General features: G+C 62.7%; 56 protein-coding genes, 1 tRNA gene and 2 pseudogenes (2 of these 59 cut by a window edge). 34 read left to right on the forward strand and 25 right to left on the reverse strand.

The features are described from left to right. Positions 1–212: the 5' portion of a PLP-dependent aminotransferase family protein gene (locus ABVK50_RS20065; protein ID WP_353644910.1), read on the reverse strand. Its footprint begins 1,219 nt before the window's first position; 212 of the gene's 1,431 nt are visible here — the first part of the coding sequence; the start codon lies at positions 210–212; its stop codon lies beyond the left edge, outside the window. 162 nt (positions 213–374) lie between these two features. Between ABVK50_RS20065 and ABVK50_RS20070 the strand changes: the two genes are divergently transcribed. After that, complete coding sequence (locus ABVK50_RS20070) at positions 375–1,238, forward strand: DMT family transporter (protein ID WP_353644909.1); 864 nt, start codon at positions 375–377, stop codon at positions 1,236–1,238. 90 nt (positions 1,239–1,328) lie between these two features. Here ABVK50_RS20070 and ABVK50_RS20075 read toward each other — a convergent pair whose 3' ends face one another. From ABVK50_RS20075 to ABVK50_RS20090, 4 genes are all read right to left on the reverse strand, one after another. Then, the gene (locus ABVK50_RS20075; RefSeq protein WP_353644908.1) at positions 1,329–1,958 is read right to left on the reverse strand and encodes an alpha/beta family hydrolase; all 630 of its coding nucleotides are present in this window, start codon (positions 1,956–1,958) and stop codon (positions 1,329–1,331) included. A gap of 171 nt (positions 1,959–2,129) precedes the next feature. Next, entirely contained in the window at positions 2,130–3,314 is a 1,185-nt protein-coding gene (choV, locus tag ABVK50_RS20080; RefSeq protein WP_353644907.1) for a choline ABC transporter ATP-binding protein, read from the reverse strand. After that, positions 3,311–4,165, reverse strand: coding sequence for a choline ABC transporter permease subunit (gene choW, locus ABVK50_RS20085; protein WP_353644906.1), 855 nt, complete (start codon positions 4,163–4,165; stop codon positions 3,311–3,313). Before choW ends, choV begins: the two co-directional genes overlap by 4 nt. Positions 4,166–4,301: 136 nt before the next feature. Then, the gene (locus tag ABVK50_RS20090; protein ID WP_353644905.1) at positions 4,302–5,249 is read right to left on the reverse strand and encodes a choline ABC transporter substrate-binding protein; all 948 of its coding nucleotides are present in this window, start codon (positions 5,247–5,249) and stop codon (positions 4,302–4,304) included. 283 nt (positions 5,250–5,532) lie between these two features. Here ABVK50_RS20090 and ABVK50_RS20095 point away from each other — a divergent pair, with 283 nt between their 5' ends. From ABVK50_RS20095 to ABVK50_RS20125, 7 genes are all read left to right on the forward strand, one after another. Continuing rightward, entirely contained in the window at positions 5,533–6,621 is a 1,089-nt protein-coding gene (locus ABVK50_RS20095) for a hypothetical protein (RefSeq protein ID WP_353644904.1), read from the forward strand. A 31-nt stretch (positions 6,622–6,652) separates the two neighbouring features. Then, complete coding sequence (locus ABVK50_RS20100) at positions 6,653–7,795, forward strand: hypothetical protein (RefSeq protein WP_353644903.1); 1,143 nt, start codon at positions 6,653–6,655, stop codon at positions 7,793–7,795. Between the two features lie 49 nt (positions 7,796–7,844). Then, entirely contained in the window at positions 7,845–9,755 is a 1,911-nt protein-coding gene (locus ABVK50_RS20105) for an AAA family ATPase (RefSeq protein ID WP_353644902.1), read from the forward strand. A gap of 36 nt (positions 9,756–9,791) precedes the next feature. Next, complete coding sequence (locus ABVK50_RS20110) at positions 9,792–11,078, forward strand: DUF6638 family protein (RefSeq protein WP_353644901.1); 1,287 nt, start codon at positions 9,792–9,794, stop codon at positions 11,076–11,078. A gap of 18 nt (positions 11,079–11,096) precedes the next feature. Next, positions 11,097–12,236 carry a DUF2333 family protein gene (locus tag ABVK50_RS20115; protein ID WP_353644900.1) on the forward strand — a complete coding sequence of 380 codons (1,140 nt, stop codon included), beginning with the start codon at positions 11,097–11,099 and terminating at the stop codon, positions 12,234–12,236. Between the two features lie 225 nt (positions 12,237–12,461). Further along, a complete protein-coding gene (locus tag ABVK50_RS20120) occupies positions 12,462–14,141 on the forward strand; it encodes a formate--tetrahydrofolate ligase (protein WP_353644899.1) in 1,680 nt (559 codons plus the stop codon). 166 nt (positions 14,142–14,307) lie between these two features. Then, entirely contained in the window at positions 14,308–15,123 is an 816-nt protein-coding gene (locus ABVK50_RS20125; protein WP_353644898.1) for a DUF1236 domain-containing protein, read from the forward strand. Between the two features lie 52 nt (positions 15,124–15,175). Here the strand turns inward: ABVK50_RS20125 and ABVK50_RS20130 are convergent, their stop codons facing one another. From ABVK50_RS20130 to ABVK50_RS20145, 4 genes are all read right to left on the reverse strand, one after another. After that, on the reverse strand, positions 15,176–16,405 hold the full coding sequence (locus tag ABVK50_RS20130) for an RNA polymerase sigma factor (protein ID WP_353645867.1): 1,230 nt from the start codon (positions 16,403–16,405) through the stop codon (positions 15,176–15,178). 14 nt (positions 16,406–16,419) lie between these two features. After that, positions 16,420–16,782: a YciI family protein gene (locus ABVK50_RS20135; RefSeq protein ID WP_353644897.1), complete on the reverse strand. Its 363-nt coding sequence runs from the start codon at positions 16,780–16,782 to the stop codon at positions 16,420–16,422. Then, positions 16,779–17,111, reverse strand: a complete 333-nt coding sequence (locus ABVK50_RS20140) for a YciI family protein (protein ID WP_353645866.1) — start codon at positions 17,109–17,111, stop codon at positions 16,779–16,781. The genes ABVK50_RS20135 and ABVK50_RS20140 overlap by 4 nt, the downstream gene beginning before the upstream one ends. A gap of 514 nt (positions 17,112–17,625) precedes the next feature. Continuing rightward, positions 17,626–18,411, reverse strand: a complete 786-nt coding sequence (locus tag ABVK50_RS20145) for an SDR family oxidoreductase (RefSeq protein WP_353644896.1) — start codon at positions 18,409–18,411, stop codon at positions 17,626–17,628. Positions 18,412–18,777: 366 nt separating this feature from the next. On the opposite strand from ABVK50_RS20145, the gene ABVK50_RS20150 reads away from it, so the two are divergent. The 3 genes from ABVK50_RS20150 (at position 18,778) to ABVK50_RS20160 (ending at position 23,473) form a co-directional block, all read left to right on the forward strand. Then, positions 18,778–20,106, forward strand: coding sequence for a hypothetical protein (locus ABVK50_RS20150; protein WP_353644895.1), 1,329 nt, complete (start codon positions 18,778–18,780; stop codon positions 20,104–20,106). Positions 20,107–20,319: 213 nt separating this feature from the next. Further along, positions 20,320–22,509, forward strand: a complete 2,190-nt coding sequence (locus ABVK50_RS20155) for an anthranilate synthase (protein WP_353644894.1) — start codon at positions 20,320–20,322, stop codon at positions 22,507–22,509. Between the two features lie 55 nt (positions 22,510–22,564). After that, complete coding sequence (locus ABVK50_RS20160; RefSeq protein ID WP_353644893.1) at positions 22,565–23,473, forward strand: cation diffusion facilitator family transporter; 909 nt, start codon at positions 22,565–22,567, stop codon at positions 23,471–23,473. Between the two features lie 21 nt (positions 23,474–23,494). Here ABVK50_RS20160 and ABVK50_RS20165 read toward each other — a convergent pair whose 3' ends face one another. Next, on the reverse strand, positions 23,495–24,382 hold the full coding sequence (locus ABVK50_RS20165; protein WP_353644892.1) for an alpha/beta hydrolase: 888 nt from the start codon (positions 24,380–24,382) through the stop codon (positions 23,495–23,497). A 149-nt stretch (positions 24,383–24,531) separates the two neighbouring features. On the opposite strand from ABVK50_RS20165, the gene ABVK50_RS20170 reads away from it, so the two are divergent. The 3 genes from ABVK50_RS20170 to ABVK50_RS20180 all read left to right on the forward strand — a co-directional run bounded on the left by ABVK50_RS20170 (position 24,532) and on the right by ABVK50_RS20180 (position 26,900). Next, on the forward strand, positions 24,532–25,083 hold the full coding sequence (locus tag ABVK50_RS20170; RefSeq protein WP_353644891.1) for an isoprenylcysteine carboxylmethyltransferase family protein: 552 nt from the start codon (positions 24,532–24,534) through the stop codon (positions 25,081–25,083). A gap of 70 nt (positions 25,084–25,153) precedes the next feature. Beyond that, on the forward strand, positions 25,154–25,564 hold the full coding sequence (locus ABVK50_RS20175; RefSeq protein WP_353644890.1) for a VOC family protein: 411 nt from the start codon (positions 25,154–25,156) through the stop codon (positions 25,562–25,564). 253 nt (positions 25,565–25,817) lie between these two features. Continuing rightward, a complete protein-coding gene (locus ABVK50_RS20180) occupies positions 25,818–26,900 on the forward strand; it encodes an AbrB family transcriptional regulator (protein ID WP_353644889.1) in 1,083 nt (360 codons plus the stop codon). A gap of 76 nt (positions 26,901–26,976) precedes the next feature. On the opposite strand, the gene ABVK50_RS20185 is transcribed toward ABVK50_RS20180, so the two are convergent. Together ABVK50_RS20185 and ABVK50_RS20190 are read right to left on the reverse strand one after the other, a co-directional pair. After that, on the reverse strand, positions 26,977–27,486 hold the full coding sequence (locus ABVK50_RS20185; protein ID WP_353644888.1) for an N-acetyltransferase: 510 nt from the start codon (positions 27,484–27,486) through the stop codon (positions 26,977–26,979). Between the two features lie 142 nt (positions 27,487–27,628). After that, positions 27,629–27,853, reverse strand: coding sequence for a hypothetical protein (locus ABVK50_RS20190; RefSeq protein ID WP_353644887.1), 225 nt, complete (start codon positions 27,851–27,853; stop codon positions 27,629–27,631). Between the two features lie 472 nt (positions 27,854–28,325). On the opposite strand from ABVK50_RS20190, the gene leuA reads away from it, so the two are divergent. The 4 genes from leuA to ABVK50_RS20210 all read left to right on the forward strand — a co-directional run bounded on the left by leuA (position 28,326) and on the right by ABVK50_RS20210 (position 33,354). Beyond that, positions 28,326–29,990: a 2-isopropylmalate synthase gene (gene leuA, locus ABVK50_RS20195; protein WP_353645865.1), complete on the forward strand. Its 1,665-nt coding sequence runs from the start codon at positions 28,326–28,328 to the stop codon at positions 29,988–29,990. 136 nt (positions 29,991–30,126) lie between these two features. After that, on the forward strand, positions 30,127–31,869 hold the full coding sequence (locus tag ABVK50_RS20200; protein ID WP_353644886.1) for a hypothetical protein: 1,743 nt from the start codon (positions 30,127–30,129) through the stop codon (positions 31,867–31,869). After that, positions 31,866–32,618, forward strand: coding sequence for an alpha/beta fold hydrolase (locus ABVK50_RS20205; protein WP_353644885.1), 753 nt, complete (start codon positions 31,866–31,868; stop codon positions 32,616–32,618). The genes ABVK50_RS20200 and ABVK50_RS20205 overlap by 4 nt, the downstream gene beginning before the upstream one ends. 124 nt (positions 32,619–32,742) lie before the next feature. Then, on the forward strand, positions 32,743–33,354 hold the full coding sequence (locus ABVK50_RS20210) for a hypothetical protein (RefSeq protein WP_353644884.1): 612 nt from the start codon (positions 32,743–32,745) through the stop codon (positions 33,352–33,354). A gap of 2 nt (positions 33,355–33,356) precedes the next feature. Here ABVK50_RS20210 and ABVK50_RS20215 read toward each other — a convergent pair whose 3' ends face one another. After that, entirely contained in the window at positions 33,357–34,283 is a 927-nt protein-coding gene (locus ABVK50_RS20215; protein WP_353644883.1) for a metallophosphoesterase, read from the reverse strand. A gap of 53 nt (positions 34,284–34,336) precedes the next feature. Here ABVK50_RS20215 and ABVK50_RS20220 point away from each other — a divergent pair, with 53 nt between their 5' ends. Then, positions 34,337–34,837 carry an NUDIX domain-containing protein gene (locus tag ABVK50_RS20220; RefSeq protein ID WP_353644882.1) on the forward strand — a complete coding sequence of 167 codons (501 nt, stop codon included), beginning with the start codon at positions 34,337–34,339 and terminating at the stop codon, positions 34,835–34,837. Positions 34,838–34,917: 80 nt separating this feature from the next. On the opposite strand, the gene ABVK50_RS20225 is transcribed toward ABVK50_RS20220, so the two are convergent. Continuing rightward, positions 34,918–35,901 (reverse strand): glutathione S-transferase family protein, encoded by a 984-nt coding sequence (locus tag ABVK50_RS20225; RefSeq protein ID WP_353644881.1) that lies wholly within the window; start codon positions 35,899–35,901, stop codon positions 34,918–34,920. Positions 35,902–36,170: 269 nt separating this feature from the next. Here ABVK50_RS20225 and ABVK50_RS20230 point away from each other — a divergent pair, with 269 nt between their 5' ends. The 6 genes from ABVK50_RS20230 (at position 36,171) to ABVK50_RS20255 (ending at position 40,988) form a co-directional block, all read left to right on the forward strand. Continuing rightward, the gene (locus ABVK50_RS20230; RefSeq protein ID WP_353644880.1) at positions 36,171–36,695 is read left to right on the forward strand and encodes an N-acetyltransferase; all 525 of its coding nucleotides are present in this window, start codon (positions 36,171–36,173) and stop codon (positions 36,693–36,695) included. Positions 36,696–36,757: 62 nt separating this feature from the next. Next, positions 36,758–37,519: an SDR family NAD(P)-dependent oxidoreductase gene (locus ABVK50_RS20235; protein WP_353644879.1), complete on the forward strand. Its 762-nt coding sequence runs from the start codon at positions 36,758–36,760 to the stop codon at positions 37,517–37,519. An 18-nt stretch (positions 37,520–37,537) separates the two neighbouring features. Beyond that, positions 37,538–38,710, forward strand: coding sequence for a CaiB/BaiF CoA-transferase family protein (locus ABVK50_RS20240; protein WP_353644878.1), 1,173 nt, complete (start codon positions 37,538–37,540; stop codon positions 38,708–38,710). A gap of 36 nt (positions 38,711–38,746) precedes the next feature. Further along, positions 38,747–39,541, forward strand: a complete 795-nt coding sequence (locus tag ABVK50_RS20245; RefSeq protein WP_353644877.1) for a HugZ family protein — start codon at positions 38,747–38,749, stop codon at positions 39,539–39,541. A 135-nt stretch (positions 39,542–39,676) separates the two neighbouring features. Continuing rightward, positions 39,677–40,018, forward strand: coding sequence for a metalloregulator ArsR/SmtB family transcription factor (locus tag ABVK50_RS20250; protein ID WP_353645864.1), 342 nt, complete (start codon positions 39,677–39,679; stop codon positions 40,016–40,018). Positions 40,019–40,175: 157 nt separating this feature from the next. Beyond that, positions 40,176–40,988: an RNA methyltransferase gene (locus tag ABVK50_RS20255; RefSeq protein ID WP_353644876.1), complete on the forward strand. Its 813-nt coding sequence runs from the start codon at positions 40,176–40,178 to the stop codon at positions 40,986–40,988. Here the strand turns inward: ABVK50_RS20255 and ABVK50_RS20260 are convergent. Together ABVK50_RS20260 and ABVK50_RS20265 are read right to left on the reverse strand one after the other, a co-directional pair. After that, complete coding sequence (locus ABVK50_RS20260) at positions 40,977–42,068, reverse strand: hypothetical protein (RefSeq protein WP_353644875.1); 1,092 nt, start codon at positions 42,066–42,068, stop codon at positions 40,977–40,979. The two genes, ABVK50_RS20255 and ABVK50_RS20260, sit on opposite strands and share 12 nt — an antisense overlap. A 119-nt stretch (positions 42,069–42,187) precedes the next feature. Continuing rightward, a complete protein-coding gene (locus tag ABVK50_RS20265) occupies positions 42,188–42,724 on the reverse strand; it encodes an EipA family protein (RefSeq protein ID WP_353645863.1) in 537 nt (178 codons plus the stop codon). Positions 42,725–43,106: 382 nt separating this feature from the next. Here ABVK50_RS20265 and chpT point away from each other — a divergent pair, with 382 nt between their 5' ends. Both chpT and ABVK50_RS20275 read left to right on the forward strand, forming a co-directional pair. Beyond that, the gene (gene chpT / locus ABVK50_RS20270) at positions 43,107–43,736 is read left to right on the forward strand and encodes a histidine phosphotransferase ChpT (RefSeq protein WP_353644874.1); all 630 of its coding nucleotides are present in this window, start codon (positions 43,107–43,109) and stop codon (positions 43,734–43,736) included. A gap of 190 nt (positions 43,737–43,926) precedes the next feature. Beyond that, complete coding sequence (locus ABVK50_RS20275) at positions 43,927–44,295, forward strand: response regulator (RefSeq protein ID WP_353644873.1); 369 nt, start codon at positions 43,927–43,929, stop codon at positions 44,293–44,295. 48 nt (positions 44,296–44,343) lie between these two features. Here the strand turns inward: ABVK50_RS20275 and ctrA are convergent, their stop codons facing one another. Then, a complete protein-coding gene (ctrA, locus tag ABVK50_RS20280; RefSeq protein WP_008835512.1) occupies positions 44,344–45,039 on the reverse strand; it encodes a response regulator transcription factor CtrA in 696 nt (231 codons plus the stop codon). A gap of 451 nt (positions 45,040–45,490) precedes the next feature. Here ctrA and ABVK50_RS20285 point away from each other — a divergent pair, with 451 nt between their 5' ends. Together ABVK50_RS20285 and ABVK50_RS20290 are read left to right on the forward strand one after the other, a co-directional pair. Beyond that, positions 45,491–45,868, forward strand: coding sequence for a flagellar export protein FliJ (locus ABVK50_RS20285; protein WP_353644872.1), 378 nt, complete (start codon positions 45,491–45,493; stop codon positions 45,866–45,868). A 65-nt stretch (positions 45,869–45,933) separates the two neighbouring features. Then, entirely contained in the window at positions 45,934–46,383 is a 450-nt protein-coding gene (locus tag ABVK50_RS20290) for a paraquat-inducible protein A (RefSeq protein ID WP_353644871.1), read from the forward strand. Between the two features lie 18 nt (positions 46,384–46,401). On the opposite strand, the gene ABVK50_RS20295 is transcribed toward ABVK50_RS20290, so the two are convergent. After that, the gene (locus tag ABVK50_RS20295) at positions 46,402–46,677 is read right to left on the reverse strand and encodes a DUF1153 domain-containing protein (RefSeq protein ID WP_006203587.1); all 276 of its coding nucleotides are present in this window, start codon (positions 46,675–46,677) and stop codon (positions 46,402–46,404) included. A gap of 270 nt (positions 46,678–46,947) precedes the next feature. On the opposite strand from ABVK50_RS20295, the gene mnmA reads away from it, so the two are divergent. Next, positions 46,948–48,138 (forward strand): tRNA 2-thiouridine(34) synthase MnmA, encoded by a 1,191-nt coding sequence (gene mnmA, locus ABVK50_RS20300; RefSeq protein WP_353644870.1) that lies wholly within the window; start codon positions 46,948–46,950, stop codon positions 48,136–48,138. Positions 48,139–48,152: 14 nt separating this feature from the next. Further along, on the forward strand, positions 48,153–48,533 hold the full coding sequence (locus ABVK50_RS20305; RefSeq protein ID WP_353644869.1) for a DUF1232 domain-containing protein: 381 nt from the start codon (positions 48,153–48,155) through the stop codon (positions 48,531–48,533). 7 nt (positions 48,534–48,540) lie between these two features. Here ABVK50_RS20305 and ABVK50_RS20310 read toward each other — a convergent pair whose 3' ends face one another. Next, positions 48,541–49,494 carry a Gfo/Idh/MocA family oxidoreductase gene (locus tag ABVK50_RS20310; RefSeq protein WP_353644868.1) on the reverse strand — a complete coding sequence of 318 codons (954 nt, stop codon included), beginning with the start codon at positions 49,492–49,494 and terminating at the stop codon, positions 48,541–48,543. A gap of 214 nt (positions 49,495–49,708) precedes the next feature. On the opposite strand from ABVK50_RS20310, the gene ABVK50_RS20315 reads away from it, so the two are divergent. Next, positions 49,709–49,785 (forward strand) — tRNA-Met (locus ABVK50_RS20315). A gap of 620 nt (positions 49,786–50,405) precedes the next feature. Here ABVK50_RS20315 and ABVK50_RS20320 read toward each other — a convergent pair. Then, positions 50,406–51,084: pseudogene (locus tag ABVK50_RS20320) on the reverse strand (IS630 family transposase); the annotation flags it as partial. A gap of 132 nt (positions 51,085–51,216) precedes the next feature. Between ABVK50_RS20320 and ABVK50_RS20325 the strand changes: the two are divergent. Beyond that, positions 51,217–51,438 carry a hypothetical protein gene (locus tag ABVK50_RS20325; protein ID WP_353644867.1) on the forward strand — a complete coding sequence of 74 codons (222 nt, stop codon included), beginning with the start codon at positions 51,217–51,219 and terminating at the stop codon, positions 51,436–51,438. Positions 51,439–51,797: 359 nt separating this feature from the next. Here the strand turns inward: ABVK50_RS20325 and ABVK50_RS20330 are convergent, their stop codons facing one another. Next, a complete protein-coding gene (locus ABVK50_RS20330) occupies positions 51,798–52,280 on the reverse strand; it encodes a transposase (RefSeq protein ID WP_353644866.1) in 483 nt (160 codons plus the stop codon). A gap of 511 nt (positions 52,281–52,791) precedes the next feature. Between ABVK50_RS20330 and ABVK50_RS20335 the strand changes: the two genes are divergently transcribed. Further along, on the forward strand, positions 52,792–53,187 hold the full coding sequence (locus ABVK50_RS20335; RefSeq protein ID WP_353644865.1) for a hypothetical protein: 396 nt from the start codon (positions 52,792–52,794) through the stop codon (positions 53,185–53,187). A gap of 14 nt (positions 53,188–53,201) precedes the next feature. On the opposite strand, the gene ABVK50_RS20340 is transcribed toward ABVK50_RS20335, so the two are convergent. From ABVK50_RS20340 to ABVK50_RS20355, 4 genes and pseudogenes are all read right to left on the reverse strand, one after another. Continuing rightward, complete coding sequence (locus tag ABVK50_RS20340) at positions 53,202–53,615, reverse strand: cupin domain-containing protein (RefSeq protein ID WP_353644864.1); 414 nt, start codon at positions 53,613–53,615, stop codon at positions 53,202–53,204. A 322-nt stretch (positions 53,616–53,937) separates the two neighbouring features. Beyond that, the gene (locus ABVK50_RS20345; RefSeq protein ID WP_353641446.1) at positions 53,938–55,284 is read right to left on the reverse strand and encodes an IS701 family transposase; all 1,347 of its coding nucleotides are present in this window, start codon (positions 55,282–55,284) and stop codon (positions 53,938–53,940) included. A 72-nt stretch (positions 55,285–55,356) separates the two neighbouring features. Beyond that, positions 55,357–55,701: a hypothetical protein gene (locus tag ABVK50_RS20350; RefSeq protein WP_353644863.1), complete on the reverse strand. Its 345-nt coding sequence runs from the start codon at positions 55,699–55,701 to the stop codon at positions 55,357–55,359. After that, positions 55,698–55,730, reverse strand: a pseudogene (locus ABVK50_RS20355) (IS5 family transposase); it runs 1,062 nt beyond the window's last position. The gene ABVK50_RS20350 and the pseudogene ABVK50_RS20355 overlap by 4 nt, the downstream one beginning before the upstream one ends.

Raw genomic sequence — 55,730 nt, forward strand, 5'->3', positions numbered from 1 at the left:
CGGATCGCTCCCTCCGCAGCCAGGCGTTCGTAAGCATCAACGACGGTCGAAGGCGAAACCTTCAGCGCCGCGGCGAATTTCCGGATCGAGGGCAGCCTCGCACCGACCGTCAGGCTGCGTCCGGCGATACGCTGGCGGATCGCCGCCATGACCATATCGACACGGGTGCCTGCCGCTGCCTGTTCTTCCATCCGTACTGCACCTTCGAGCATAACAGTTTGGCAGAATTGTACTGAACCGTTACTGGCTGCGCCAGCCGCCGGAGCCGATAAGAATTCGCACACCCCCGTGCGGCGGCGTTGCTCTTTCGACGAGGGCCCCGCCCCAGACCGCATCGAGTGCGAGACATGCGGGCCAAATCGAAGGATCGGAACATGGACCGGACAGCGGCCGGGTGGATCAACGGTTTCATCGGCGTGGTGATCTTCAGCGGGTCGCTTCCCGCCACGCGTGTTGCCGTGATGCAGTTCGACCCCGTTTTCCTGACCGTGGCGCGGGCGGCGATCGCCGGTGCGCTGGCGCTCGCCCTGCTGATTGCATTCAGGCAAAAGCGTCCCACCCGCCGCGACATCGCCTCCCTGGCGGTCGTCGCGCTCGGTGTCGTAGTCGGCTTTCCCTTGTTGACTGCATTGGCGCTGCAGCACGTGACGTCCGCGCATTCGATCGTTTTTATCGGCTTGCTGCCGCTGGCGACGGCGATCTTCGGCGTCGTTCTCGGAAGCGAGCGGCCGAAGCCTGCATTCTGGCTATTCTCCGTGCTCGGTAGTGCGCTGGTGGCGGGCTTCGCCATGTCGCAAGGGCTCGCCGCATCGGGTATCGGCGATGCGCTGATGCTTGCGGCAATCATCGCTTGCGGGCTGGGTTATGCCGAGGGCGCGAGGCTGTCCCGAACGCTCGGCGGCTGGCAGGTCATCTCCTGGGCGTTGGCGCTGTCGCTGCCGATCATGAGCGGGCTGGCATGGGCTTACATGCCGCCGTCGTTCTCCGGTATCGAATCCCCCGCCTGGATCGGCCTCGCCTATGTCTCGGTGTTCAGCATGTTGGTTGGCTTCGTGTTCTGGTATCGCGGCCTCGCGCAAGGAGGCATCGCAGCCGTGGGTCAGTTGCAGCTCCTGCAGCCTTTTTTCGGACTGGCGATCGCCGCGATGCTGCTCAGCGAGCCGGTGACGCCGGCGATGCTTGTGGTGACCGTCGCCGTCATCCTGTGCGTCGCCGGCGCGCGGAAGTTCGCCAGGTAGCATGGGAGAGGACAAAGCCTTTGTGCCTCCCCACTCCGAACGACCGCGCCTGCCGGCGTCTGAACTCCGGAGAGGGTCAGTATTCGCCCGTCAACCGGCTGCCACCCATCCCACGATCCGCTCCGCCGCCGCGTCGAGATTGCCCTTTCCCGTCGCCCTGGAGTCCTTCCGCGGCTTCAAATCGTGATCGCCGTCTTCCAGCCAGTGAAGCGTGATCGCCGGGGACAGCTTGTAGCCAGCAACCTCATCGCGAGTGCCGAACGGGTCGCGCTCGCCTTGGCAGATCAGCGTCGGTGCAACGAGCTTTTCGAGATGGGCGGTGCGCAGCTTTTCCGGACTGCCCGGCGGGTGGAACGGGTAACCCAGGCAGACGAGGCCGGCGATCTTCTTCTCCGCATAGAGCGCGTCGGCGACCATGCTCGCCACGCGTCCGCCCATCGACTTGCCGCCGATGAACAGTTTCGTCCCCGCCCCGATTGCATCGGCGGCGGCTCGGTATTCGCCAAGCAGCGTCTCTGCGCGCGGCGGCGGCTTTCGCCCCTCGCCCGTGCGGCGGGCGGCCATGTAGGAAAATTCGAAACGGGCGACGCGGATGTCTTTTGCCGCGAGACGGTCGGCGAATGCATTCATCCAGGCCGAATCCATCGGTGCGCCCGCGCCGTGGGCGAGGAGAATGGCGGTTTTGGCGTCGTGGGGGCCGGTGAAGAGGAAGTCGGGCATGTGCGGAGGGTGGACCGGGAGGCCGAGGAGTTCAAGTGCGGCGATCGTTCTGGTCCGATGCTGATTTCTTCTGCGATGCCGGCGCCGCCCCTCATCTTCCTGCGGGGGAGAAGAGAGCTGCATCGCTGCTTTCGCCCCATGGGGACAAGGAACCCAGGTTCTGCTAGGCAGCTACCGCCTCAGCACTGCGCTCAGCACGTCCCGCACCCCGATGGAGCCGATGAAGCGGGAGCTTTCGTCGAAGATCGCAACAGGCGCGGTCTGCGAGCGGTGCATGGCGAGCATCACCGTCTTCAGCGTCGTGCCGGGCTTGGCCCAGAAGACATGGGGAGCGTCGTCGGGCACGCGCTCAATGTCGTCGCACGAGACCCACACCGCTGGCCGGCCATCACGCTCGGCCGCCGCAACCAGCCCGTCCGTATCGATCCTGAAGCGCGTGGTCTGGCGCCGGTCGAGCCAGATCCAGCCGCCCTCGCCCGCCGGCTCGAGGTCGCGGCGGTCGCGCATCACGTTCCAGGCGGTGAGCACCGAAAGCGGGTTCACATTGGCGATGAAGTCGCGAACATAGTCGTTGGCCGGCTTGAGAACGATGTCTTCCGGAGCGCCGGTCTGGACGATGCGGCCGCCTTCCATGATGGTGATGGTGTTGCCGATCTTCAGCGCCTCCTCCAGGTCGTGGGAGACGAAGATGATGGTCTTCTTCAAGGTCGTCTGAAGCTGCAGCAGCTCGTCCTGCAGCTTCGTGCGGATCAGCGGGTCGAGCGCGGAGAACGGCTCGTCCATCAGAAGGATCGGCGCTTCGGTGGCGAAGGCGCGGGCAAGCCCGACGCGCTGCTGCATGCCGCCGGAAAGCTCATGGGCGTATTTCTGCGCCCACTGGTCGAGGCCGACGAGCTTGAGCTGCTGCTCGACGCGCGCCTTGCGCTCGGCTTCCGGCACGCCGGAAAGCTCCAGGCCGAAGCCGACATTTTCAGCGACGGTGCGCCAGGGCAACAGCGCGAACTGTTGGAACACCATGGCGACGCATTCGCGGCGGATTTTCCGGAGCTGGTCGTCGCCGCAGGAGACGACATCGGCCGACCACTCGCCGTCATGCACGATCACCTGGCCGCGAGCGACCTTGTTGAGGCCGTTGACGGCGCGCAGCAAAGTCGACTTGCCCGAGCCGGAGAGGCCCATCAGGACGGAGATCTCGCCCTCGTTGACGGTGAGTCCGGCGCCGGCGCAGCCGAGCACGGTGCCGGTCTTCTCCAGTATCTCCTGGCGGGTCGCGCCGCGGTCGATCATCGCCAGCGCGCGCTCCTTGTCATCGCCGAAGACGATGTCAACGTCGCGGAACTCGACGGCGGGCTTCATTTGGCGTCTCCCGCGCCGATGCGGCTCATCCGGTCGAGGATGATGGCGAGCACCACGATGGCGAGGCCGGCTTCCAGCCCAAGCGGGATGTTGACAGAGTTCAGCGCCCGCACCACCGGCTTGCCGAGGCCGTTCGCGCCGATCAGCGCCGCGATGACCACCATTGAGAGGCACAGCATGATGCACTGAGTGAGCCCGGCCATGATGGTGGGGAGTGCCGCCGGCAGCTCGACCTTCCACAGAAGCTGGCGCTTGGTGGCGCCGAACGCTTCGCCGGCCTCGATCATCGGCCTGGGCACCGAGGTGATGCCGAGATAGGTGAGGCGGATCGGCGCGGGCGCTGCAAAGATGACAGTGACGATGAGGCCGGGCGCGATGCCCAGGCCGAACAGGATGAGCACCGGGATCAGATAGACGAAGGTCGGCATGGTCTGCATCAGGTCGAGCACTGGCTGCAGATATCGGTAGGCGCGCGCGCTATGGGCTGCCCATATGCCGATCGGCACGCCGATCGCCATGGAGGCGGCGGCGGCGGCCACGACCAGCACCAGCGTTTCGACGGTTTCCTTCCAGAGATTCTGGTTGACGATGAAGAGCAGGCCGATAGCGACGCCGAGCGCAAGCTTCCAGGAGCGCTGCAGATACCAGGCAAGCGCGGCGATGGCCGCCACGAGCAGAACCGGCGGGATCATCAGCAGAAAATCGACCAGCCCGTCGAGCACGACGGTCAGCGCGTCGGCGATGGAATCGAAGAACCATTCGAAATTGGTGGTCAGGAAATCGAAGAAGGCCTTGCCCCAGCGGCCGACCGGAATCTTGAAGCTGGCGAAAAAAGCGGAAATCGGATCCATGCACCCTCTCAATTTGGAGACGGTTGCGCCGTCCCTCACCCTTACCCCCTCCCCGTGATCCTTCGACAAGCTCAGAACGGGGAGAGGGGATTGTCAGCGTGCAGCTTTCTTGCTGTTCGCGCCGGTCGTTAAATTCTCAGCTTTCGAGCGCCGCCTTCACGGCCGCGGCAGCATCGCCGCCGTCGAAAGTCGTCACACCCTCCAGCCAGGGCGTGACCGCGTCCGGATTGGCCTTCAGCCAGGCGGTGGCGGCGTCCTTCGGGTCGGCGCCGTCATTGAGAATCGCGCCCATGATCTCGTTTTCCATCTCGAGCGAGAAAACCATATTCTTGAGCAGCGCGCCGACATTCGGGCATTCGGTGGTGTAGCCCGCGCGCACGTTGGTGTGGACGGTGGCGCCGCCGAAATTCGGACCGAATACCTCATCACCGCCCGACAGGTAGGCCATCTCGATGTTGGCGTTCATCGGATGCGGCTCCCAGCCGAGGAAGACCACGTCCTCGCCAGACGACGCCGCCTTCTGTACCGCCGACAGCATGCCGGCCTCCGAGCTTTCGACGAGCTCGAAACCCTTGAGGCCGAACTTGTCGGCGTCGATCATGTCGAGGATCAGCCGGTTGCCATCATTGCCGGCTTCGATGCCGTAGATCTTGCCGTCGAGCTTGTCCTTGAACTTGGCGATGTCCTCGAAGCTCTTGAGACCGGCGTCATAAGTGTGCTGCGGCACGGCGAGCGTGTATTTCGCGCCTTCGAGATTGGTGACGATCGTCTCGACCGTCTTGGCTTCGAGATAGGGCTTGATGTCTGCTTCCATGGTCGGCATCCAGTTGCCGAGGAATACATCGACGTCCTTGTTGGCGAGCGACGTATAGGTGACAGGCACCGAAAGCACCTGCACGTCCGGCTCGTAGCCGAGCGCCTCGAGGATGACGCTGGCCGTCGCTGTGGTGGCGGTGATGTCAGTCCAGCCGACATCGGCGAAGCGGACCTGCTTGCAGCTTTCCGGATCGGCGGCAAGGGCTGCGCCCGACCAGAGCATCGCCGTCAGGCCGAGCGCTGCGGCGAATGTTTTCATACGCGACATCTGTATTCTCCCATTGTGATCTGTCGGCAAAGCGGAAATTGCGTTTTCTTCTACCGCTCGAGTTACGGCAGCCAAACACCATTTTGGCGCGGTTTCAAGCGCGATGACCGCGCAGGCGACGCCGCCGACTTTTCCATAGGCGACAAACTCCTGTTCGCTGCGCGACGGCGGGCGAACGCGCGGTCGGCAAATCCCGATGCGCCCTTTTCTTCCCGTCTTTCAATCGCCATGCGTGCTGCCTATATTCGCCCGACGATCTGAAGCCGAGGCTGGAGGGACCACTATGGCGACACTGCAGAATTTCGATGCCGAAATTGCCAAGACAAAGCAGGTCGTCGAGGAGATGCGCTCCAAGATCGATCAATCGGCCGTGGTGCTGGAAAAATTTGCAAGGACCGACCAGAAGATCGGTCAGGCCGATTTCGACATCGAAAACGCCCGCATCGAAGATGTTCTGAAGCAGCAGAAGGTGATGGAAGGCAACATCGCCGACCTGATCATCGGGCTGGAAGACGCCACAAATGTTTTCGGCACCGAGTTCGAGAACATGAAGAGTTTTACCGGGTGGGAAACCTTCGTCGGCATCTTCTCGGACGGATCCAAGCAGCGCATGCGCACCGACCGCGTCCGCAACATGTCGCTGGCCGGAAACCTGCAGGAACTGCTGTCGAAGTCCGACACCATCGTCGGCATACTGAAGGCGCAAAAGCAGGTTCTGGAGCAGCGCTACGCCACCTCCGAAGCGAGCCTTGCGCAGGTCATCGAGCGCCGCAAGGCGACCATTGGGAACCTGACCTCGGTGCAGAAGCGCATCGAGGAGTTGAACCCGATGCTGCTCGACATCGAGAACAGGATCGCGGCTTCCACGAGCCAGACCGAGCGCACCCAGCTCGAGGGCGAGCGCTCCAAGCTCGCGACGGAATACAATGAGAGGCAGGCGAAGGAGCAGGAGCTTCTGGCCGAAAGCCAGACGCTGGAGCGCTACACCTCCATGTTCCAGACCTTCGTGGATTCGCTGAATAACCAGATCGCCGCGCAGAACACTCTGATCAACAAGCTGACCATCGATACCGAACAGCGTATCGTGCTCTACAAGGCTTTGGAGGACAGTTTGAAGACGGCCGCGCAGCAGGACGTCGCCCACAAGATCAACACGCTGGGCAGCCAGGTCGACAACACCGCAGAAGAGACCATGGCCGGCATCGGCGCGGCGGCGCAGAAGCACATCGGCGACCTGCTCGAACTGCACGAGAAGAACATGGTCGCGACCGCCGACATACAACGCCGCAAGAAGCTCGCCGACGATGCGTTCGCGCGACGCTTCGAGGAGGTGCTGAGGAAGCACAACGCGTCGGATTATGTACAGCCCTAGCGGCAAAGGGACTATCGGACGAATTTGCAGAATGACCTCCTCTGACCCAGCCGCCCGCTATTTCGAGGCCATTCGCGCCGCGCTCTCGGGGCTGGAAATCTTCATGCGCGACGACCGCTCGCCGCTCTACCGGCATGGCATCGTCGCCAAGGTGGTCGCCGAATACATTGCGCGCCTGGAAAAATCCTTTGCCTGCTGGGAAAACCGGCTGGGCTTCATGGACAAATTCAGGATCTCGCGCGCCGAAAGCGGCTTTCCGGTCTACCAGAATATACTGGAGCTCGAGAACGACCGCCGCACGGCCGCGAAGCGCCTGGCCGGCATACCCGAACCCGGCGAACTGCGTGTCGAGATGGCCGACTTCATCCTGCGCCACAAGGAGTTCCCGTCGGCCCTCCAGAAATCGATGGCCGAGCGGCTCTATCTGGAAGACGTCAAGGACGGCGTCGTGTTCGGGCCATTCCTGCTGGCGCAGACGGCAAAGGTATCGGTCAATCCAAAAACCTTCCGGCCGTATTACCTCGTGCATTGGGCGTCGTTCGACGGCACGGCCAACCTGCCGCTGATTTATATGGCCACGGTCGAGGATTCGTCCGAGGCGATGGTCAAGCAACTGGTCGGCAGCGACGGCAAGCTTAGCGAGAAAGTCGAGATCCCGCTGCCCGTCGACGGGCTGCTCAATCCCGAGCTTGCCCACCGCTTCGACGATTTCACCGAGAAGAACTCGGCCTATACGCTGTCGCCGGCGACCATCGCTTCCAATCTCGACAAGGATTTTCCCGAACTGCATCCCAAGCAGCTCCGGCGCGTGGTGCTCGGGCCGTTCTATTCGGCCGGCATCACCGAGCACAATTCGGCGGTGGCCGACGTGCTCTCCAAGGTGCGCAAACAGGAAAACGCCTGGCTGCTGACCTGGACGATCCAGGAGATCTACTCGAAGGGCGAGCGGCCGGGGCGCAAGGGCCTGTGGTCGAGCGAGCCGGCGACCGAGGAATTCTACATCAACACCGACGATCTCGAAGCCGCCCGCCAGGGCGTGTCGAGTTATCAGAAGCACGCGCTGGTTCCGCACGAGGCCTACCAGGCGCTCTACGCCGCGGGCGAGGCGCAGAAGATTTTTCTCGGCTACAAGGTCCACATCCTGTCAAAGGGCCGGGTGATTTCAGATGTGTGAGTTTTTGCGGCCAGATCGGCGTTGCGACCAATCAAGTTAGGGACCCTTCATGGACACCGGCCTGACCACGATTCCCGAAGCGGACATTGAGAAGCATCGCCCCACCGCACAGTCGATGATCACACGCATCGTCGTGCTGGAGGATGGGAGCGGACAGTCCGGCACCGCTCTCGCCGGCACCGGGCGGCGTTTCGTTTCCACGGTTTCGGCCGGTTCGGTGCGCAAAACCCGCGAGATCGAGCTGTCGAAGACCGTCGCCGCGGTCCGGCCCGGCGACCAGCTCATGACGATCGGCCAGCACGCCTTGCTCTATCGCGCCCGGCGCGGCCTGTCGGTGGCGCTCGCCATTGCCGAAGTGTTTGCGCGCGGCAACGACCTCGAAAGCCTGCAGGCCAAGAATGCACGCGCGCCGCTCGAAGGCGATGAGGCCGCGCAGTTCAAGAAGCTGCTCTCGGCGTCGGCCTATGTTTCGGCATTCAGCTTCGCATCCTACCTGGCGCAGTTGATCGACGGCGACGGGGAGCCGCCCAACGATATCAAGGAGCCGGACTTCCTTTTCGACACGCCGCAGGACGCGCTGAAATCGCTGATCGCCGGCCTCGATCGGGCGATCACCGGCGCAAAGGACGACGCCGACCTGATGACGCGCGCCCGCGCTTTCGCCCGTATCGCGATCGAGGGGCTGTTGACGCGCAAGAACCGCTTCGATGGGCTTGGTGTTTTCGAGAACGCGCATATCCGCATCGAGAGCGACGATTTCACAGTGGATGGCTTCGATGTCGCGCCGGGCAAGAAGTCGAAGCCGCTGGTGATGACCTTCAAGAAGCCCGAGGAGGTCGTCGGCAACCACATCGCCAAATACCAGGCCGTAAAACTCTCCAAGATGCTGATGGCCTACGATTTCGACCGCGAGCTGAACCCTTTCGTCGAGCTCGGCGGCTTCCTGTTCACCTTCATCGGCGACGGGGCGCCGGGCACCGGCAAGACGACGCTGATCCAGATGATCGCCGGACTTGTGCACGGCTACTGCCAGGTCGCCGGCTATCCGTTCGTCTACGAGAATTTCGGCGTCGACCAGATCTCGTCCTATCAGGGCAAGTCCGGCCAGAGCTGCAAGCAGTTCATCAACAATGTGCTGAACCCGCGCGCCATCGGCTTCGGCACCATCGACGACATCGACCAGGTCGCGGCCAAGCGCTCCGACGACCGCGCGTCGGCCGGCCAGCAGGAAATCACCGGCGTTTTGATGGAGAGTTTTGGCGGCGCGTCGACCGTCGTTCGCGGCAATTGCTCCTTCGGCATGTTCTCCAACCATCCCGAAAACGTCGACGATGCGCTGCGCCAGCGCGCCGGCGCTCGCTGGATGGTCGACGGACCGCAGACGCGCGAGGACTACATAGACATTTTCGTCCTGCTGGCGGGCAAGAACCACAAGATTGATCTCGGCGACCACGACCTCTACGCGGCGCAGGAGATTCAACGCGCGGTGGAGGATGCGTACGAGGCACATTCCAAGCCGCAGGAGGACGGGCTGGCGAGGGTCTATGAGCGCTTCATGAAGGAGAACGGCGAACCCAAGACCATGGCCGATGTCGGCGCCTACCTGCACATGATCAAGGAGGCAGAGCCGCGCTTCACCGGCCGCGCCATCAAGAACGTCACCGACGCGATCAAGATGCGGGCGATGGACATCGAGCTGCCCGACGACTGGTTCGAAAAGCCGGAAGCCTTCATGCGCAAGGGCTATGACGAGAAGAAAGCTATGATCGAGGAACTGCGCGGACCGTTCTCGATGGACATGGTCATGCAGGAGATCAACCGCTACGCGGATTCCGAATTCCGCTATTCGGACCGCTCCGACGATGCGGCGGTATCGAAGATGCTGCGCGACGCCCGGCTGCGCGAGCGCGCCGCGCGCGAGATGGAGGAGTTGAAGGCGAAGGGGACGTGGAATGCGTAGTCCTGTTTCCTCCCCCGTGAATGGGGAGAAGGAATAGTGGAACTCCTGCGCGCCAACGAATTGATCTACGGGCGGCTGCTGCCGGTCGAGGAGCCGCATCTGATCGAGCGCTACAACAAGGCGTTGAAGGCGTTCGGGCTAAAGCCCACCAAGCTCGAGAAATTCGACATCGACCGCACGGGATTCTCGCCCCAGATTGCCGAGGAACTGGGCGACCCGCACTATCTCGACCCAAACCAGGTCAACCGCCGCTTCATCATTCTGACCCCGGCGCAGGCAGACCTGCCGGTGGTGCACACGGCGTTCTCCAACACCTCGCAGCTGGTCTACGAGTTCTTCGCGAAAAACTCGCGCGCCATCGACGCGCTGACCATCAAGGACGTGATCTACGGCGAGATCGAGGATTCGGTTTCCAGGGTCGAGGACATCGAGGACCTGATTTCCATCAACCAGGTCGAGTTCCGGGTCCTGTCGGCCGAGGACGTGCTCGGCAAGGCCTCCGAGCTTGCGACGCTGGTCGACCGGTTGAAGCAGGAGCCGGACGCCTGGCGCGACAACAAGATGCTGGAGCGGATGGTGGAACTCGCCAAGGTGACGGGCGACATCCGCGAGAACGCGCTGGTGCCGGACCAGGTGATCTTCCGCCACAACGCCTTCTGGACCAGCCATTTCGGCGGGCTCTATGTCTTCATCGACAAGGACATGACGACGGTGGTCAGCGATCCGGGAGCCCCCGGCTTCCGCCGCTCGCGGCCCTGGCAGGTGAGCTATCTGTCAATCCGCGACGCCGACCGCGTGTTCCGTTTCCTCGCCTCGACCGGGCGCATCGAGCTGCCGCGGGCGTCCTGGATCGAGAGTTCGAACTATCTCGAGCACCGCGCCGAAATGGCGATCGGCGCGCTGATCCGTGATGTCGAGCCGAACGTCGATCCCGGCAAGTTCGACCGCGTCTGGCTGCAAACCTGGATCCATAGCCACGCCGAACTCATCAACAAGAACGGCACCTTCCCCTTCCTCAACGCCGCCAAGCGCGAGATCGCGCAGCTCGGCCAGTTGAAGATCAACGAAGTCAATCCGCAGCATCGCTTCCTGGTGGTGCGCGCCAAGCCCGACCATCCCGACGCCTGGCTGACCAACCGGCTGATCTCGGATTTCGTGCCGGCCGACTTCGTGTCTCGCTACGTCTTCAACAAGCAGGGCTTCTACAAGGATTACGAGCAATTCGGCGAGGCATGGCGACGCCATGTTGTGAACACGCTGAAAACTACATATCTGAAAGACAAGGAGGCGTTCCGGGCGCGCCTCTACGGCCTGACCGATTAAAAAGACCGAGGGGGTGGCATGCTTGATCCGATCGTGAACTTCTTCACCCGGATTTTCCAATGGATCGGGCGCGGCATCGGGCTGGTCATCGGCGTCATCCTGTGGCCGTTCATGTGGGCCGGGCGCTGGTACACGCAGCGCGGCTGGATCCTGAAGGCGGTGCTCGGCCTGGCGCTGCTGGTGCTGATCGGCCTCTACGGATATTTCATCTGGAACACCCAGGTCTGGACCAATTTCAACCCGACCTACGCCGAAGCGTATAATTTCACGCAAGCCCCGGCGCAGCCCGCTCCTTCCGCCACTGCGCCGGTCGAGGGCGCCGCCGACGTCGAGGGCGAGGTCAAGACCTGCACCACCTCAGCAATCACCCAGGTGGCCGCCGATCTCATCGACTTCAACGTCAACCAGAATGCCTGGATTTCGTCGATGATCCTCTACAAGCTGGGGCTCTTCGGCATGGATTGGGACCGCACGCCGTTCCTCGACAACAAGGCCTCCTTCCAGCGCGGGGTCAATCAAGCGATCCGCCGGACTTCCGTGGAACTGGTGGACACGCTGGGCCGCGTTCGCGGCACCAGCCAGATAGACCAGAACCTGCAGGACGCGCGCGGTGCGATCACCTTCGACGAGGAGACATGGTATTTCGGCATCAGCCCGTTCGGGCCGAAGACGCCGACGCCGAGCTTCTATCGCACAGCCGCGCGCAGCCTGCGCGCCTTCAACGACCGGCTGCAGAAGTGCGAAGTGGTATTCAATGCGCGGGCGGACAATCTGGTGCAGTTCGTCGACCGCATCGCCAGTGACATAGGCTCGACCTCGGACATGATCAGGGACCGTTCGCAGAACTACAACAGCGGCTGGTTCGATACGCGAGCCGACGACCGGTTCTGGTTCGCCTACGGCCAGCTCTACGGTTATTACGGCATCCTCACCGCCGCCCGCCATGATTTCAGGCAGGTCATCGACTCGCGCGAACTTGGCCCCCTGTGGAACAACGTCGAAGGACAGCTCAAGGCCGCTCTCGCGATCCGGCCTTTCATCATTTCCAACGGCCGCGAGGATGGCTGGATCATGCCAACCCACCTTACCACGATGGGCTTCTACGTCCTCAGGGTGCGGTCGAACCTGGTCGAGGTCCGGTCGGTGCTGGATCGGTGAGAAAAGAAGGGCGTGGACAATAGGCAGCAGGCAATGTGCTGTTCGCTATTCGCCATTCCCCTACTGCCTACTGCCCACTCCCTACTCCCCTCCGTCCCCTGTCGCTTTTCGCGCATTCTCCGACTGTTTTGAGACGGCGCGGCAGCAAGCGGTCGGGCTTCTATGCGCCCAACAGAAGCGCCGCTCTGCGGCGCGAGCCTCACCACAACGCCCGGGGGAACCGCCATGGCCGAAGTAAAATCCGACATCGAGATCGCGCGCGGCGCCGACAAGAAGCAGATCCAGGAGATCGGCGCCAAGATCGGCATTCCGCACGAACACCTCCTGCCTTACGGCCACGACAAGGCGAAGGTCTCGGCCGACTTCATCAGGTCGGTGAAGGGCAACCGCGACGGCAAGCTGATCCTGGTCACCGCGATCAACCCGACGCCGGCCGGCGAAGGCAAGACGACCACGACGGTCGGCCTCGGCGACGGCCTGAACCGCATCGGCAAAAAGGCGATCGTGTGCATCCGCGAAGCCTCGCTCGGACCCAATTTCGGCGTCAAGGGCGGCGCGGCCGGCGGCGGCTACGCCCAGGTCGTGCCGATGGAGGACATGAACCTCCACTTCACCGGCGATTTCCACGCCATCACCACCGCCCACAATCTGCTGTCGGCGCTGATCGACAACCACATCTACTGGGGCAACGATCTCGGCATCGACATCCGCCGCGTCGCCTGGCGGCGCGTCATGGACATGAACGACCGGGCGCTGCGCGAAATCCTCTGCTCGCTCGGCGGCGTCGCCAACGGCTTTCCGCGCGAGGCCGGCTTCGACATCACCGTCGCCTCCGAGGTGATGGCGATCCTGTGCCTGGCGACAGATCTGAAGGACCTGGAAAAGCGCCTCGGCGACATCATCGTCGCCTACCGCCGCGACAAGACGCCGGTCTATGCCCGCGACCTCAAGGCGGACGGCGCGATGGCCGTGCTCCTGAAGGACGCCATGCAGCCCAACCTGGTGCAGACGCTGGAGAACAATCCGGCCTTCGTGCATGGCGGCCCGTTCGCCAACATCGCGCATGGCTGCAACTCGGTGGTGGCGACCACGACGGCGCTGAAGCTCGCCGATTATGTGGTGACGGAAGCCGGCTTCGGCGCCGACCTCGGCGCGGAAAAATTCTTCGACATCAAGTGCCGCAAGGCCGGCCTGAAGCCGGCGGCGGCGGTGATCGTCGCCACGGTGCGGGCGCTCAAGATGAATGGCGGCGTCAAGAAGGAAGACCTCGGCGCGGAGAATGTCGCGGCGGTGAAGAAGGGCTGCGCCAATCTCGGCCGCCACATCGAGAATGTGAAGCAGTTCGGCGTGCCGGCGGTGGTCGCCATCAACCACTTCCACTCCGACACCGAGGCCGAGATCCAGGCGGTCAAGGAGTTCGTCGCCTCGATGGGCGAGGAAGCGATCCTGTGCAAACACTGGGCGCACGGCTCGGCAGGCATCGAGCATCTGGCCCACAAGGTGGTGTCGCTGGCCGAGTCGGGCGGCTCGCAATTCGCGCCGCTCTACCCGGACGACATGAAGCTGTTCGACAAGATCAACACCATCGTCAAGCGCATCTATCGCGGCGACGAGGCGATCGCCGACAAGAGCGTGCGCGACCAGTTGCACCAGTGGGAGGCCGCCGGCTACGGCAAGCTGCCGGTGTGCATGGCCAAGACGCAGTACTCCTTCTCCACCGACCCCAATCTGCGCGGCGCGCCGACCGGCCATACCGTGCCGGTGCGCGAAGTGCGGCTCTCGGCCGGCGCCGGCTTCATCGTGGTGATCTGCGGCGAGGTGATGACCATGCCCGGCCTGCCCAAAACACCCTCCTCCGAGAAGATCTTCCTCAACGAGACGGGCCAGATCGAAGGGCTGTTCTGAGCCGGTCGATCGGCGCATTTTTAGCTTGAAAGCGCCGCCTCCGGGGCGGCGCTTTTTCTTGGCCGCGGCTTCTCGCAGTCCGGCTTTGCATTAGGAATTTCGGAACAAAGCGGACGAGGAGGTGTTTTGACCCTCGACGGGACGTTGAACTTCTAGGAGACTTTTGATGAAAAGCATCATCGTCAGAAGCGCGATTATTCTCGGCCTCGGGATCGCTCCCGGCGCAGTTCTCGCACAGACCCAGTACGAAGGCCAAGCCGGCGCCTCGACGGGCGCCCAGACCGAATGCCCGCCCGGCTCCGAATGCCCGGGCGCGGGGGGCGCGCAGATGGAAGGCCAGGCTGGGGCCACCACGGAACAGCCTGCGGAGGGCCAGGCCGGCGCGACCGCGGAAGGTCAGGCTGAAACAACGATAAAGAAGCCGCCTGAAGGCCAGGCCGGTGCGACCACCGAGACTGAAACCGAAGGCCAGGCTGGGGCCACCACCGAGGAACCGGCGGAAGGTCAGGCCGCGACTGGAACCGAGACCCAAACCGAGGGTCAGGCCGGAGCGACCACGGAAGAGCCAGCCGAAGGCCAGGCGGAAGCTCCTGCTGAAGAGCCTACTGAAGGCACTGCCCAAACCGAGCAGCCCGAAGGCGAGGCCGAGACGGAAGGCACCGCCCAGACCGAGCAGCCTGCCGACAGCCAGGATGAGACCGAGACCGGCGCCATCGCGCCTGCCGAGGTAACGGTCGAGCAGAAGACCGAAATCAAGCAGGTCGTTCAGGAAGTGGATGTCGAGCCGGTCGCGGTCGACCGCATCGATTTCGACATCGATGTGGGCGTCGCAGTGCCGAGAACCATCGAGGTTCATCCGCTGCCGCCTCGGATCGTGCGGATCGTGCCGGAATACGAAGGCTATCTGTACTTCATTCTGGCCGACGGCCGCATCGTGATCGTCGAGCCCGACACGCTCAAGATCGTCGTCATCATCGTGTGACGGCCATCCACGGCCTTGCATCAGGGGCGCCTCGCGGCGCCCCTGATGCGTTCTATCCTCCCAGTTCCGCCAGCCGTCGCTCGATGAAGCGACGCTCGGGCTCCTGATGGGTAAGCGACAGTGCCTTCACGTAGGATGCGCGCGCATCGGCGCTTCTGCCGAGACGCCGGCATAGATCGGCGCGCGCCGAATGCGCCAGATGATAATCCAGGAGTTCGTCGCGCGCGAAGATCGCGTCGATAAGCTCGAGGCCCGCCGCCGGACCGTCGCGCATCGCTACTGCCGCGGCGCGGTTCAGGGCAATGACCGGCGACAAGTCGGCCTTGAGCAATATGTCGTAGAGGCCGGCGATTTCGCCCCAGTCGGTCGCCGCCGCGTCGGGCGCATTGGCGTGAACCGCAGCGATCGCCGCCTGCAGCGTGTAGGGGCCGAAGCGGCGCGAAGCCAGCGCGCGCTCGAGCAGCGCCGTCCCTTCCTCGATCTGCTCCCTGTTCCACAGGGCGCGATCCTGGTCGGCGAGCAGCACCAGTTCCCCGGAAGGAGATGTCCGCGCGGCGCGGCGCGACTCCTGCAGCAGCATCAGCGCCACAAGCCCGATCGCTTCCGGCTCCGGCAGTAAATCGACCAGCAGCCGTCCGAGCCGGATCGCCTCTCCCGAAAGATCTTGCCGGGTGAGCGAAGCACCGGAGGACGCCGAATAGCCCTCGTTGAACACCAGGTAGATGGTGTGGAGAACGCTATCCAGCCGGTCCGGCAGATCGGCCAGCGAGGGCACTTCGTAAGGAATTCCGGCGTCGCGGATCTTTGTCTTGGCGCGCACGATGCGCTGCGCCAGCGTCGGCGCGGCGGTGAGGAAGGCGCGCGCGATCTCCTCGGTGGTCAGGCCGCAGACTTCGCGCAGCGTCAGCGCAAGCTGGGCGTCGGGCGGCAGCGCCGGATGGCAGCAGGTGAAGATCAGCCGCAAGCGGTCGTCCTCAATCTCTTCCGCCTCCCGCGTCGCGGTATCCTGGTTCTCGGCGTCAAGCCGTTCGGCAAGCTCGGTCAGCGAGCCGTCGAAGCGGGCGCGGCGGCGCAAGCGGTCTATCGCCTTGAACCGGCCGGCCGAGACCAGCCAAGCGCGCGGATTGGCCGGCGCGCCGTCTCGCCGCCATTGCTCCGACGCCGAGGCGAACGCATCGTGCAAGGCTTCTTCAGCCAGATCGAAATCGCCGAGCAGGCGGATCAGCGTGGCAAGCACGCGGCGGGACTCGGAACGGTAGACGGCTTCCACCGTCCGTTCGATGCCGCGCGCCTCGTTCATTTCCGGTCCAGGTCGATCTGCATGATGGGCCGCACCTCGATCGTCCCGTACTGCCCCACCGGAATGTTGGCGGCGATTTCCACCGCCTCGTCCATGCCGGACGCATCGATCAGGATGAACCCGCCCAGATGTTCCTTGGTCTCGGCATAGGGCCCGTCGGTGGTCGACACCTTGCCGCCCCTCGCGCGAACGATCTTGGCCGTTTCCGGTCCTCGCAGGGCGTCGGATGTGATGTACTTGCCGCGGCGCTCGAGCGCCGCGTCATATTCGATCGAGCGGCGATCAAGGTCCTTGCCCTGCGCCTCGTCGAGCTTCCCGATCGCTTCCCCGTCTATATGCACCAGACACAGATATTTCATCGCGCCGCCTCCTCCGAAATGTCGATATAGGTGAGTTCCTCGAACGGCCGCACCTCAATGGTGCCGACCCGCGCCAGCGGATCATCGCTGGCGATTTTGATAGCCTCGTTGAGGTCGCGCGCCTCGATCAGCACGAAGCCGCCGAGATGTTCCTTGGTTTCGGCGAACGGCCCGTCGGTGACGCTCACCTTGCCGTCGCGCTTCCGCACGCTGACCGCATGCGGCGGCGTCTTGAGCGCCTGCGCCATGATGAGGTGGCCGCTGCGCTTGAGTTCTGCGTCATGGTCCAGCGAGGCGTTGACGTAACTGTCCCGCTCGCGCTGCGTCATGACGTCGAACTTGGCTTCCTCGAGATATACCAGCAAAGCGTATTTCATCGTTTGCCCTCGTGAATTCATCGTTTGCCCTCGTGAATAGGTGTCGAGACACACCTAGTCGCCCGGCGGAGGCGGAATTCGACAACGAGCCTAACAATTCGTGGCGCAATTCCGCAAACCGCACCTTCCGCACCTGAAGGAAGAAATTTTCTCGGTGATGTCGATTTGCCGGCAGCCGCGTCGACTACCCGGCGAGGCAGGAAAATTGCCTCGCCCGGTTCCGCGCCGGTCTCCGCGGGTCGAGAAAGGCGATGTGTCATGGATATGTGGATGATGATGATCACGAACCATTTGGCTGCGGCGTCGAAGCGCGGCGGCAGCCATACGTTTCAATGGGCCGATCACGGGGTTCGCGATGTCGCAGCGAAGCTTGTCGCGGCGATGCTCGTCGTTGCCGTTGTCTTCGCATCGCTCGAGCTAAGCGGCTCCCGCCAGCCGGCGGGAGAGATTGCCGCGCGAGCCGATTTCACGGCATCAACTGCCCGCCATTCACCTCGATGACCTGGCCGGTGATGTAGCCGGCGAGCAGATCGGAGGAGAGGAACAGGTAGGCGCCGACGCATTCCTCTGCCGTGCCGGCGCGACCCAGCGGAATGGTCGCGATCTGCGCCTTCATCTGTTCCGGCGACGTCCAGCGCTCGTGGAACGGAGTGGCGATGAGGCCCGGCGCCACCGCGTTCACACGGATCCTGTCGCCGACGAGTTCCTTGGCGAGGCCGCGCGTGACGTTGGAGACGAAGGCCTTGGCCGAACCGTAGAGCCCGGCGCCGCCGCCCGCGCCATTGCGCGCAGCGACCGAGGTCGTGTTGACGATGAAGCCGCCATTCTTCTTCAGCCATGGCAGGGCGACGCGACATGCGGTGACGACGGAGCGGGCGTTGAGGTCCATGACGGCGTCGTACTGGGCATCGGTCATCTCGCTATAGGGAACGCGGCCGAGCATGCCGCCGGCATTGTTCACCAGGCCGTCGAGGCCGCCGAAATGAGACGCGGTCTCCTCGACCACGCGCGTGACATCGGCCGAGACGGAGAAATCGCCCTTGATCAGGAAGACCTCACCGCCCCTGTCTTGGATTTCCGCCGCCAGCGCCTCCGCCTTGGCCGCGCTCGAATTGTAATGCAGGCCGACGCGGCATTTCTGGGCGGCATAGGCGGCGACCAGCGCCGCTCCGATGCCGGTCGAACCGCCGGTGACCAGCACGGCCTTGCCGGCGAGATCGGGGATGGTGAGCGTGTTTTCCTGTACGGGCATCGGGCAGTCTCCATGGTAAGCGCAACGCGCCGGCTCGCGGGCGGCGCAGCTTCCTTCAAACCGAAGGTGCGCGTCAACGGCCGGCAGTCGCCGAAATCAGTAGTGTTGGCTGCGGGTGGAAGTGCGTCAGTGCCAACAAGCGCACTGGTTTCCAGACATTCCTCTACTCGAAAGCGATCGTTCGCGCTGCGGCCAGAGTCGACCCGAAGCGGACAACACTCACACGAAACCGGTCTCCGCCTCCACCCAGCGTGATCTGCCTCACAGATGCGATCATATCATCGGACTATCCTGGCGAGCGTGGTGGATATCGACGTCCATCCGAGAATGTCGCTAACGCCTCGTGTGATGCTTGGAGGTAGACAGATGTCCAACCAGGATTTCCTTACCGTCAATCAGGCCACCACCATCCGGAAGGATGGCAGCGTGGAGTTCGTCACGCATAACGCCTCGATCCAGACCGTTCAGCATACTTTCGCCAATTACGACGAGTTCACTGCGTACCTTGGAAACATCCTTGGCGGGCATACGGAGGGTCGAGGCATCCGCGGGTCCATGTCCCGCAAAGGCATGTACTCACGGCGTGCCGCCGACGGCAGCCAGCCGATCACTTTCGGCGACCCCGTGCTCGACGCCATCTCCTCGGCGGCCGGAGTGCTCGTCATCGGAGACCAGACCATCGATCTTCGGGACGGCCACAGAACACCCAGGACTCCGGCCGGCGCAGGCGGTGGTGTGGCCGTCTTCGGCGCGCCAAACCTGAAATTTACCAGCATCGTGAACGGCGCAGAGCGATGGGCCTCCGACGACGGGTCGACGGTAGAGTACCGCCTGGGTACCGGGCGACTGACCTTCCACGCTTGGAAGAAGAGCACCTTTTATGGCTACTGGTCGATGGGCGGGGAGATCAGTGTCAGCAACACCCATGCCAAGTTCCAGGCCGCCGACATCGTGTCCCACTACTACATGTCGGTGACCTCACCCTGCCAGTTGGTCGAGATCGATCACGATTCAGACCGTCACGACACTTACGTCGACGAGTACGAGTGGGGGTGGAACTCACAGCAGCCGGAGCGGGTCGCGGTCCTGTGCCGGGCGCAATGGCACAACGAGCGGTTTGCCGACCTCGTTACGGCGGGGGAGGGCTGCCCGAACTATCTTGACGATGGGTGGCCGGTTGGATTCCCTTCGGACTGGAATACGATCAACACCGTGGTGAACCTGAATGGCAACTGGACCGACGGGAGTTCCCGGAGCGCGGCCATCTCGGTGGATTTCTCATCACTCAAGGTTGATATGTCCGCCTTTCATCGGCCGACCGCCAAAGGGTCGATCGTCGATAGCTCGACGATCACGGTCACCTTCCCGGACGACAAGACGTATACCGGCCAGCTTCAGTCGCCGAACAAGATCATATGGTCCAATGGTTCGGTCTGGACGAAGATCATCAACACCGTGATGGATCTGAACGGCAGCTGGACTGACGGGAGCGCCCGGGCTGCCGTGATCTTCGAAGGTCCATCATCCATCAAGGTTGATATGTCCGATTATGACCGCCCCAACGCCCACGGGTCCATCGTCAGTATCTCGACAATTACGATCACCTTCCCGGACGACAAGACATACACCGGCCAGCTTCAGTCGCCGAACAAGATCATATGGTCCAATGGTTCAGTCTGGACGAAGAAAGCTTGAGTCAGCCGGAATCCAGTTGCGTCGGCCACCGTTCGCCGCTATGAAAAATCCATGAATTCGGTTTCGAACACGATGCTCTGGTGGTGGGCCTGCTGACAGCGGCCTGGTGAGCGCGTGCGCGTGAAAACTTTGTGGCCGCAACGGAATTTCCGGGCGGCCATTTGTTTTTGAAGGGCGTTCCGGGTCCGTTTGAAAGACTTATGGAGACGGGGAATGTCTGTCGAAACTCTCGAAAACGGCGCTGAACGGTTCGTTACCGCGGGCGGCATAACAATCACCCGCAGCCGCCACGACACCGCCTATGCCGGTGCGATCGAGGCCTATGTCGACGGGCTGAATTCGCGCCGCGGCGCAGTGTTTTCCTCCAATTACGAATATCCCGGCCGCTACACCCGCTGGGATACGGCCATTATCGACCCGCCGCTGGTCGTTTCCGCGCGCGGACGGGCGATGCGGATCGAGGCGCTGAACAGCCGCGGCGAGGCGCTGCTGCCGGTCATCGCCCGTGCCCTTCTGGCTGAGAAGGATGTCGCCCTCACCCAAACTGCCAAACGCCGCCTGGCGCTGACGGTAGCCGAGCCGGGCCGCGTCTTCACCGAGGAAGAGCGCAGCCGGGTGCCTTCTGTGTTCACCGTGCTGCGCGTCATCACCGGTCTGTTCAGGACGGAGCAGGACGCCAATCTCGGCCTATACGGCGCGTTCGGCTACGACCTCGCCTTCCAGTTCGACCCGGTGGAGCACAGGCTGGAGCGCGCGCAAAGCCAGCGTGACCTGGTGCTTTACCTGCCCGACGAGATCCTGGTCGTCGACCATCACCAGGCGAAAGCCTGGCACGACCGCTACGACTATTCCGGCGATGGATTTTCCACGGAGAACCTGCCGCGCGACAGCGAAGCCGAACCGTTCCGGCCGTCCGACCGCATCCCGCCGCGCAGCGACCACGAGCCCGGCGAATATGCGAGGATTGTCGACAAGGCCAAAGAGAGCTTCCAGCGCGGCGACCTGTTTGAAGTCGTGCCCGGCCAGATGTTCTACGAGCGCTGCGAGACCCAGCCGTCGGAAATCTCGCGCCGGCTGAAGCTGATCAACCCCTCGCCCTATTCCTTCTTCATCAATCTCGGCGAAGGCGAATATCTGATCGGCGCATCGCCCGAAATGTTCGTTCGGGTCAATGGACGCCGGGTCGAAACCTGCCCGATCTCGGGCACGATCAAGCGCGGCGACGACGCGATTTCGGATTCGGAGCAGATATTGAAGCTGCTCAACTCAAAGAAGGACGAGAGTGAGCTGACCATGTGCTCGGATGTCGACCGCAACGACAAGAGCCGGGTCTGCGAGCCGGGTTCGGTGCGCGTCATCGGCCGCCGCCAGATCGAGATGTATTCGCGCCTTATCCACACGGTCGACCATATAGAGGGCCGCCTGCGCGAAGGCATGGACGCCTTCGACGCCTTCCTCAGCCATGCCTGGGCCGTCACCGTCACCGGCGCGCCGAAACTCTGGGCGATGCGCTTCATCGAGCAGAACGAGAAGAGCCCGCGCGCCTGGTATGGCGGGGCGATCGGCATGGTGCATTTCAACGGCGACCTGAACACCGGCCTGACGCTCAGAACCATCCGCGTCAAGGATGGCATTGCCGAGGTGCGCGCAGGCGCCACATTGCTGTTCGACAGCGTACCGGAAGAAGAAGAAGCCGAAACCGAACTGAAGGCATCCGCCATGCTCTCCGCCATTCGCGACGCCAAGGCCGGCAATTCCGCCGCCGCAGAACGCCAGACCGCCAAGGTCGGGGACGGCGTCAACATATTGCTCGTCGACCATGAGGACTCGTTCGTCCACACGCTGGCGAACTATTTCCGCCAAACCGGCGCGACCGTGTCGACCATACGCTCGCCTGTGCCGGACGAGGCGTTTGACCGGCTGAAGCCGGACCTCGTCGTGCTCTCGCCCGGCCCCGGCCTGCCCAAGGATTTCGACTGCGCCGCGACCATCAAGAAGTCGCGGGCGCGCGATCTCCCGATCTTCGGCGTCTGCCTGGGCTTGCAGGCGCTGGCCGAAGCCTATGGCGGGGAACTCCGCCAGTTGCATATCCCGATGCACGGCAAGCCGTCGCGCATCCGCGTCTCCAAGCCGGGCGTGATCTTCTCCGGCCTGCCGAAGGAAGTGACCGTCGGCCGCTACCATTCGATCTTCGCCGACCCTGTGCGGCTGCCGGACGATTTCCTCGTCACCGCCGAGACCGAGGACGGCGTCATCATGGCCTTCGAGCACAAGAAGGAGCCGGTGGCTGCGGTGCAGTTCCATCCCGAATCGATCATGACGCTCGGCCAGAATGCCGGCATGCGCATGATCGAGAACATCGTCGCCCACCTGCCGAGGAAGGCGAAGGTGAAGGCGGCGTGAGAGTGAAACCGGCTTCTCCTTCTCCCCGTGAACGGGGAGAAGAGAGCTAATCGCCATGCCCTCCAAGCAGAAGATCGCCGCCCTCGCCTTCTGGTCGATCGTCATCGCATTCCTGGTGATGGGCCTGAAATTCGTCGCCTGGCGCATGACTGGCTCGGTTGCGCTCTATTCCGACGCGCTGGAATCGATCGTCAACGTCATTGCCGCCACCGCCGCGTACTGGGCAATCCAGATCAGCCACACACCCGCCGATCAGGACCACCCGTTCGGCCACCACAAGGCGGAGTATTTTTCCGCCGTGCTCGAAGGCGTGCTGATCGTGGTCGCCGCGCTTCTGATCCTCGTCGAAGTGTGGCGGGCATGGCAGATGCCGGTCGTGCTCGACCAACCCTGGCCCGGGCTCGCGGTGAACGGCGCGGCTTCGGTCATCAATCTCGTCTGGGCGACGGTGCTGATCCGCGCCGGCCGCGCTGGAAGGTCGCCGGCCCTGGTCGCTGACGGCAAGCACATCATGACCGACGTCATCACTTCCGTCGGCGTGATCATCGGCCTGATCGGCGCGGTCGCAACCGGCTGGACCATCCTAGACCCGGCGCTCGCCATCGTGGTTGCGCTCAACATCCTGTGGCAGGGCTGGCACGTCATCGGCTCGTCGGTGCAGGGCCTGATGGACCGCGCCGTCGGCACTGACGAACATATGCGCATCCGCGACATCATCTCGGCGAACTCGAAGGGCGCGCTGGAGGTCCACGATCTGAGGACGCGCATCGCCGGCCGCGCCACCTTCATCGAGTTTCATCTGGTGGTCGACGCCGGCATGACCGTCGGCGAAAGCCACGTCATCTGTGACCGCATCGAGGACGCGCTGCGGGCCGAAATTCCCTCGGTCCGCGTCATCATCCATGTCGAGCCGGACGACGAAGCCAAGCTGCCGCCCGGAACCGCGGCCGTGCCGTTTGCGTGACCCTGGCGAGAAAGCTTGTCCTTAGGCCGCGCCGCTGACGTTCTTCTTCTCGCGAGCGGCGCGTTCGAATTCGCGCTCCAGCACGGATCGGACGAAACGGTAGAAAAGCGGGTTGAAGGCTTGGGGTGTCTGCCAGAACGGCGTGTGTCCGGCTCCGGCTATGACATGGCAGCGGCCGTCCCACAGCGAAGCATAGGAAAGGCCGGCGATGTAGTTCAATCGAACGAACGGATCGTCGGCGCCATTGACGATTGCAACTGGCACGGTCGCGTTCTCCACGGCCCGCTTCTGGTCGACCCCTTCGCCGAGCATCATGCTCTTGAACACATTGGTGCGTACGCGGCCGTCGGCACCCCGGATCATGTCCAGAAAAGCGGGATCACTGTCTTCGCCGAAGCAAAGTTCCGCGAAACGCTCCACGTCGCGCTCGGAATAATTTCGCTTCGAGGCAAGCAGCAGGTCCCAATGGGTGTGGAATCCGCGCAGCGGGCCGAGCGGGCCGCGTGCAACAGGCGGCGTTCCGGTCAGCATCAGGCCGGCGACCGCCGGATGCGAAGCCATCAGTTCGATCGCGACATGTCCCCCGAGGGACCAGCCATAGACGATAGCCCGGCCGATGCCGAGTTCGTCGAGAACATCGCCGACCGCCGCGGCAAGGCCGCTGATCGTGTATGCGGACAGCGGATCCAAGGCATCGCCGGATTCGCCATGGCCGGGAAGATCGATGGCGACCATGCGGTGGATTTCGGCTAGCGGGCCGGAAAGCTGTTTCGCAAACACCTGCCTGGCGCAGCCCGATCCGTGCAGCATCAGGATCGGCAGAGATTTCCCCGAAGTTTCGCTGAGCCGGATTGCAGCGTGGCGTGTGCGGATTGTCTTGTCGGCGACAGGCATTTCGGCGAACCTCACGGGCGTGGTCGCCGAGCATCGCAGCAAGCGCTCTACGGGCCGTGTACGATAGTGGTTAACAAGCGGTTCACAGGCGCAACCTGTGCTTGCCACTGCCGGCCGTCAGAGGCTATCTTGGCTATCGGGGGTATCTCCCTGTCAGGGTTCCGATGCAACTGGTTCTCGATCTCGTCATTACGGTCGTGAGTGTCGTCGTGATTGCGTCCTACAGCTGGTCGCTGCGGGGCCATTTCGCTTCATCGAAAATGCCGGCCGGCGCGAAGGTGATCTCCGCGGGGGTCACCGCGACATCCGTGTACTTTCTCTATCTCGTCTGGAGCGAGGACCAATCGGCCGCCGCGCAGGTCGCCGGACTCTTCATCCAGTTGGCCGGAGCGGCTTTGTTCTGGTCGGCGGTTTCGGCTTCGCGCAAGGCGCGGCTACGTTTTGCCTTCGACCCCGAAAATCCACACAGCATCGTCACCGGCGGCCCTTATCGATATCTCCGGCACCCCTTCTACACATCCTATCTGCTGTTCTGGTCGGGATGGGCGATTGCCGCCTGGTCGGCGTGGACCATTCTTCCCGTTGCGATTTTCGCGGCCATCTACGTCACGGCCGCGCTTGCCGAGGAGAAGAAATTCTCGGGCAGCCCGCTGGCCGGCGACTATGAAGCCTACAAGACGCGCGCAGGCTTCTTCTGGCCGAGGCTCGGCCGCTAAACGCTGCTGACGTCCGCACGAAACCTTTTCTAGCCGGCGCTGTTGTCCAGCGATGCGAGGAGGATACGCCATGGAATTTCATCGAGGCCGGCTGATCGATCATCTGCATCTGCGCGTGAAGGATCTGGAGGCCAGCAAACGCTTCTACCGCGCCGCACTCGCCGCCCTGCGGGGCGACCTAATTGTCCACGAAGGAGAGGGCCACTTCTTCTGCGACGAATTGTGGGTGGATGCCGCCGGCGAAAGCGGCGTTTCGCGCGTCCATCTCGCCTTCCAGGCATCCGACCGCGCGGCGGTGGACCGGTTCTACCAGGCGGCGCTCTCCGCCGGAGGCAGGGACAATGGCGCGCCCGGCGAGCGTCATTATCATCCCGGCTACTACGCCGCCTTCGTGTTCGATCCTGACGGAAACAACATCGAAGCGGTTCATCACGGCCCCTCCACGCGTTCAGCGGATTCCGTCGTCATCAAAGCCGGCTGACGCACTTTCGGTTCGGCTGGAAACCGCCCCTCACCCTTACCCTCTCCCCATGAAGAACGGGGAGAGGGGGTCGCCAGCGTTGCGGCCATCTCCCCTCTCCCTGTTCTTACGGGGAGAGGATGCTGGCAGGCAGGTGAGGGGCAGCGCGGTGTCAACCGCATTCTCCAGCACCGCAACCAACACCAGGCCGCTGGTCAAAACCTCGCCTTCTTGCGCGCTGGCGTCCACCAATGGTTGCGTCTAAGACGCCACCATGAACCCGGATTCGCAACCGCCCGAGCCGATGGCCAAGCTCGCGCCCGGCCTGCAGTGGGCGCTGCTCGTCGCGATCTCTCTGCTCTTCGCCGGCATCCTCGAATTCGCCGCACTGCCCGCGGCTCTGCTGATCGGGCCGATGCTGGCGGGCATCGTCGCAGGAACCAATGGGGCAACGGTGCGCCTGCCAAAGCCGGCCTTCCATGCTGCGCAGGCGATCATCGGCTGCCTCATCGCCGCCTCGATAGAACTGAAAATCCTGACCTTCTTCATGCGGGACTGGCCGCTTTTCCTCGGCGCGGTGCTGCTAACCGTTGCCGCCTCCAGCTTTCTCGGCTGGCTGGTCAGCCGCTGGAAGATATTGCCCGGCACGACCGCCGTGTGGGGCTCGGCGCCGGGCGCCGCGACAGCCATGGTGCTGATGGCCGATGCCTTCGGCGCCGACGCCCGCCTCGTCGCGTTCATGCAGTATCTGAGGGTGATCTTCGTTTCGGTGGCGGCGGCGCTCATCGCAAGGCTGTGGGTCGACACATCAGGCGTCGAACCGCCGGCGACAATCTGGTTCCCGGCGATCGAGTGGCCGGCTTTTTCCGCGACCCTCGCCATCGCCCTTGCCGGCGGTGTGATCGGCCGACTCGTCCGCCTGCCCTCGCCCTATTTCCTCGGCAGCCTGATCCTCGGCGTTTCGCTACACTTTGCCGGCCTTGTCGACTTCCAACTGCCGGAATGGCTGCTGGCGATCAGCTACACCATGATCGGCTGGAGCATCGGCCTGAATTTCAGCCGCAAGATATTGCGCCATGCCGCCCGCGCATTGCCGCAGATCGTACTATCGATCCTGGCGCTGATGGCGTTTTGCGGCGGGCTTGCCTGGCTGCTCCATCGATATCTCGGCATCGACCCGCTGACCGCCTATCTGGCGACCAGCCCCGGCGGCATGGACTCGGTGGCCATCATCGCCGCGGCCTCGGAGAACGTGAACCTTTCCTTCATCATGGCGCTGCAGACCGCCCGCTTCCTTTTTGTGCTCTTGTTCGGTCCAGCGCTGGCGCGGCTGGTGGCGAGGAGCGTGAGGGTGTGAGGGACTACCGCCAGGTCCACTTTGAGCGGTTTTGATATCCAGATCGAACCGTTAGAAGGCGACACACTCACCTGAGCTAACTGGTATGGCTCTCGGATTCAAATGCTGGAGCAAATTTCAGCTCGCCCTGCGGCGCGAAACCGGAGAAGACGATTCTCTGGACGTAGCTGCTGTCCAAATTCCCGTACGATAACCGGCCGTCGCTTTCGAAGCCCACGCGGCTGTAGATTTCGGGGCTGCCGATCAGCGCGCAACCATGAGCACCGCGCTTCTTGAGCATTTCCAACCCACTCAGGATCAGCGCTTTTCCAATGCCCTGCCGTTGCCTGTCCGGCCGTACCGAAACCGGACCCAGACCGAACCAGTTATTGTGGATTCCGTCGATCGTGACCGGAGAGAATGCGATATGGCCTATGATTGTCCCATCCTCTTCGGCCACCAGAGACAACGTCAGATCGCCGGACGTTCGCAGAGATTTGATTATTGGAGCCTCCGATCCGTCGCTGAACGCCATCGGTTCGAAAGCCGCCAACGTTAGATTGTGAATCGCATCTTCATCGCCAGGACGTTCGTTTCGGATCAGCAAATCTCGGCCTCATTGCTACTAAAGCCGTCCATTCTACGTTTGTATCTTACCCTTGCCAGTGACGGCCAAGTCCACAGGACGCCGCTCGGCGCTTTCCCACCAGACTGCCACGTGCCTTAGATCCGGCCTAGCGAATTCCAGCTCAGAACTTCTGCGCTGTCTTCACGACCCTGGAGCACTTGATCTTGATGTATTCGCCGGGTCCGCGCCTGGCGATCGACGTCGCCGCGATCAGCGACTGGCCCTGAAGCCCGCAGGATATAGCGCTCTGGGTTTGCGGGCCGCTGATTACGTCGAGCGCTGTTTCAAGCTGGCAGTCCGCCGGAGAAAGGTTCACCGAACAGACGAGTATCACTATCTGGAGCATTGCCTTCACCCCCGTGAATGGTTTGCTCCTCCCTTCGCGGGACGAGCTTGCACAAGCCGTGCTGCGTTGCAACAATCATGTTGCAGCGCAACAAACACCACATATCGTGGACCGCTGTGTGAAGCCCTATCGGCGAAGCCTCCATCACGAAGGCTCCGTCCCCCACTTGTCCCCTGTACGCCACTCTTGTATACGCTGATTCATGGCTTCGCGCTCGAACATTCGTTCTGTCCGCTCCGCTTTCGCGGGTGCGACCACACGCGCGCTCTCCTCGGCTCTGCTGCTTCTCGGCCTTATCGGCGATCGCCGGGCTCGCTGAAGGAGCTCCCGGCGGTCGATCTGCCGCTTGAGGCGCATGCTCCTTGCCATCACCGATAGAACAGTTGACTGAAGGCGCTGTCCTGGGCTTAGCAGCCGGAGCGCCAGGAGAATTGAGATGAATATTTCTGAACGGATCCGCGCCATGAAGGGCATGCCCGACGCGGCACGCAAATACCAGCCCTATCCGGCGGTAGGCCTTGCCGATCGAACCTGGCCGTCAAAACGCATCGAAAAGGCACCGATCTGGTGCTCCGTCGACCTTCGCGACGGCAACCAGGCGCTGATTGACCCGATGGGCCATGACCGCAAGGCGCGGATGTTCCAGTTGCTGCTCGACATGGGCTTCAAGGAGATCGAGATCGGCTTTCCGTCCGCCTCCCAAACCGATTTCGATTTCGCGCGCTGGGCGATCGAAGAGGGCGGCGTCGCCGACGACGTATCGCTTCAGGTGCTGGTGCAGTGCCGGCCGGAGCTCATCACGCGGACTTTCGAATCGCTCCAGGGCGCTACGAACCCGATCGTCCATTTCTACAATTCGACCAGCGAGTTGCAGCGTCGCGTGGTCTTCGAAAAGGACGTGAGCGGCATCAAGCAAATCGCCACCGACGCCGCCAAGATGATCACCGACATGGCGGCGAAGGCGGGCGGCGGCTACCGATTTGAATATTCGCCCGAAAGCTTCACCGGCACCGAACTCGAAGTGGCGCTGGAAATCTGCAACGCGGTAGCCGAGATCGTCAGGCCGACGGCGGACAACAAGCTCATCATCAATCTGCCGGCGACGGTCGAGATGGCGACGCCCAACATCCATGCCGACCAGATCGAATGGATGTGCCGCAATCTCGACAATCGCGAAAACCTCATCGTCTCGCTGCATCCGCACAATGACCGCGGCACGGGAATAGCCGCGACCGAGTTCGGCTTGATGGCGGGCGCCGACCGCGTCGAGGGCACCCTGTTCGGCAATGGCGAGCGCACCGGCAATGTCGACATCGTGACGCTGGCGCTCAACATGTACACCCAGGGCCTGGACCCGGAGCTCGACTGCTCCGACATCAACCGGATGAAAGACGTCTTCGAATATTCGAACCAGATGAAGGTTCCCGAGCGCCACCCTTATGTCGGCGAACTGGTCTATACGGCGTTTTCCGGATCGCATCAGGACGCGATCAACAAAGGCATGAAGGCTATCAAGAAGGCCAACACGCCGCTCTGGGAAGTGCCCTACCTGCCGATCGACCCGAAGGATGTCGGCCGCAGCTACGAAGCGATTATCCGCATCAACTCGCAGTCGGGCAAGGGCGGCATCGCGTATGTGCTGCAGGCCGATTACGGGTTGAACCTGCCGCGCAATCTGCAGGTCGAGTTCTCCCGCGACATTCAGGAAATCACCGATGTCGAAGGCAAGGAAGTGCCGTCGCGGCGCATCTACGACCGCTTTCTCGAACTTTACGTCGACCAGCCGAAGGCGCGGCTGAAATTCGTCGACCACCAGACGTTCCCCGATACCGAGCACAAGGGCCGGCGCGTGATCGAGGCGGTGATTCTCGACGGCGGCAAGGAAGTGACCATCACCGGCAGCGGCACGGGACCGATCGACGGCTTCGTCGACGCGCTTTCGCGGCACATTGGTGTTGAAATGTCGGTGCTCGACTATTCCGAGCACTCTATGCAGCGCGGCTCCAATGCAGCAGCGATCTCCTATGTCGAGGTCGAGCATCCGGGCGGTCGACTGTTCGGCGCGGGCATCAATACCAACATTGTCGCAGCTTCGCTGGAAGCCGTGACTTCGGCCGCCAATCGGATCATATCTTGAACCGATTGTAATCGAAGCCCCGCCCGGACTGAATTCGGGCGGGGAAACACGCCGCCGATTGGCCATGCGCGCTTGTGCCGGCTCGGCAGGCGGCGCTATGATCGGTCGTTCGTGCCGGTCTCGAAAGGTTCGACGCTTGCTACATAACACGCCTGCCGCCCCCGCAGTGCGCGAAACGCTGGAGCGCATCCTAACCAGCGAGACCTTCGGACGGTCGGAACGCGCTCGCAATCTCCTGCGCTATCTCGTCGAACAGGAACAGGCGGGCCATGCCGACCGGCTGAAAGGTTTCGCAATCGCCGTCGACGTGTTCGGCAAGGACGCCGACTTCGATCCGTCGACCGACGCGGTGGTGCGGGTGCAAGCAGGCCGGTTGCGGGAACTGCTCGCGCATTACTACGCCGCCGAAGGCGCGACCGAGCCGATCCGCATCACAGTTCCGCGCGGCAGCTACGTTCCGGCATATGAGGTCGACCCGGACCGGCACCCGACGGCAGTCGCTGAAGCGCCCGCTGATGAGACAGCCGAGCCGGTCCACGACATCGATCTGGCCCTGGCCGCTGAAAGCGCGTCGCCCCCCTCGGGAGCGCAGATGATGCGGCAGCTCAAGCTCTTCTGGGGAGCCATGGCCGTCATCATCCTGATGCTCGGCTTCCTCGTCTACCGCATCAACGAACCAGCGCCCGGCGATCAGGTTTCAGCCTCGGCGGGCGGTATACCGGCCGAGACCAGCAGTGTAGCCGGCCTGGCCGCCCTCGAAGCACTGCCGCCTGTCTATATTTCGCAGACATCCGACGCCGAGGGACCGACGCGCGTCGCTTCCGTGCTGCGCACCGGCCTGTCTGGCTTCGACACGGTAGACTTCATCGGCCGCGATATTGCCGAGAGCGACCGGGGCAATCCGCTTCAATTCGTGTTCGTGGTCGGCGCGGGCCTTGCCCCAGGCGACGTGCTGGTGGAGTTGCAGCACAGCGCCAGCGGCAAGGTTCTCTTGTCCCGGGTGCTGCCGGCGGCCGATGTCGCCGCCGCCAAGCTCGATGACACCATCGCCGACATCCTGAGCTCCACGGTTCCGGCCTCGGGCACCATTTACGGGCACATCGACCAGTTGGGAATCCAGACCGGGTTGACCGCCTGCCTGCTGCTCAATGACGACTATTACCTGGCCGAATCCGCGGAGAGGCACGCCGAGGCCTACCGCTGCTTCGAAAAGCTTGCCAGCGAGAACGCCAAATCGCCGCTCATCTATGCCGAGATGGCTTCGCTGCACATGGAGGCGGTGCGCGATGGCTACGACTATCCGCCCGGCGCCACGGCCGATAAGGCGCTAGCGCTCGGCTATCGCGCAGTGCAGATGGTGGCGACCAGCCCCTACGCCCACCGCTCCTACGGCTATCTGAACCAGCGCATCGGCAATTCCGAAGAGGCGACGCGCTGGATGCGCAAGGCCTACGAGCTCAACACCTACGACCTGTCGATGGCGGCAGCATATGGCTACGCCCTGATCTTTTCGGGCAATTACAGCGAAGGTGCGCCGATCATGGAACGTGCGGTCGAGGCTTCGAGCGCGCATCCGAGCTGGTGGGACTACGGGCTGTTTCTGGCGCGGTTCATGCTGAACGACATGCCCAAGTCGGAACGCGCTGCCGAAGCCCTGGTTACCGCAAAGCGCGGGCATTACCTCGCTGCCCGCGCCATCGCCGCCGATTGCGCCGGAAAGCCGGAACTGGCCAAACAACTCCTCGATGAGCTTGTGGTCGAATTCCCCGAATTCGCCAACAATCCCCGTGCTTTCTTCGTCAACGGCAAATACCCGCCGGAGATGACGGACAAACTGCTCGGCGCGCTTCGCCGGGCCGGCCTTGGCGGTCCAAGTTGAACCTATTTGCCCGCGAGGATGGCGACGGCGCGACGCCGATCGTCTTTCTGCACGGCTTTGCCAGTTGCCACGGCCTGTGGCGGCCCATAACCGATGTGCTCACGCCGGAACACACCACCATCGCCTATGATTTGCCCGGCCATGGAGCCTCGCTCGGCTGGCCCGATGCGGGACCGGCCAAGATCGCGGTGCGCGCCGTTTCCGCCGATCTCGACGCGCGCGGCGCGGAGAAATTCCATCTCGTCGGCCATTCCTTCGGCGGAGCGGTCGCGACGCTGCTGGCCTCGGCCAGGCCGCAAAACGTCGCCTCGCTGACGGTGCTGGCTCCCGGCGGCTATGGCCCGGAGATCAATGGCGCGCTCTTGCACCGCTACGGCGCGGCGGTCGAGCCTGACGAAATCCGCGATAGCCTGGCGGCCATGTCAGGGCGGTCGAGCGCGGTGCCCGACCATGCGGTGAAGGTGCTAGCGGAAATGCGACGGCAGCCTGGACAAACCGAAATGCTCGTCAGAATTGCCGCAGAGATCAGTCGCGACAACAGGCAGGGCGTCATCTCGCGCGAAACACTTGCCGCACTCGCAATGCCTGTCTCGGTGATGTGGGGAACAGCCGACCCGCTGCTGCCCTATAGCCAGACGGAGGGGTTGCCACAGCAGTTTTCACTCCGCGCCGCCGAGGGATTCGGCCACATGCTACCGGAAGAAGCCCCCAGCCTGGTGGTCGACGTCGTTCGCCGAACTGTCGGCTGACGCCAGGCGCTGCAAACTGCCGAAACCCCCTAGGCTTAAAGGCGCGCCGCCCAACGCTCAGGCTGTTTTCGCGCTTCGTTTATGTTAACACTTCCTTAAGAGCCCTTTGCGGTTGGAGCGGACCATGAGTGACGCTGGCGAGAACGTGACGCCCATCGAGCATGCGCGCAGGCTTTCCGATGCGATCCGCGACGTCAAGAATGCGGCTGCCGACCGGGACGACGTGGTGGTAGAGATGCGCGAGGCGAGCCGTACGCGGCTCGACCTGCTCGCCGCCGAACTTGCGCCGGTTTTCGCCGAAGTGCCCGCCGATGTCGAAATTTTCGATTTCGCCGTATCATCGGGCCTGCAGCCGCGCCTGTGGATCGATGCGACGAGCCATGTGACCATGGGCCGTGACCGCCGAACCTACCGCTTTTTGAAGGACACGCGTGTAGGCCGCGTCGTGCTGGCCGAATCGACCGACATGAAGCCTGTCGCCGATCAGGTGACCCGCTATGTGGCCGAGCGCCTCGTCGAGCGTCAGCGCATGATGGAGGGCAGCGCCGAACCGGCCGTCGCCGGCGTGCTGAAGTCCTCCGTGGGCGAAGCCGCCGAGCCGCTGCGCTCCAAGCGCAATGGCTGGTCGGCTTTCCTGACCGGGCTCGGGCTGGTGGTCGCCGGCGCGCTTGTCGGTCTGGCCGCCTCGGTCGCCCTTTTGTGGGACCGTCTCGCCGCGATGGGCATTGGGTTCTAGAACTACGTCCGCTCGAAAAGCCGTGTTTGAGGCGTCAGGTCGACCGACATGATGTCGGAGGGCGGCATGGCCGCTCCCGTCAAGCCGCGCCGCGTCAGCTTGATCGCCCAGGCGCCGGCCTCTCCCGATATGTCGAGGAGGTTATACTGTGCGGCCGGTTTGGAATCGGCCGGCGATTGGCCAGCGGCGGCGACGCCTACGACAGGCACCGGTCCGCCGCGACCGCCGATCCAGTAGAGCGTCGGCAGGTGCGAATGGCCGTGCAGAACCAGTTCGGCGCCGTGTTTCTGTATGGCGGTCTGAAAGCAGCCTATGCCGAACAGCCTTTTGTGCTGGGGCACGGCGCCGCGAACCGGCGGATGATGCAGCATCACGACCCGGAACAGGCCGCGTTTGGCCGCGTCGTCGAGCATCCGGCCGAGCCGATGCGACTGGTCCTCGCGAAAGAAGCCGCTCGCCATGAAGGGCGCCGTGGCACGCGCCGTCGACACGCCGATGAGAGCCACCTGCCCGCGCACCCGCATATAGGGAAAGCCCTTGCGGTCGGTCGGCGGGGTTGCGCCGTCGCCGGTCATCCAGGGGCCCCAGGCGCGGCAGGTCTTGTCGAAGGCGCCGGGTACATAGGCGTCGTGATTGCCCGGCACAACCGAAACGTCTTCGGGCTTTCCGAGCGTTTCCAGCCAGATCCGCGCCAGCTCGATCTCGGCGTCGAGCGCCAGATTGACCAGATCCCCGGTGACCGCAAGGTGATCGGGCTGCGAGGCCTGCATGTCGGCCACGATCGCGCCCAGAACCCCCTCGGTCAGGACGCGGCGGCGATTGCGGTGCCAGTTGACGTAGCCGACCATGCGCTTGGACACGAGTTCGCGATAGGATACATCGGGAAGCGGCCCCAGATGAACGTCGGAAAGATGCGCAAGCCTGAACATTCAGCTCTTGTAGGATACCGAAGCCTGCCTTTCCACCCGTGGATAGCGGCCTGATGCCGAACGCCACAAAAACCGATCCGTTCCGGCAGATGGGGTGGCCTGGACTGCGCGGACGGCTGTTCCATTTCTACTTTCTGCTGCGCCGTCCCATGACACTCGGGGTCCGCGGGCTGGTCTACGACGAAGCGTCGAATTCGGTGTTCCTGATCCGTCATACCTATGTGCCCGGCTGGCAGCTGCCTGGCGGCGGCGTGGAGCTGGGCGAGACCATGCTGGAAGCGCTGGAGCGCGAACTCGCCGAGGAAGGCAATGTTGTCCTGACCGGGCCGCCGGAGCTGAGATCGCTGCACTTCAACCGGCAGGCAAGCCGGCGCGACCACGTCGCGCTCTATCTGATCCGGCAGTTCAGCTGGTCCGGGTCGAAACTGCCCGACCGCGAGATCGCCGAGGCCGGCTTCTTTCCGCTCGCCGGTCTGCCGGAAGCAACAACGCCGGCGACACGGCGGCGGATCGCGGAGATATTCGGCGGTGAACCGGCGTCGCCGTTCTGGTGATCAGCCGACCGCATCACGATCTACCCGTAACCGATGTGGGTTCGGGTCATGGTCGGAGCCTTCCGGATCGGCTTCCCATCTCACTGGCCGAAACGGTCGCGGTCATGCGGCGCAAAATGGTCCAGTTCCGGCCCCACCGGGATGATCCGCGTTGGGTTGATGGTGTCGTGGCTGCCGTAATAGTGCGACTTGATGTGCAGCATATCGACCGTGGCCGCGACGCCGGGAACCTGGAACAGGTCGCGCAGATAGTTGGACAGGTTCGGATAATCGGCGATGCGGCGCAGATTGCATTTGAAATGGCCGACATAGACCGGATCGAAGCGCACCAGCGTGGTGAACAGCCGCCAGTCTGCCTCGGTGATCCGGTCGCCGGCCAGATAACGCTGGCGCGAAAGCCTGTCCTCCAGCGTGTCCAACGCCGAAAATAGCTCGGCAAACGCTTCCTCATAGGCTTTCTGCGTGGTGGCGAAGCCGGCGCGATAAACGCCATTATTGACGGACGGATAGACCAGCGCGTTGACCGCGTCGATCTCGCCGCGCAGCGCCTCGGGATAGAAATCGAGAGACCGGTCGCCCCACTCGTCGAAGGCGGAATTGAGCATGCGGATGATCTCGGACGATTCATTATTGACGATCGTCTTGCTCTTTTTGTCCCACAGGACCGGCACGGTGACGCGGCCCGAATAGGCGGGATCGGCCTTGGTGTAGATCTGGCGCAGGAAGTCGAGGCCGTAGAGCGTGTCGCCCGTCGCGCCGTCCTCCTTGCGGAACGTCCAGCCGTCCTTGCCCATGAAGTGGTGGACGACCGAGACCGAGATGATGCCTTCGAGCTTTTTCAGCACCCGGAAGATCAGCGTGCGGTGCGCCCACGGGCAGGCGAGTGATACATAGAGATGGTAGCGGCCTGGCTCGGCCTTGAAGGCGCGGCTGCGGCCCGGCGCCGGCTCGCCATCGGCGGTGATCCAGTCGCGCCATTGCGATTCCGTACGCACGAATTTGCCGCCGGTTTCCTTGGTGTCGTACCAGCGATCAGTCCATTTGCCGTCGGCCAGCAGTCCCATATCAGTCTCCTTGGCTGTTCCTCTCCGATGTAGTGCGCAATGCCTCAAAGCGGAATTCTTTAGGAGGTGAACGGATCGTCGCCTCGGTGACAGAATCGCGGATGGACGCGGCTCGAAAATGATGCTAGCCGGTCGTCCCGATGGCAAAATGCTTCGCACATATCCGGTTCGACCGACGACGACTGGGCGCCCGCGCTTGAGAAAGCGCTGATTGCGACGGGCTGCCGCGCGCAGCCGACCCATTCCCTCCTCGACCGGATGTGAACGACATGAGTTTTGCCGACACGATCTATATGCCGGAGCAGCCGGCGCACGATCCCGAAATCGAAATCATCAACGCCGAGGCCTTCGGGCCGGGACGCTTCACGCGCGCCGCCTACAAGATACGCGAAGGCGGCCCGCATGAGCGCAACCTGTCCTTCGTGGCGATGCATGGCGGCGCAGTCATCGCTTCGGTTCGCATGACGCGTGTCGCAGCGGGTGCAGGCCGTGCCCTGCTGCTCGGTCCGCTTGCGGTGCGCCCGGCCTTTAAGAACATCGGCATCGGCCGCAGGCTTGTGGCGATGGCGCTGGAGGCGGCGCAGAATTCCGGTGCAGGGGCGGTGATATTGGTGGGAGACGGGCCCTATTACGAGCCGCTCGGCTTCAAGAGGATCCCGCGCGGCCAGATATCTATGCCGCGCCCCGTCGATCTCGACCGGCTGCTGGCGGTGGAATTCACGCCCGGCGCAGTCGCGGCGCTGACCGGTGAAGTCTCGCATGCCGACCAGGTCAGGGATATGGAAAAGGCCTGAACGGTTGCGCCGGTTCAATCGCCTCCCTAGCATGCAAAACACATATTTAAGGGGATCCGATCATGAAACCGCAGGGACAAACGGCAATCGTCACGGGCGGCGGCTCGGGCTTGGGCGAGGCGACAGCCCGCGCGCTCGCTGCGGCAGGCGCAAAAGTTGCGGTACTCGACATCGGCATTGAACGCGCCGTCGGCGTCGCCCGCGAAATCGGCGGCATCGCCGTCCGCTGCGACGTGAGCAGCGCCGAGGGCGCCGAAGCGGCAATCGCCGAGGCGGCGCAGGCTCTCGGCGAACCGCGCATCCTGGTCAATTGCGCCGGTGTCGCGATCGGCGCAAAGACGCTCGGCAAGGATGGCCCGCACCCGCTCGACAGCTATCGCCGGGTGATCGAGGTCAATCTGATCGGCACCTTCAACATGATCCGCCTGGTCGCCGACCGCATGGCAAGGCTTGAGCCGGAGGAAGGCGGCGAGCGCGGCGTAATCGTGAACACCGCGTCGGTCGCGGCCTTCGACGGGCAGATCGGCCAGGCCGCCTATTCCTCGTCCAAGGGTGGCGTGGTCGCCATGACGCTGCCGGTGGCGCGCGATCTCGCCCGTTCCGGCATCCGCGTAATGACCATCGCGCCCGGAATCTTCAAGACGCCGATGTTGATGGGCATGCCGCAGGAGGTGCAGGATTCGCTCGGCGCGTCCGTGCCCTTCCCGCCGCGCCTCGGCGAACCGTCCGAATATGGCGCGCTGGCGCTGCACATCATCGAGAACCAAATGCTGAACGGTGAGGTGATCCGCCTGGACGGCGCGATCCGCATGGCGCCGAAGTAGAGGCTGGCTGCCTGAGCCATGGATAGCCGGAACGGCAGCGACGTAAAAAGCGGTCCGCTTGCCGGGCTGACGATCGTCGAGATGGCGGGCCTGGGCCCGGCGCCGCTGGCCGCGCTGATGCTTTCGGAGATGGGCGCACAGGTCGTGCGCATCGAGCGCATGGCAAGCGGCCGGCCATTCCTCGCGCTGCCGCCCGAACACGATCTCGATCGCCACGGCCGCTCAATCCTCAAGCTCGACCTGAAGCGGCCGGAGGGCATCGGGCTGGTGCTGCGGCTTCTCGAAAACGCGGATGTGCTGATCGAGGGATTTCGGCCGGGCGTCATGGAACGGCTGGGTCTCGGTCCGGAAGAAGCGCAACTCCGCAATCCGAAGCTGATCTACGCCAGGATGACCGGGTTCGGCCAGGAAGGCCCACTCGCCGCCCGCGCCGGACACGACCTCACCTATCTCGCCTATAGCGGCGTGCTGCACGCCATCGGCCCGAGCGGCGGCAAACCGGTGCCGCCCTTGAACCTGGTCGGCGACTATGGCGGCGGCACGATGTTCCTGATTACTGGCATATTGGCGGCGCTGTTCGAGGCGTCGCGGTCGGGCAAGGGCCAGGTGGTCGATGCCGCGATGGTGGACGGCGCATCCATGCTGGCTGCACCCTTCTTCGCCTTCATGGCCGCCGGCTTCTGGACCGACCGGCGCGGCTCCAACCTGCTTGATTCTGGCGCGCCGTTTTACGACACCTACCGAACCTACGACGGAAAGCATGTCGCGGTCGCCTGCCTGGAACCGCAATTCTTTGCCGAATTCGCCAGGTTGCTGCCGCTGGAGCAGCATTTTGCAGGCGCTCAATACGACAGATCGACATGGGGTGGCATGCGCGAGGCGATCGTACGGCGCATCGCTGAAAAGACCCGCGACGAATGGGCGGCCTTGTTCGAGGGCACGGATGCCTGCGTGGCGCCGGTGCTTTCCTTCTATGAAGCGCCTCACCACCCGCACAATCTGGCCCGGCGGGCGCATGTGAAGGCGGGAGCGCTGGAGCGCCCTGCCCCCGCGCCCCGCTTTTCGCGCACGCCTTCCGCTACCGCCGCGCCGCCGGCCGACGAAGACTCTGCCGCTACGGTGCTGGAGCGCCTGGGAATTTCAGCTGATGACATCAAGGCTCTTGCCAAGGCGGGCATTGTCGGGGGATAACTGGACAAAGCTCATCAACATTGATGAAGGCCGGCATTGGAAAAGACCAAGGATGTCATCAGGCCGACGGATGCGGATGCGATCCGGCTGGCGAAGACGCTGATCCGGTCGGCGCGCTACGGCTCCATCGCCGTGCTGGAACCGGAGACGGGCGCGCCGCTGGCGAGCCGTGTCGGCGTCGCGACCGACACTGACGGCTCGCCACTCATCCTGATTTCGATGCTGTCGGCCCACACCAGGGCCATCATCGCCGATCCGCGCTGCTCTCTGCTGCTCGGCGAGCCCGGCAAGGGCGACCCGCTCGCCCATCCGCGCATCACGCTGGTCTGCCGCGCGGTGCGCCTCGAACGCGGTACGCCGCAACAGGCCCGCGCCGAGCGGCGCTATCTCAACCGCAACCCCAAGGCGCAGCTCTATGTCGGTCTCGGCGACTTCTCGCTGTTCCGGCTCGAAATCGAACGCGGCAGCCTGAATGGCGGCTTCGGCAAGGCATACAACATGACGGCCGCGGATCTGCTGACCGACAGTCCGGCGCTCGACATGCTCGCTGACAGCGAACAGTCGGCGCTGGACCATATGAACGCCGACCATCTCGACGCCATCAGCGTCTATGCCCGGCATTTCGCCAACGCGTCCGGCGAGGGATGGCGGGTTACCGGTTTCGACGCCGAGGGCATGGATATCGCCTCAGGCGACGAGATCCGGCGAATATTCTTCCCGCAACCGCTTTCGGATGCGGGCGAACTCAGGAAAATCCTGGTGGAAATGGCCAAGGCGGGAAGGGCCGCGCTGGGAGTTGGACTTAGTCAGGAGACGTCCGTGCCACCTTGAGATTTGCGTCAAATGCTTCTACGTTGAAGTAATACTAATAGCCGGGTGATTCAGAGCGCGTTGCGCGAGATCCGGTTTCGCTTTCCGACGTTATTGCCCCCATGGCGTCTGAATGAGCAAGGATTGTGGGGCATCATGATGTCGAAACAGCTTATCGCGAACGCCGAATCGGCCGCAGCACTGCTGACGCTGCTCGGAAATGAGAAGCGGCTGGTGATCGTGAGCCATCTGCTTGATGGCGAGATGTCGGTCGGCGCGATCGCCGAAAAGGTTTCTCTCAGTCAGTCAGCCCTTTCGCAGCACCTGGCGAAGCTGCGCAGCGTCAACCTGGTCGAGACGCGCCGCGACCGCCAGATGATCTACTACTCCTGTCGATCCGAAGCGGTGCGGCAGCTCCTGGGAACGCTGGACGGCATTTTCAACTTCAAGGCGAACGGCAAGCACCCGGAGCGCCTAGAGGCCATGGCAGAGACTTGACGCCGGTAGCGCATCGGCCCGAAAATCGGATTCGATTTTCGGAAAGCACGATGCGCAGATTCAAAGATCTACAGCGTCCTTTGCGCGTCCGAAGGGACGCGCGGCGCTGTAGACTGACGCCGTTTATCCGCCGGATGATCCCGCACGAACACCCGGCATGAACTCCGTCCGCATCGCCGATCCTCAGGATCCGCGGGTCGCGCCCTATCTCGATATAAGGGAGCGCGACCTTGCCGGAAGGCAGGGACGCTTCGTGGCCGAAGGCAAGGTCGTGCTCAATGTCCTGTTCTCGGCCCGGCGATTTGAGGCCGAATCCGTTCTGGTGCTTGAAAGCCGCCTTCCCGGCCTCGCCGGCACACTGGCGCTGGCTCCCGCCGACATGCCGGTCTATGTCGCGTCCGGCCCGCTGATGGACGCCATTGCGGGCTTCCACATCCATCGAGGCGTGCTGGCCATCGGCCGAAAGCGCGCGCCGCAATCGCCGGAGGAACTGCTCGACGAGTTGCCCGAGCGGGCGCTGGTCGTGGTGCTGGTCGGCATCGCCAATCACGACAATGTCGGCGCGATATTCCGCAACGCGGCGGCGTTCGGAGCCGATGCGGTGATCCTCGATGCGAGTTCCTGCGATCCGCTCTACCGCAAGGCGATCCGGGTTTCGGTCGGCGCCGTGCTCAAGATTCCCTTCGCGGTAGCGGACGATGCCGATCGGCTCGTCGATGCGATGGCGCGGCGTGGTTTCGAACTCTACGGCCTCTCGCCAAGAGGCAAAGCCGACCTGCGCGATATCGAGCGGCCTGAGCGCGCGGCGCTGTGGTTCGGAGCCGAGGGCGAGGGCCTGCCGGAAAGGCTGCTTGCCCGCCTGAACACGGTGCGCATCGCAATGGCCGGCGGGTTCGACAGCCTGAACGTCGCCGCGGCTTCGGCGATCGCACTGCACCGATTGGCGGAACTGGACAAATCAGCCGGCTGACGCCGCCTTCTGCAAGGCGCGCACGCGGTCGGCAAGGCTGGTCTTCTTCGCGCCGGCCCCCTGGCTGCTGTTCGGCGACGACAGCGCCTTCACGATCGGCGAGCCCTGTCCTTCGAGAACGCTGGTCAGATGCACCATCTGCGCCGCCAGCTCGCCGATCCGCTCGCGCAGGATTTCGTCGTCGCCGTCACTTCCCTTTTCCGCAGCCTTGAGATCAGCCTTCAGCTTGCGGTTTTCGCGCGTCAATGCCGTCAGGCGGCTTTCAAGCCGCTCGCGGCCGGCGGGCTTGTCATTCTCCTTGTTTTCCGCGGCGGCGCGCGCCAGTTCCTCGCGCAGGCGCGCCAGTTCCTTTCCGCCTTGCTCCAGCTTTCCCTCGCGCTCGGCGAGCGTCGAAAGCATGCCGGCAACCTTCCGTTCCAGGTCGTCGACTTTCCTGGCCTCGACCCTCAGCGCTTCACGGAGCGTGGCAGCCTCGCGTTCCCGTTCCTGAAACCGCTTCTCGGCCCGCTCGGCCTTGCTCCTCGACTGGACAGCTTCATTACGAAGCTGCTCCAATTCCGATTCCCGCGCCACCAGCTCGATCTGGCGGCTGCTCGAAGAGAAGCTGGCGTCGTCATACATGCGGCCGAGTTTCTCGATCTCCGCCGCCCGTTGCTTCAGCACATTGTCGGTTTCGGCGAGCTTGGCCGACAGCCGCTGCATGTCGTTGCTGTGCTGCCGCAATTCGGTGCGCAGCGCTTCGCCGGCTGTTTCGAGCGCCGTTATCTCGCGGTTCTTTTCGGAGATCACGAAATTGAGCGCCTTGATTTCTTCGCGGCCCCGGCCGATCTCAACGATTTGGGCCGCATTCTTCTCTTGAAGCGCCTGCGCCCTCATCTCGAGCCGCCGAGCCGACATTGCGAATTCCGCCCGTATCCGGTCTTTGTCCGCCTGGATCTCGTCGAGCGTCATCGGCATGGAAGCTTCGATGCGCTTTCGGGTCAAATTGACGGCGCGCCGCCAGAACGCCGGCGCGATCAAAAGCGCGAGAAAGCCGGCGGTGAAAAAACCGAGTGCAAAGAACAGGATGGACTGGATCACGTCGGGTCACGGACTCTGGTTGGAGCGGCTTTGCCGGCGCGCATGACGCCGCCTTCGCGCACGCTGCAACCAATATGCCGGAATGCCCGCCGGCGGCAACTGGCGCTATGTTCTGAGCGCTAGAAGGGATTCCAGGTCGGCCTCTCCGTCAGCTTCAGATAACCGACATTGATGCCGAGCCGCGCGCCGACGCCGGTGCGCACCGGAACAAGCAGCATGTCGCCGTTCTTCAGGACGTTGAAGCCGACGCCCGCGACGACATAGGCCGAGCCGGCCACGCCCGCGAAGCGGTGGTAAAGATTAGGAACATCGTCGAGATTGTAGACCAGGATCATATTGCGCGACCCCTGGCCGCCGAAATCCCAGCCTAGCGAGGGCCCCTGCCAGAACACCTTATGGTCGCCGGCATTCTTGGTGTAGAGCGTGCCCTCGCCATAGGTGAGGCCGCCGACCAGCGCGCCGGAGCCCTCCTCGCCCAGTATATAGCCGTTGGGCAGGCCATAGGACGAAAAGATCTTCTCGATGACGGTCGCAAGGCCACCGGACGTCGCACCGAAGAAGCGGTGGCCAGAATCGACGATTTCCTGCGCGGAATATTCCTGCGCCCGCAACTGACCGGTCGAGACGGCCAGGGTGCCTATCAGCGCCAACATCATTGCGGCAAGCCGGAGAACGCTCCGGTCGTAAAGTCGGGAAAACATGCTTGCAAATCTCCGTCCGGGAGCGTTTTTCGCCGACGCCTCGGCGCGCTGCAACTCTTTGGCGGTCGCTTGCCACGCCGTTTACCGAATCTATGCCGTAAATCTTTTCCAAGCATTAAGCCTCCATACGAAGATGGCGCTTCGGTGGCCTAGCTGCCCTTTTCGAAAACCGGTTTTCGCCCTATGGAGCAACCGTTTTGACGATTGAACATTTCACATTTGTTGATGCGTGCGGCAGCGCTGTGTACGACGAGACGGGGTGGGGACGGCCTGATTCGCCACCCGGTGCGACAGCATTCGCTCGTGCCTCGATTTTAATTGCCGCAGGGACATATTGATGGCCGAGCTTTTCACACTTTCAGCAGCCGATCTGGCCGCACTTTTGTGCAGCCGCGTATGCCACGACATCATTTCGCCGGTCGGCGCGATCAACAACGGACTGGAACTGCTGGATGAGGGCGGCGCCGATGCCGACGCCATGCAGCTGATCCGCACCAGCGCCCGCAACGCTTCGGCGCGCCTGCAATTCGCCCGCATCGCCTTCGGCGCCGCCGGCTCGGCCGGCATGGTAATCGACACCGGCGATGCGGAAGCCGTCGCCACCGCTTTCCTGCGCAACGAAAAACCCGAGCTCACCTGGTCCGGCCGCCGCGCCCTCCTGCCGAAAAACAAGGTCAAGCTGCTGTTGAACCTGATTCTGGTGGCGCTGGCCGCCATTCCGCGCGGCGGAAAGATCGGCGTTACGCTGGACGATGTCGAGACGGAGCCGAAATTCCAGATTTCGGCCTCTGGGCCGATGCTGCGCGTGCCGCCGAAATTCCTCGAACTGCATTCCGGACAAAAGCCGGAGGAAGCGATAGACGCCCATTCGGTGCAGCCATACTACACGCTGCTGCTGGCGCGCGAATCCGGCATGGAGATTTCGATCCACGCCACGGCCGAAGAGATCGTCTTCACGGCCGCCTGATCGGCGATCAAGGGCCGCTTTGCCACGCCGCGGCGGCTTTACGCTAAGTTTACCTAACCTTTTGTCCGGTTCTTTACCGGGTTGGGATATCGTCTGACGGTCAAAACCGCTGCCTCGCCAAGTGGCGAGAGCAAGTTTGCTGGCCGAAGAGTCCGCGACTTTTCGGGATCACGCTCGAAGGGACCGTGCCATGAAACGCTGCATGTTCGTCGATGATTCCAGCGTGATCCGGAAGGTCGCCAAGCGCATATTGGGCGGTCCGGAGATGGTGGTGATCGAAGCGGCGACCGGCCTCGACGCTATCGAAATGTGTGCGGCCGAGATGCCCGATATCATCGTGGTCGATGGCTCCCTGCCCGATATGCCGACTTCCGAAGTGATCAGCCGAATTCGCGCTATTGAAAGCCCGGTGAAGCCGCAGATTGCGGTTTGCCTGATCGAGATCGACGTCGGCGCCATCATGCGCGCCAAGCGCGCCGGGGCTCAGGGTTACATACTAAAGCCTTTCACAAGACCGCAGTTGCTCGAACGCTTTCGCAGTCTCCAGGCAGCCGCCTAACGCAAAAACCCGGCAATGCCGGGTTTTTGATGGTGTTTTTTGAACCAGTCAGGCGCTTTCGCGGATCTCTTCCGGCTCGCGCAGCACGTAGCCGCGGCCCCAGACCGTCTCGATATAGTTCTGCCCGCCGGAGGCCGCGTCTAGCTTCTTGCGCAACTTGCAGATGAAAACGTCGATGATCTTCAGCTCCGGCTCGTCCATCCCGCCATAGAGGTGGTTGAGGAACATCTCCTTGGTAAGCGTCGTGCCCTTGCGCAGCGAGAGCAGTTCCAGCATCTGGTATTCCTTGCCGGTCAGATGCACACGCTGGCCGCCGACCTCAACGGTCTTGGCGTCGAGATTGACCACCAGGTCGCCAGTGGTGATGACCGACTGGGCGTGACCCTTGGACCGGCGCACGATCGCATGGATGCGCGCGACGAGTTCGTCCTTGTGGAACGGCTTGGTCATGTAGTCGTCCGCGCCAAAGCCGAGGCCGCGAACCTTGTCCTCGATGCCGGCCATGCCGGAGAGAATCAGGATCGGCGTCTTTACCTTGGACAGGCGAAGCGTTCTCAAGACTTCATAGCCCGACATATCGGGCAAATTGAGATCAAGGAGAATAATATCGTAGTCATAGAGCTTGCCGAGATCGACGCCTTCTTCACCAAGATCGGTGGTATAGACGTTGAAGCTTTCCGACTTCAGCATCAGCTCGATACTCTGTGCGGTTGCACTGTCATCTTCTATCAGCAGAACGCGCATTTCATTCCCCTTTTCTGCCGCCGGACCGTGTGGCGCACCATACGGTGCCGGAGCAGCGATTGCCGTGAGCCGAGGCTGCCACCGAATGGTTAACAAAACCTAATTCTGCCCGCAAAGCGATACCAGATTTTTTAACCCTTGGATACATTCTCTTGAATCTTATGACGAATCCCAACGATCAGTCCTTAATGCGTCGCATGAACAAACAGCTTCAAGTGATTCATGTGATTCACCCCCGCCGGCAATTCAGCTTTGCACCCGAATTTTTACCGGGCCTTAAGTCCTGACGCGTATGATTAACAATGCCCGTAAACGAATGGTTACCAGCGTCGAAAAATCTTAGGAATTCGTTTCCTATGGCGGCGTTGGGCTGGCCGGACCGTTTGCGACAGGGTCGTTTTCGTGGGTAGGGCTGCTTGTTCAGAGTTTTGCGTCTCCGGGAGTACAGGTCATGAAGTCACGTGAAAACCTCGTTCGGCTGAAGCAGTTTCAGGTGAACGAGAAACGCCGGCAGCTGCTTCAACTCGACATGATGATCTCGGAATTCGAACGCATGGCCGGCGAACTGGATTTCCAGATCAACGCCGAGGAAAAGAAGGCCGGCATCACCGACATCAACCATTTTGCATATCCGACCTTTGCCAAAGCCGCCCGCTTGCGCAGGGACAATCTCATAAATTCCCAGACCGACCTCGCCCAGCAGCGAAGCGTCGCCGAATCATTACTCGCCGAAGCTGAAGCGGAGCTTTCCAAGGCGGAGATGCTGGAATCGCGCGACGGCAAAATGCGCGAGATCGACAATGACAGCCGTAGCGCAATGATCGGCTGAATACCGGGCCAACGCCGCAAAACCCGCCACTATCCGCCGGGTTGCGCATTCGCTATAGCGCGGCTATGCGGTTTCTTCTTCCGATCACGCTTCTTGCCGCCGCGATTTCGTTCGCGTTCGGCCTGGTATTGCCGCTGATCCGCATCGAGCGGCTTTTCGTCTTTGCCGACGAGCCGTCGCTGCTCGCAATGATCTCGGGACTGTGGGCAGAGGGCGATATTGCCCTTGCGATCGTCATTGCGCTGTTTTCGGTAATTTTTCCGGCGATGAAGCTAGGCGTGCTTTACCTGGCTGCGTACGCAGGAGTCGGCCGGCCACGCATACCTGACTGGTTTCGCGTGCTGGCCAATTGGTCGATGCTGGATGTGGTGTTGGTGGCTCTGGTGATATTCGCGGCAAAAACGAGCGGTCTAGCGACAGCGTTCACCAAGCCTGGCCTGTGGTTCTTCGCCGCCTCGGCGGTGCTGACGGCTGCCGCGTCGGGTCTGGCGAAGCGCCAGAGCCTGCATTCCTGAATTGTCAGTGGGCCGGCGTCAGTGCCGGTACTGCTGGATACGCGTGGTGCGCAGGCCGGCAAGGCCGTATTCATCGATCGAGGCCTGCCAGGAAAGGAATTCTTCGGTCGTGAGCTTGTAGCGCTGGCAGGCTTCCTCGAGGCTGAGCAGGCCGCCCCGGACGGCGGCAACGACTTCGGCCTTGCGGCGGATGACCCAGCGGCGGGTGTTCGTCGGAGGAAGATCGGCGATGGTAAGCGGGCTGCCGTCTGGCCCAATCACATATTTGACACGCGGTCTAACCAGATCGGTCATAGTACTCTCTACAAAAACTCAAAGACCCAATCCCGGCAACAATAGCCCAACAGCTTTAAAATTTGCCTAAACGCCCGGTAAGCGTTGGGTAATGATGGTGAATCCTTCGTTAGCGAGGCCTGCTGCCAGCTTTTCGCAACTGCCTACCGAAAAGCCTTTTGTTTGCAATGGCTTGTGATCCAGTCCGAAAAGTGGCGCTTTGTGCTTGCTTGACCTATATTGGCTTCGTTGGCATGAAGCGCCCAAATTTGGAACATGGAACGCCTTTCGATGAACAGCCTGGATCTGCCGGGACGGCCTGAGGACACACGCATCGTCGTGGCGATGTCGGGCGGCGTCGATTCCTCCGTCGTGGCCGGAATTCTGAAGCGCGAGGGCTATGATGTCGTCGGCGTGACGCTGCAGCTTTACGATCACGGCGCCGCGACCCACCGCGCCGGCTCCTGCTGCGCCGGCCAGGACATTGACGACGCCCGTCGCGTTTCCGAGACGCTGGGCATCCCCCATTACGTGCTGAATTACGAGGAGCGCTTCCGCAAGTCGGTGATCGAGCCTTTCGCCGAGAGCTATGTTTCGGGCGAAACCCCGATCCCCTGCGTTTCGTGTAACCAGACGGTGAAGTTCGCCGATCTCCTGGAGACCGCACGTGAACTCGGCGCCGATGCGCTGGCCACCGGCCATTACATCCGAAGCCGCGCCAACGGTGCGCACCGGGCGCTCTATCGTCCGGTCGACGCCGACCGCGACCAGAGCTATTTCCTGTTCGCGACGACGCAGGAACAGATCGACTACCTGCGCTTTCCGCTCGGCGGGCTGTCGAAGCCGGAGGTGCGCGCCATCGCAGAAGAACTCGGCCTGAGCGTCGCCGCCAAGCAAGACAGCCAGGACATCTGCTTCGTGCCGCAGGGCAAATATTCCGATATCATCGCCAAGCTCAAGCCGACGGCGGCGACGCCGGGCGATATCGTCCACATAGACGGCCGCGTGCTCGGCAGCCATGACGGCATTCTGCGCTATACGGTCGGGCAGCGCCGCGGCCTCGGCGTCGCTTCGGGCGAGCCGCTCTACGTGGTGCATCTCGACGCCGAGCGGGCGCGGGTGATCGTCGGGCCGCGCGAGGCGCTCGAAACCCACAAGATCTATTTGCGCAACGTCAACTGGCTGGGCGACATGGCGCTGGACGCCGTTCCGGCGGAAGGGCTGGAGCTTTTCGCCAAGGTGCGCTCGACGCGCCCGCCCCGCCCGGCGATGCTGCACCATCGCGGCGGCGCAAACTGGGTGGAACTCGCCGACGGCGAGTCCGGCATAGCGCCGGGCCAGGCCTGCGTTCTCTATACCGACGACGGCAATGATGCTCGCGTTCTGGGCGGCGGCTTCATCGAACGCTCCGAACGCGCCGCGGAAGCCGAGGCGATGTTGACCCGACTTGCTGCAAAGCCGGCGCGCATCGCCGCGGAATAGAAGCGGGCGAGGCGATGCTTGCCGCCCTGAAAAGCTGGGCGAAAGGTATCAAAAGCGATGCGATCGCCCTCTTCCTGGCCGCCCGCGATCCGCGGACGCCTTGGTATGCGAAGGCGACGGCGGCATGCGTGGCGGCCTACGCTTTAAGCCCGATCGACCTCATTCCTGACTTCATCCCGGTTCTCGGCTACATCGACGATCTGCTGATCGTTCCGGCCGGCATCTGGATCGCGGTCAGGCTCGTGCCTGCCGAACTGATGGATGAATTCCGCGCTAAAGCCGAAAAGGTCGAGGCTCGGCCGAGGAGCCGAGCCGGCGCCCTGCTCGTCGTCGCCGTCTGGCTTGCTGCGGCCGGCCTGCTGACCTGGTGGTTCTGGCCGCGCGGCGCCCGCTGATTACTGCTCAATCGTGGATGACAGTGCCTGCGGTCAGTATGCGCAGCACTGAGATTGCCTCTTCGCCGCTGGTCCGAGGCGCGGACCGCGTCAAGATGCAGTGCAGAAAGTGCTCCAGTTCGCGCGTCAGCGGCATGCCTTGCTTGACATGCACATAGGCAGGTTCGTTGGCGGTGAACGCCCATTGCCCGCTGTCTTGCCAGACGGCATGGCGATAGACCGCGAGCTTGCGCTCCCACGGTTCGACATCGTCGAATACCGCCATCGCCTTGGTGCCGACGACAGTCAGCCGGCGTTCGCGATAGGGGTTGAGCCGCGAGGTGAACAGATGGCTACGGAGGCCATTGGGAAAGCGCATGTGCAGATGCGCGAAATCCGAGAGGTGGTCGAGCAGCGCCGCCCCCTCGCCTCGCACCTCGATCGGCGCCGTCCCGGTGATCGCCAGGATCATCGACAGATCGTGCGGCGCGAGATCCCACAGCGCATCGTTTTCGGTGTGGAACTTGCCGAGGCCGAGGCGATGCGAATGGATGTATTTCACATCGCCGAGTTCGCCATTGTCGATCAGCTCCTTCATCTTCTCGAAGGCCGGATGGAAGCGCAGCACATGCCCGGTCATGAAGATGCGGCCATGTTTTTCGGCGGCCTGCACCGAACGCTCGGCGTCCACCACGGTCAGTGCGATCGGCTTTTCGACGAGCACGTCCTTGCCGCTCTCCACCGCTCGGATGGCGGTATCGGCATGGTATTGCGGCGGCAGGGCCACGATGATCGCGTCGACATCGCGGCGCGCAAAAAGGTCGTCAGGCGCGATCGCCAGGCAGTCCTGCTCGCTAGCAAAACCTTCCGCGCGCGCGCGGTTGGCGTCCGAAACGGCATGGAGGGCGCCAAGCGCCTTGAGGGTGCGGATGTGGTTCGAGCCCCAATATCCGCAACCAAGGACTGCAATACGCGGTGTCATCAATTTCATTGTGCTCAAGAAATACGTCGCGCGGAGACATAACGGCGCGGCGGTACGAACTCAAGCCCAGCCTCCGACACGATTGATTGCAGGCAAAGGCCTGTTGCGAGCATGAATTGTCGCGGCCGGCGCCGCGCTCCGTGCTTGACAGCCCCTCCCCAGCGCCACTATATCCCGGCCGACCTTGGCGAACATCCTTTGGACATTCGCCCGTGGCGGGATAGCTCAGTTGGTTAGAGCACGGGAATCATAATCCTGGGGTCGGTGGTTCGAGTCCACTTCCCGCTACCAAACTTCTCCTAATGAAAACAAGGGCTTACGGGCCTCATGGGAACTCAAGCAGCGCTAGGCTCCGTTGGTTGTCAATGCGTTTATACCGTTCCATACCGTTGGGGGGTGCGGTTCAGGCCTATTTATGACGGTCAACTTTCTTAGTTTTCAGTGTCCATTAATGCGGTGTTGTTGACCGCGATTCACACATCACCCCTTGCAACATTCAAGAGGGCCGTTGGGGAGTGGCTTCATTCAGAGGCTGCCGGTTGGCCATCACCGGTCCCGTGTTGGGCTTCAACGATGAGCCGGGCTCGCTGGTAGAGTTCATCAAACGTCACGATCTCCGGCCGGTGCAGGTTCTTTCGGTAGAGTTCAAAAGACCTGAATTTCTTTTCGTTTACGCCTCTTTCACATGCTCACGATCGAGCTCCACGTGCTCATTGCTCTCGTCCAGCTTTGGGCGCTGTTTTCCGCGTAAATTGCCCATTCGCCTTTTCAAAGGAACGAAGTCGCAGCAGCGCGAGGCTCCGACGGTAATGCTGTCGATAGGGACTAGCTCCATCGCGGCGGATCTGTCGGCCACTTCCAACTGCGGCGCGACAGTGGGCAGGCCAGGAATGAGCGACGGGAAAACAACTGTCGCCGGGGCTAAGCTCGGGCGCGAGAACCTGCTCCGCATAGGCGAGGAAGGCTGGGCCGTTCATCGGACCGTCGAGCAGCATCGGCGCGGCCATGCCGTCGAGCCGCAGGCCGGGGCGGTGAAGGTCGTCGTCTTCCAGTGCCCGTGAGGCACGGCCGCCAGGCAGCGCTCGCCGCATGGCGCACGGCCTCGCAACCGGGCCATCTTCGTGGATGCCGCGGTCTCGTCGATGAAGATCAGCTTCTCGGGGTCGAGATCGAGTTGACCATCGAACCAGGCCCTGCGGCGGCGCAGGACGTCGGGACGCTGCTGTTCGGCGGCGTGCGCCGTCTTTTTTTGAACGTGATGCCGCGCCGGTCGAGTAACAGCCAGACGGTGGACGGCGCTACCCGTACGCCCCGCTCGGCTGCAAGGCGTTCACCGATCTCGGCAAGTGTGATGTCCGGCGTCTCCTCGATCAGGCCGAGAACGAAGGCCTCATGCGCGTCGAGCTTCGAACGCGACGGCTGGCCTTGCTTGCGCGCCTCCATCTCGCCGGTCTCGCGATAGCGGCGATACCAGCTTCCCGCCGTCGAAATCCCGATCCGGAAGCGACGCGCAGCCTCCCGCGTCGATAAGCCATCCTCAATGGCCGCAATCACCCGCCCGCGCAGGTCCGCGCTCAGGCTCCTTGTCATCCTCACCCCCTCGCAAATCACTAGGAGCAGTGAATCAGACGAAACTTACCGCGTGAATCCCAAAACCGACTCTGCGTTCTTCGAAGATGCTCTAACTTGCGAGACATTAGCGCCGCCTAAACGACAACCTGGTTGGACAAGTTCCAGCGCACCGGTGCTGCCAATCCTTATCGCGATGCAATCCACCTCGAGCGCGCCTTCGACATCGTGCACGCGCGTCCAGTCACCGGGCGCGAGGGCCGCGACCTGGTCGCCTATGCCGGCGAGGCGCGCACCTTCCGTCACTCGGCTGCACCTCGCTTAGACACGCTCACGTTATGTATGGGCGCGAAGCTGCCTCAATGCAGCAAGTAGAGAACCCAAACCACCATGCGGTCGAGGTTCACGCTTCGTGCTGTCGAAAGTCGCATAAAAGGCACTGAGGAATTGAAAGGCTCGCTTAGGCTCTTTCGCCGACTGGCTGAATGGCACCGCCGACGCTGGTTGCCGCATCGGGTTCAGGCCGTTGTTGATCAGGCCGATCATCAGCGCGGCCACGACCGTGCCGGTCGTCTGCCGAAGCCGCTGAACAGGTTGCCAACGAGCACGGCCGTCGCTAATGACGGATAACCAGTCAGACTGAGACCGCCGCCATAAAGGGCGGCACCCAAATAGAGACAGCTATAAGAATATTCGGCCCGATGCGACCGACTCTACTTTGGCCACGCACCGGCTCAAGAAAGCCCCAGCTTTTTCCTGAGGTCGGCGTTTTCTTTCCGGAGCCGGTCAGCGAGAAGCTTCTTCAGGCGGTCATTCTCTTCTTCAAGCTTGACCAGATCCTTGAGCTCATCGCTCTGTGATGTCTGCCCAGCAGTCTTCTTCCACTGGTAGTAAGTCTGTTCCGATAATCCAGCTTTCTGGACCGCGGCCTTGATGCTGTCTCCCCGTCCGATCTGCTTTTCGATCTCGCCGAGCTTTTGGGCCCGCTCTATTTCAGAATATATTTTCCGTGCTGGCCGGACGGCAGGCGAAGCGGCCGCTTTAGATGAAGAAGCCTGTGGGGCCGACCTGGCGGCCTTGGTTCGTGCAGCACCTGCGCGCTGTCCGGTTCGCTTCTTCGTCTTCGGCGTTTTATGCTTTACATCATGTGTCAGTTCCTTCCCAGGCACCACCTCGGCTGCTGCCGGATTTGCCTCGGTTTCCTTGAGGTCGGCCATGAGACACTCCCTTCGATGTCAAACACCCATTCTCCACGCAGCATCAATAACTTACGGACTTTGTCAACAGAGCCGAAACTTCTGCTCTAATTGCACTCAGCGCAGGCCTCAAAAGAAGAGGCTCCGGTGCAGTGCAAGCTTACCTTGAAGCCCGTGACCTCACCAACAAGACGATCCGGAGCCGCTCGAGCTCAACGATGCCACTCCGAGAAGAGGTAGGCCGCCAGACCAACTGAAATCGGATACTAAACTCGATGCTGGAGCCGCACGTCGGGCTGCTCTGGTAGTAGCCGGCGCGGACAGTAACAACGGCCGACTGGCCGATCCCCTCCAACTTCGCGATCTGCAGCACTCGGTTGAAAGACCCTTTAGTCTGGTTCAAAGTGCGGACGACGCAGGCAGGGTGCGAAGAGCTGCTCTCAAAAACCGGCGGCAGGATCGATCAAAACATCCACGAAGCCAATACCGGTGACGGCCGGCGTGAGGTGCTGGGCCTCCTTTGGGTTTTGGGATGGGTGCCAGCCGGGTCATTGGTCGAAAACTGATCCTGATCTTCGAGTGGATGATTGGCCGCATCCCTTTTGTCGAGAGGATCCATCAGGCGGCGAAGCGCTTTCTGACAGTGGCTGGAAATTCCGCCGAAGGCGGGGAACGGGGTCAGAACAAGAGCTGCTCAAAATCGATGGGATGGAAGGCTCCCGCTCCCCCGGTGCTACGTTGGCATCGGTTAGGATGGACAAACAGGGAGCGTTCGAATGGAGACATTTCTACCGTTGGCGCCGGCAAGGATCAATGGCAGTTGAACCTGCCGCATCAATTTCTCTGTGTCGGGGCCTGGCCTGTCCTCGAGACAATGGCGGGCGCGCTCCCGGCGATCGACGAAGGACAGCCGTTTTGCTTGAGCTGACTGCACCGTCAGCCTTACTCTTGTTCGAGGAACTCCTCTTGAGTGGGGCTCACTTGGAATACGACCGCCCGGGCCGGCTCTTCTGTCGTGTTTAGCACACGCATGCGCGCATCCAGGGGCTCAGCCACTGCTTCGCCGGGACCGATCGTCCTAGGTTCCTGTCCCTCGACTTCCATGACCAGCTCGCCTTCGACGACATACACATAGACTGGGCTAGGGTGAGTGTGCCACGCCGCGGCCGTGTTCGGCTCCAATTCCACCCGGACCACGCGTATCTGATTGGCGCCGGCCGGAATTTCAGCTTTGTGCGCCAGAACCTCTTTAAGCTCCGAGGCCGGCCGGTCAATCTCGTTCAACTCTTGAGCCATGCCGAGGGAAGTCGCCCCGACCAGTGCGAGGGAAGCCATTGCACTCAGTAAGGGTCCCATGTCGTCCTCCTTGCGTGTTCGTGATCCACAGTAACCAGTGGCCTGCCCCGATGTTTCGTCCACGGACATAGATTCCTGAATTACCTTAGGCCTCAGGTGGTCAAAATTTCGGGAGGTGGGATTGCGAACGCCGATCCTGAATGCTGAGGCAACCGGATCGCTGTTTTCGGGCCGGCCGGGTATCCAGTAAAGGTGCCTCCAGGCCTCTCATGTCCACATTCTCGACAAGGGAGTCTATCCGAAACGCTAGTCTTACTGTGTCATAAACCTGTTTTGGCAGCATGGACATCGTGGCAGCCGCCGCGCCAAGGCGCGGGCGAGTCTAATCCGGATGGTGGCGATGGAATTGCCGACGTGGCGTTCGGGACGGAGCGGCGGCGCCACGGGGTCGATAATCTTCGGATAGCGCAGGTGCCTTGAGGAACGGCCTGGAGCGTGGGGCTGAGGGGGGAATCAGACTCCGTTCGGAGACCAGGAATCCGTAGGCGGCGATCGCGAGCGTGGCGTGATGATGGAAGCCGCGCCAACCTCGGCCTTCATAATGGCCAAGGCCGATCTCCTGCTTGAGCTCCTGATAATCCCGTTCGATCCGCCACCTCAGCTTGGCCTGATCGACGAGGTCGGCGAGCCCGGTATTTTCCGGCAAGGTCGAGAGCCAGTACTTGGTCGGCTCGACCTCGTCGTGCGGCCACTCGATCAGGAACCATTCCTCGGCTCGTGGCGCGGAGCGCCAGTAATCGCGATGCGCCGGCCGGACGCGGATGGCGGCAAAGCGCGAGGCGAGCGGCGCCTTGGAGCCCTCGCGCCAGGTGACGCGGCCCCAGGCGTCCTCGGGCAGGGTTTGCGCCAGTTCCTTGGCGGAAACCGGCGCGTGCCCGGGCTGGCGCCGGACGAGCGAGGGCGGGCGGCCGCGTCCGCTCCATGGCTTGGGTGGCAGCGGTTGCGTGTCCGGCGGCCACAAGCGGATCGAGGACTGGACGCCGACGACATAGGTCAAGCCCATCTCCGTCAGCCCGGTGCGGAAGGAGGTGTCGTTACCGTAACCGGCATCGGCCAGCACAACGCTCCGCGAGACGCCGGCATCCAGCGCCGCCCGGATCTGCGCGAGGGCGATTTCGGGTTTGGTGCGGAAGATGACATCCTCCGGCACACCTGCCTTGGCGCGCCGATCAGGGTCGTTCGCCCAGCTTTCCGGCAGATAGAGCTGATAGGCGACCGGCAGGCTCGCCTGTTCGGTGGCAACCGACAGACTGACCGCGACCTGGCAGTTGTCCTGCTTGCCGAGCTGGCCGCAATACTGCCGCGCCACGCCGACCGAATGCTTCCCCTTCTTGGGAAAGCCGGTGTCGTCGACGATCCAGGCGCGGATCGGCCCCTGACGCTCAAGCGCCGCCAGAGCCTGCGCCCGCACGACGCCAAGTACGGCATCGTCCGACCAATCCGCTTTCGCCACGAAGTGATGCAGCGACTGGTGTGCCGCCTGAACACGCCCAGGCTCCACCCGCGCCGCCATCGGCTCGACGCTCTTGCGCTCGCCCGGCAAAAGCAGCCCGGTGCAATAGGCCTTCAGCGGCGCCACCCGGTCAGCATGACCCAATGCCGAGGCCAGCGTCTCGACATAGGCCGCAAAACGCGATTCACTCGTTTCGATTCCGTCCTGGAGATCCATCGCTCCCTCCATTTGAAGCTTGAATCTCCATTCTCGCAATCAATCGTTAACAAAGTTTATGACACAGTAAGACTAGCAGGCTGTTGAAGAAGTATTGCGCTTGGCCTTGAGGATGGCCTCGTCGCCGTTGTGATAGGCGAAGGTGATCTCGATCAAGCCGTCATCGAGCAATTCAGCGGAGCCGTCACCGCTGACTTCGTCCATTTCGTCGCAGCCGCCCCATGTGAAGAAGACCATTGAGGGGCTGTAACTCAGATCGAGACCGGCTTGCAGGGCGCCAAACGCAATCTCGCCATTGTTATCGGCCCCGATTGTGATGGTGGCGGGTCCACAGAGGTCGAGATAGCCGCGATCCCATAGATCGGCTTCGACGATGCGCCAGCGGCCGATCAGTTGGCAGTCCGCCGGCGCACTCATGCCGGCACCGCCGTGAGCTTTGGCAGCCG

This window comes from Mesorhizobium sp. WSM2240, assembly GCF_040438645.1.
GTDB lineage: Bacteria > Pseudomonadota > Alphaproteobacteria > Rhizobiales > Rhizobiaceae > Allomesorhizobium.

Coding starts and splice junctions, on each gene's coding strand:
- ABVK50_RS20070 (WP_353644909.1), top strand. CDS start 375: ATGGACCGGACAGCGGCCGGGTGGATCAACGGTTTCATCGGCGTGGTG.
- ABVK50_RS20075 (WP_353644908.1), bottom strand. CDS start 1,958: ATGCCCGACTTCCTCTTCACCGGCCCCCACGACGCCAAAACCGCCATT.
- choV (WP_353644907.1), bottom strand. CDS start 3,314: ATGAAGCCCGCCGTCGAGTTCCGCGACGTTGACATCGTCTTCGGCGAT.
- choW (WP_353644906.1), bottom strand. CDS start 4,165: ATGGATCCGATTTCCGCTTTTTTCGCCAGCTTCAAGATTCCGGTCGGC.
- ABVK50_RS20090 (WP_353644905.1), bottom strand. CDS start 5,249: ATGTCGCGTATGAAAACATTCGCCGCAGCGCTCGGCCTGACGGCGATG.
- ABVK50_RS20095 (WP_353644904.1), top strand. CDS start 5,533: ATGGCGACACTGCAGAATTTCGATGCCGAAATTGCCAAGACAAAGCAG.
- ABVK50_RS20100 (WP_353644903.1), top strand. CDS start 6,653: ATGACCTCCTCTGACCCAGCCGCCCGCTATTTCGAGGCCATTCGCGCC.
- ABVK50_RS20105 (WP_353644902.1), top strand. CDS start 7,845: ATGGACACCGGCCTGACCACGATTCCCGAAGCGGACATTGAGAAGCAT.
- ABVK50_RS20115 (WP_353644900.1), top strand. CDS start 11,097: ATGCTTGATCCGATCGTGAACTTCTTCACCCGGATTTTCCAATGGATC.
- ABVK50_RS20120 (WP_353644899.1), top strand. CDS start 12,462: ATGGCCGAAGTAAAATCCGACATCGAGATCGCGCGCGGCGCCGACAAG.
- ABVK50_RS20125 (WP_353644898.1), top strand. CDS start 14,308: ATGAAAAGCATCATCGTCAGAAGCGCGATTATTCTCGGCCTCGGGATC.
- ABVK50_RS20135 (WP_353644897.1), bottom strand. CDS start 16,782: ATGAAATATCTGTGTCTGGTGCATATAGACGGGGAAGCGATCGGGAAG.
- ABVK50_RS20140 (WP_353645866.1), bottom strand. CDS start 17,111: ATGACGCAGCGCGAGCGGGACAGTTACGTCAACGCCTCGCTGGACCAT.
- ABVK50_RS20145 (WP_353644896.1), bottom strand. CDS start 18,411: ATGCCCGTACAGGAAAACACGCTCACCATCCCCGATCTCGCCGGCAAG.
- ABVK50_RS20150 (WP_353644895.1), top strand. CDS start 18,778: ATGTCCAACCAGGATTTCCTTACCGTCAATCAGGCCACCACCATCCGG.
- ABVK50_RS20155 (WP_353644894.1), top strand. CDS start 20,320: ATGTCTGTCGAAACTCTCGAAAACGGCGCTGAACGGTTCGTTACCGCG.
- ABVK50_RS20160 (WP_353644893.1), top strand. CDS start 22,565: ATGCCCTCCAAGCAGAAGATCGCCGCCCTCGCCTTCTGGTCGATCGTC.
- ABVK50_RS20170 (WP_353644891.1), top strand. CDS start 24,532: ATGCAACTGGTTCTCGATCTCGTCATTACGGTCGTGAGTGTCGTCGTG.
- ABVK50_RS20175 (WP_353644890.1), top strand. CDS start 25,154: ATGGAATTTCATCGAGGCCGGCTGATCGATCATCTGCATCTGCGCGTG.
- ABVK50_RS20180 (WP_353644889.1), top strand. CDS start 25,818: ATGAACCCGGATTCGCAACCGCCCGAGCCGATGGCCAAGCTCGCGCCC.
- ABVK50_RS20190 (WP_353644887.1), bottom strand. CDS start 27,853: ATGCTCCAGATAGTGATACTCGTCTGTTCGGTGAACCTTTCTCCGGCG.
- leuA (WP_353645865.1), top strand. CDS start 28,326: ATGCCCGACGCGGCACGCAAATACCAGCCCTATCCGGCGGTAGGCCTT.
- ABVK50_RS20210 (WP_353644884.1), top strand. CDS start 32,743: ATGAGTGACGCTGGCGAGAACGTGACGCCCATCGAGCATGCGCGCAGG.
- ABVK50_RS20215 (WP_353644883.1), bottom strand. CDS start 34,283: ATGTTCAGGCTTGCGCATCTTTCCGACGTTCATCTGGGGCCGCTTCCC.
- ABVK50_RS20220 (WP_353644882.1), top strand. CDS start 34,337: ATGCCGAACGCCACAAAAACCGATCCGTTCCGGCAGATGGGGTGGCCT.
- ABVK50_RS20225 (WP_353644881.1), bottom strand. CDS start 35,901: ATGGGACTGCTGGCCGACGGCAAATGGACTGATCGCTGGTACGACACC.
- ABVK50_RS20230 (WP_353644880.1), top strand. CDS start 36,171: ATGAGTTTTGCCGACACGATCTATATGCCGGAGCAGCCGGCGCACGAT.
- ABVK50_RS20235 (WP_353644879.1), top strand. CDS start 36,758: ATGAAACCGCAGGGACAAACGGCAATCGTCACGGGCGGCGGCTCGGGC.
- ABVK50_RS20240 (WP_353644878.1), top strand. CDS start 37,538: ATGGATAGCCGGAACGGCAGCGACGTAAAAAGCGGTCCGCTTGCCGGG.
- ABVK50_RS20250 (WP_353645864.1), top strand. CDS start 39,677: ATGATGTCGAAACAGCTTATCGCGAACGCCGAATCGGCCGCAGCACTG.
- ABVK50_RS20255 (WP_353644876.1), top strand. CDS start 40,176: ATGAACTCCGTCCGCATCGCCGATCCTCAGGATCCGCGGGTCGCGCCC.
- ABVK50_RS20265 (WP_353645863.1), bottom strand. CDS start 42,724: ATGATGTTGGCGCTGATAGGCACCCTGGCCGTCTCGACCGGTCAGTTG.
- chpT (WP_353644874.1), top strand. CDS start 43,107: ATGGCCGAGCTTTTCACACTTTCAGCAGCCGATCTGGCCGCACTTTTG.
- ABVK50_RS20275 (WP_353644873.1), top strand. CDS start 43,927: ATGAAACGCTGCATGTTCGTCGATGATTCCAGCGTGATCCGGAAGGTC.
- ctrA (WP_008835512.1), bottom strand. CDS start 45,039: ATGCGCGTTCTGCTGATAGAAGATGACAGTGCAACCGCACAGAGTATC.
- ABVK50_RS20285 (WP_353644872.1), top strand. CDS start 45,491: ATGAAGTCACGTGAAAACCTCGTTCGGCTGAAGCAGTTTCAGGTGAAC.
- ABVK50_RS20290 (WP_353644871.1), top strand. CDS start 45,934: ATGCGGTTTCTTCTTCCGATCACGCTTCTTGCCGCCGCGATTTCGTTC.
- ABVK50_RS20295 (WP_006203587.1), bottom strand. CDS start 46,677: ATGACCGATCTGGTTAGACCGCGTGTCAAATATGTGATTGGGCCAGAC.
- mnmA (WP_353644870.1), top strand. CDS start 46,948: ATGAACAGCCTGGATCTGCCGGGACGGCCTGAGGACACACGCATCGTC.
- ABVK50_RS20305 (WP_353644869.1), top strand. CDS start 48,153: ATGCTTGCCGCCCTGAAAAGCTGGGCGAAAGGTATCAAAAGCGATGCG.
- ABVK50_RS20310 (WP_353644868.1), bottom strand. CDS start 49,494: ATGACACCGCGTATTGCAGTCCTTGGTTGCGGATATTGGGGCTCGAAC.
- ABVK50_RS20330 (WP_353644866.1), bottom strand. CDS start 52,280: ATGGCCGACCTCAAGGAAACCGAGGCAAATCCGGCAGCAGCCGAGGTG.
- ABVK50_RS20335 (WP_353644865.1), top strand. CDS start 52,792: ATGGGTGCCAGCCGGGTCATTGGTCGAAAACTGATCCTGATCTTCGAG.
- ABVK50_RS20340 (WP_353644864.1), bottom strand. CDS start 53,615: ATGGGACCCTTACTGAGTGCAATGGCTTCCCTCGCACTGGTCGGGGCG.
- ABVK50_RS20345 (WP_353641446.1), bottom strand. CDS start 55,284: ATGGATCTCCAGGACGGAATCGAAACGAGTGAATCGCGTTTTGCGGCC.
- ABVK50_RS20350 (WP_353644863.1), bottom strand. CDS start 55,701: ATGAGTGCGCCGGCGGACTGCCAACTGATCGGCCGCTGGCGCATCGTC.